The organism is Janthinobacterium sp. SUN206 (assembly GCF_030587305.1).
Lineage (GTDB): Bacteria > Pseudomonadota > Gammaproteobacteria > Burkholderiales > Burkholderiaceae_D > Janthinobacterium > Janthinobacterium kumbetense.
Genome location: NZ_JAPWIB010000001.1, coordinates 459,200 through 516,870, shown reverse-complemented (window position 1 = coordinate 516,870; position 57,671 = coordinate 459,200). Strand labels below are relative to the sequence as shown.

At 62.7% G+C, this 57,671-nt stretch carries 46 protein-coding genes and 2 tRNA genes (2 of these 48 running past the window's edge); 15 read left to right on the top strand and 33 right to left on the bottom strand.

The window, feature by feature from the left end; genetic code table 11:
• Both O3300_RS02130 and fdx read left to right on the top strand, forming a co-directional pair.
• Positions 1–538 carry the 3' portion of a carbonic anhydrase gene (locus O3300_RS02130; RefSeq protein ID WP_305051847.1) on the top strand. The gene continues 95 nt to the left of window position 1, outside the view, so only the last 538 of its 633 coding nucleotides appear in the window; its start codon lies beyond the left edge, outside the window; its stop codon occupies positions 536–538.
• 89 nt (positions 539–627) lie between these two features.
• The gene (fdx, locus tag O3300_RS02125) at positions 628–960 is read left to right on the top strand and encodes an ISC system 2Fe-2S type ferredoxin (RefSeq protein WP_289898042.1); all 333 of its coding nucleotides are present in this window, start codon (positions 628–630) and stop codon (positions 958–960) included.
• Positions 961–993: 33 nt separating this feature from the next.
• Here the strand turns inward: fdx and O3300_RS02120 are convergent, their stop codons facing one another.
• On the bottom strand, positions 994–3,042 hold the full coding sequence (locus O3300_RS02120; protein ID WP_305051846.1) for a M13 family metallopeptidase: 2,049 nt from the start codon (positions 3,040–3,042) through the stop codon (positions 994–996).
• Positions 3,043–3,283: 241 nt separating this feature from the next.
• Between O3300_RS02120 and O3300_RS02115 the strand changes: the two genes are divergently transcribed.
• The gene (locus O3300_RS02115; protein ID WP_099664106.1) at positions 3,284–3,520 is read left to right on the top strand and encodes a hypothetical protein; all 237 of its coding nucleotides are present in this window, start codon (positions 3,284–3,286) and stop codon (positions 3,518–3,520) included.
• Positions 3,521–3,528: 8 nt separating this feature from the next.
• Here the strand turns inward: O3300_RS02115 and O3300_RS02110 are convergent, their stop codons facing one another.
• The 5 genes from O3300_RS02110 to O3300_RS02090 all read right to left on the bottom strand — a co-directional run bounded on the left by O3300_RS02110 (position 3,529) and on the right by O3300_RS02090 (position 10,152).
• Positions 3,529–4,098, bottom strand: coding sequence for a DUF1439 domain-containing protein (locus O3300_RS02110; protein WP_305051845.1), 570 nt, complete (start codon positions 4,096–4,098; stop codon positions 3,529–3,531).
• Between the two features lie 218 nt (positions 4,099–4,316).
• Positions 4,317–5,243, bottom strand: a complete 927-nt coding sequence (locus tag O3300_RS02105; RefSeq protein ID WP_305051844.1) for a hypothetical protein — start codon at positions 5,241–5,243, stop codon at positions 4,317–4,319.
• A gap of 104 nt (positions 5,244–5,347) precedes the next feature.
• The gene (gene prsR, locus O3300_RS02100; protein ID WP_251348880.1) at positions 5,348–6,703 is read right to left on the bottom strand and encodes a PEP-CTERM-box response regulator transcription factor; all 1,356 of its coding nucleotides are present in this window, start codon (positions 6,701–6,703) and stop codon (positions 5,348–5,350) included.
• A 12-nt stretch (positions 6,704–6,715) separates the two neighbouring features.
• Positions 6,716–8,767, bottom strand: a complete 2,052-nt coding sequence (gene prsK, locus O3300_RS02095; RefSeq protein WP_305051843.1) for an XrtA/PEP-CTERM system histidine kinase PrsK — start codon at positions 8,765–8,767, stop codon at positions 6,716–6,718.
• Positions 8,764–10,152 (bottom strand): TIGR03013 family XrtA/PEP-CTERM system glycosyltransferase, encoded by a 1,389-nt coding sequence (locus O3300_RS02090; protein ID WP_305051842.1) that lies wholly within the window; start codon positions 10,150–10,152, stop codon positions 8,764–8,766. The genes prsK and O3300_RS02090 overlap by 4 nt, the downstream gene beginning before the upstream one ends.
• 203 nt (positions 10,153–10,355) lie before the next feature.
• On the opposite strand from O3300_RS02090, the gene nadB reads away from it, so the two are divergent.
• The gene (nadB, locus tag O3300_RS02085) at positions 10,356–11,969 is read left to right on the top strand and encodes an L-aspartate oxidase (RefSeq protein WP_099664111.1); all 1,614 of its coding nucleotides are present in this window, start codon (positions 10,356–10,358) and stop codon (positions 11,967–11,969) included.
• A 39-nt stretch (positions 11,970–12,008) separates the two neighbouring features.
• Here nadB and O3300_RS02080 read toward each other — a convergent pair whose 3' ends face one another.
• The 6 genes from O3300_RS02080 to O3300_RS02055 are packed head-to-tail and all read right to left on the bottom strand — an operon-like array spanning position 12,009 to position 19,798.
• Complete coding sequence (locus O3300_RS02080) at positions 12,009–13,373, bottom strand: toxin-antitoxin system YwqK family antitoxin (protein WP_305051841.1); 1,365 nt, start codon at positions 13,371–13,373, stop codon at positions 12,009–12,011.
• 11 nt (positions 13,374–13,384) lie between these two features.
• Entirely contained in the window at positions 13,385–14,605 is a 1,221-nt protein-coding gene (locus O3300_RS02075; RefSeq protein ID WP_305051840.1) for a toxin-antitoxin system YwqK family antitoxin, read from the bottom strand.
• Between the two features lie 17 nt (positions 14,606–14,622).
• Positions 14,623–15,969, bottom strand: coding sequence for a toxin-antitoxin system YwqK family antitoxin (locus tag O3300_RS02070; protein ID WP_305051839.1), 1,347 nt, complete (start codon positions 15,967–15,969; stop codon positions 14,623–14,625).
• Positions 15,970–15,978: 9 nt separating this feature from the next.
• Positions 15,979–18,345: a hypothetical protein gene (locus O3300_RS02065; protein ID WP_305051838.1), complete on the bottom strand. Its 2,367-nt coding sequence runs from the start codon at positions 18,343–18,345 to the stop codon at positions 15,979–15,981.
• Positions 18,342–19,100, bottom strand: a complete 759-nt coding sequence (locus tag O3300_RS02060; RefSeq protein ID WP_305051837.1) for a PP2C family serine/threonine-protein phosphatase — start codon at positions 19,098–19,100, stop codon at positions 18,342–18,344. Before O3300_RS02060 ends, O3300_RS02065 begins: the two co-directional genes overlap by 4 nt.
• Positions 19,101–19,114: 14 nt before the next feature.
• Positions 19,115–19,798, bottom strand: a complete 684-nt coding sequence (locus tag O3300_RS02055) for a VWA domain-containing protein (protein ID WP_077404035.1) — start codon at positions 19,796–19,798, stop codon at positions 19,115–19,117.
• A 227-nt stretch (positions 19,799–20,025) separates the two neighbouring features.
• Between O3300_RS02055 and O3300_RS02050 the strand changes: the two genes are divergently transcribed.
• Positions 20,026–20,622 carry a hypothetical protein gene (locus O3300_RS02050; RefSeq protein WP_305051836.1) on the top strand — a complete coding sequence of 199 codons (597 nt, stop codon included), beginning with the start codon at positions 20,026–20,028 and terminating at the stop codon, positions 20,620–20,622.
• Here the strand turns inward: O3300_RS02050 and O3300_RS02045 are convergent.
• On the bottom strand, positions 20,514–21,017 hold the full coding sequence (locus O3300_RS02045; protein WP_305051835.1) for a DUF3304 domain-containing protein: 504 nt from the start codon (positions 21,015–21,017) through the stop codon (positions 20,514–20,516). The two genes, O3300_RS02050 and O3300_RS02045, sit on opposite strands and share 109 nt — an antisense overlap.
• A 70-nt stretch (positions 21,018–21,087) precedes the next feature.
• The gene (locus O3300_RS02040) at positions 21,088–21,561 is read right to left on the bottom strand and encodes a hypothetical protein (RefSeq protein ID WP_305051834.1); all 474 of its coding nucleotides are present in this window, start codon (positions 21,559–21,561) and stop codon (positions 21,088–21,090) included.
• 291 nt (positions 21,562–21,852) lie between these two features.
• Between O3300_RS02040 and O3300_RS02035 the strand changes: the two genes are divergently transcribed.
• The 4 genes from O3300_RS02035 to O3300_RS02020 all read left to right on the top strand — a co-directional run bounded on the left by O3300_RS02035 (position 21,853) and on the right by O3300_RS02020 (position 24,241).
• Complete coding sequence (locus O3300_RS02035) at positions 21,853–22,587, top strand: helix-turn-helix transcriptional regulator (RefSeq protein WP_099664122.1); 735 nt, start codon at positions 21,853–21,855, stop codon at positions 22,585–22,587.
• 187 nt (positions 22,588–22,774) lie between these two features.
• Positions 22,775–23,224 carry a hypothetical protein gene (locus O3300_RS02030; protein WP_143451315.1) on the top strand — a complete coding sequence of 150 codons (450 nt, stop codon included), beginning with the start codon at positions 22,775–22,777 and terminating at the stop codon, positions 23,222–23,224.
• Between the two features lie 33 nt (positions 23,225–23,257).
• Positions 23,258–23,650 carry a hypothetical protein gene (locus O3300_RS02025; protein WP_289898059.1) on the top strand — a complete coding sequence of 131 codons (393 nt, stop codon included), beginning with the start codon at positions 23,258–23,260 and terminating at the stop codon, positions 23,648–23,650.
• 63 nt (positions 23,651–23,713) lie between these two features.
• Positions 23,714–24,241, top strand: a complete 528-nt coding sequence (locus O3300_RS02020) for a hypothetical protein (protein WP_305051833.1) — start codon at positions 23,714–23,716, stop codon at positions 24,239–24,241.
• A 30-nt stretch (positions 24,242–24,271) separates the two neighbouring features.
• Here the strand turns inward: O3300_RS02020 and O3300_RS02015 are convergent, their stop codons facing one another.
• Complete coding sequence (locus tag O3300_RS02015) at positions 24,272–24,727, bottom strand: tellurite resistance TerB family protein (RefSeq protein WP_099374543.1); 456 nt, start codon at positions 24,725–24,727, stop codon at positions 24,272–24,274.
• A 269-nt stretch (positions 24,728–24,996) separates the two neighbouring features.
• On the opposite strand from O3300_RS02015, the gene O3300_RS02010 reads away from it, so the two are divergent.
• Positions 24,997–25,803 carry a lipid II flippase Amj family protein gene (locus O3300_RS02010; RefSeq protein ID WP_305053121.1) on the top strand — a complete coding sequence of 269 codons (807 nt, stop codon included), beginning with the start codon at positions 24,997–24,999 and terminating at the stop codon, positions 25,801–25,803.
• Between the two features lie 48 nt (positions 25,804–25,851).
• Complete coding sequence (locus O3300_RS02005) at positions 25,852–26,472, top strand: DUF6338 family protein (RefSeq protein WP_305051832.1); 621 nt, start codon at positions 25,852–25,854, stop codon at positions 26,470–26,472.
• 288 nt (positions 26,473–26,760) lie between these two features.
• On the opposite strand, the gene purL is transcribed toward O3300_RS02005, so the two are convergent.
• From purL to O3300_RS01990, 3 genes are all read right to left on the bottom strand, one after another.
• Positions 26,761–30,810 (bottom strand): phosphoribosylformylglycinamidine synthase, encoded by a 4,050-nt coding sequence (gene purL, locus O3300_RS02000; RefSeq protein WP_305051831.1) that lies wholly within the window; start codon positions 30,808–30,810, stop codon positions 26,761–26,763.
• A 193-nt stretch (positions 30,811–31,003) separates the two neighbouring features.
• Positions 31,004–32,068 carry a GGDEF domain-containing protein gene (locus O3300_RS01995; RefSeq protein WP_251348899.1) on the bottom strand — a complete coding sequence of 355 codons (1,065 nt, stop codon included), beginning with the start codon at positions 32,066–32,068 and terminating at the stop codon, positions 31,004–31,006.
• Positions 32,069–32,226: 158 nt separating this feature from the next.
• Entirely contained in the window at positions 32,227–33,279 is a 1,053-nt protein-coding gene (locus tag O3300_RS01990) for a diguanylate cyclase (protein WP_305051830.1), read from the bottom strand.
• Positions 33,280–33,513: 234 nt separating this feature from the next.
• Here O3300_RS01990 and O3300_RS01985 point away from each other — a divergent pair, with 234 nt between their 5' ends.
• Positions 33,514–35,139, top strand: a complete 1,626-nt coding sequence (locus O3300_RS01985; RefSeq protein ID WP_099664131.1) for a response regulator — start codon at positions 33,514–33,516, stop codon at positions 35,137–35,139.
• Positions 35,140–35,346: 207 nt separating this feature from the next.
• On the opposite strand, the gene O3300_RS01980 is transcribed toward O3300_RS01985, so the two are convergent.
• The 7 genes from O3300_RS01980 to O3300_RS01950 form a co-directional block, all read right to left on the bottom strand.
• Positions 35,347–36,441, bottom strand: a complete 1,095-nt coding sequence (locus O3300_RS01980; protein WP_305051829.1) for a S41 family peptidase — start codon at positions 36,439–36,441, stop codon at positions 35,347–35,349.
• A 106-nt stretch (positions 36,442–36,547) separates the two neighbouring features.
• Entirely contained in the window at positions 36,548–37,081 is a 534-nt protein-coding gene (locus tag O3300_RS01975) for a MarR family winged helix-turn-helix transcriptional regulator (protein WP_305051828.1), read from the bottom strand.
• A gap of 292 nt (positions 37,082–37,373) precedes the next feature.
• Entirely contained in the window at positions 37,374–37,676 is a 303-nt protein-coding gene (locus tag O3300_RS01970) for an HNH endonuclease (RefSeq protein ID WP_289909750.1), read from the bottom strand.
• Between the two features lie 172 nt (positions 37,677–37,848).
• Positions 37,849–38,556 (bottom strand): hypothetical protein, encoded by a 708-nt coding sequence (locus O3300_RS01965; protein ID WP_305051827.1) that lies wholly within the window; start codon positions 38,554–38,556, stop codon positions 37,849–37,851.
• 263 nt (positions 38,557–38,819) lie between these two features.
• The gene (locus O3300_RS01960) at positions 38,820–39,470 is read right to left on the bottom strand and encodes a TetR/AcrR family transcriptional regulator (RefSeq protein WP_305051826.1); all 651 of its coding nucleotides are present in this window, start codon (positions 39,468–39,470) and stop codon (positions 38,820–38,822) included.
• Positions 39,471–39,481: 11 nt separating this feature from the next.
• Entirely contained in the window at positions 39,482–41,908 is a 2,427-nt protein-coding gene (locus tag O3300_RS01955) for a membrane-bound PQQ-dependent dehydrogenase, glucose/quinate/shikimate family (RefSeq protein ID WP_305051825.1), read from the bottom strand.
• A 312-nt stretch (positions 41,909–42,220) separates the two neighbouring features.
• Positions 42,221–43,267 carry an NAD(P)-dependent alcohol dehydrogenase gene (locus tag O3300_RS01950; protein WP_305051824.1) on the bottom strand — a complete coding sequence of 349 codons (1,047 nt, stop codon included), beginning with the start codon at positions 43,265–43,267 and terminating at the stop codon, positions 42,221–42,223.
• A gap of 179 nt (positions 43,268–43,446) precedes the next feature.
• Between O3300_RS01950 and O3300_RS01945 the strand changes: the two genes are divergently transcribed.
• Positions 43,447–44,409, top strand: coding sequence for an AraC family transcriptional regulator (locus O3300_RS01945; protein ID WP_305051823.1), 963 nt, complete (start codon positions 43,447–43,449; stop codon positions 44,407–44,409).
• On the opposite strand, the gene O3300_RS01940 is transcribed toward O3300_RS01945, so the two are convergent.
• Positions 44,391–47,963, bottom strand: coding sequence for a hydantoinase B/oxoprolinase family protein (locus tag O3300_RS01940; RefSeq protein WP_305051822.1), 3,573 nt, complete (start codon positions 47,961–47,963; stop codon positions 44,391–44,393). The two genes, O3300_RS01945 and O3300_RS01940, sit on opposite strands and share 19 nt — an antisense overlap.
• Positions 47,964–48,095: 132 nt before the next feature.
• Between O3300_RS01940 and O3300_RS01935 the strand changes: the two genes are divergently transcribed.
• Positions 48,096–49,640 carry an NAD(P)H-hydrate dehydratase gene (locus tag O3300_RS01935; RefSeq protein WP_305051821.1) on the top strand — a complete coding sequence of 515 codons (1,545 nt, stop codon included), beginning with the start codon at positions 48,096–48,098 and terminating at the stop codon, positions 49,638–49,640.
• 91 nt (positions 49,641–49,731) lie between these two features.
• Here O3300_RS01935 and O3300_RS01930 read toward each other — a convergent pair whose 3' ends face one another.
• Positions 49,732–50,493 (bottom strand): ABC transporter ATP-binding protein, encoded by a 762-nt coding sequence (locus tag O3300_RS01930; RefSeq protein WP_369812255.1) that lies wholly within the window; start codon positions 50,491–50,493, stop codon positions 49,732–49,734.
• A gap of 112 nt (positions 50,494–50,605) precedes the next feature.
• Here O3300_RS01930 and O3300_RS01925 point away from each other — a divergent pair, with 112 nt between their 5' ends.
• Positions 50,606–51,181, top strand: a complete 576-nt coding sequence (locus O3300_RS01925) for an arylesterase (protein ID WP_251349225.1) — start codon at positions 50,606–50,608, stop codon at positions 51,179–51,181.
• Between the two features lie 169 nt (positions 51,182–51,350).
• Here O3300_RS01925 and O3300_RS01920 read toward each other — a convergent pair whose 3' ends face one another.
• The 6 genes from O3300_RS01920 to clpX all read right to left on the bottom strand — a co-directional run.
• Positions 51,351–53,276, bottom strand: a complete 1,926-nt coding sequence (locus O3300_RS01920; protein ID WP_305051820.1) for a SurA N-terminal domain-containing protein — start codon at positions 53,274–53,276, stop codon at positions 51,351–51,353.
• 411 nt (positions 53,277–53,687) lie between these two features.
• Positions 53,688–53,764: transfer RNA gene (locus tag O3300_RS01915), tRNA-Asp, on the bottom strand.
• Between the two features lie 17 nt (positions 53,765–53,781).
• Positions 53,782–53,858, bottom strand: a tRNA-Asp gene (locus O3300_RS01910).
• 124 nt (positions 53,859–53,982) lie between these two features.
• A complete protein-coding gene (locus O3300_RS01905) occupies positions 53,983–54,255 on the bottom strand; it encodes an HU family DNA-binding protein (protein WP_010398442.1) in 273 nt (90 codons plus the stop codon).
• A gap of 204 nt (positions 54,256–54,459) precedes the next feature.
• On the bottom strand, positions 54,460–56,871 hold the full coding sequence (gene lon, locus O3300_RS01900) for an endopeptidase La (RefSeq protein ID WP_034787304.1): 2,412 nt from the start codon (positions 56,869–56,871) through the stop codon (positions 54,460–54,462).
• Positions 56,872–57,147: 276 nt separating this feature from the next.
• Positions 57,148–57,671: the 3' portion of an ATP-dependent Clp protease ATP-binding subunit ClpX gene (gene clpX / locus O3300_RS01895; protein ID WP_010398446.1), read on the bottom strand. Its footprint extends 745 nt past the window's final position; only the last 524 of its 1,269 coding nucleotides appear in the window; its start codon lies off the right edge, out of view — the gene reads right to left on this strand; it ends in the stop codon at positions 57,148–57,150.

The window sequence follows — 57,671 nt, the reverse complement described above, 5'->3', positions numbered from 1 at the left end:
CAAGGCCTTGTTCATTTCCTGCTCCGACAGCCGGATGGTGCCGGAACTGGTGACGCAGCGCGAGCCTGGCGAACTGTTCGTGATCCGCAACGCGGGCAATATCGTGCCCTCGTTCGGCCCGGAACCGGGCGGCGTGAGCGCGTCCGTCGAATTTGCCGTGGCAGCCCTGAATGTGACGGACATCGTCATTTGCGGCCATTCCGATTGCGGCGCGATGAAAGCCATCGCCACCTGCACCTGCCTCGATCACATGCCGGCAGTCAAGAACTGGCTGCGGCACGCGGATGCGGCGCGCATGATCAATGAATCGATCGAGCATGCGACGGAACAGGACCGCATCGATGGCATGGTGCGGGCCAATGTGGTGGCGCAACTCAACAACATCCGCACCCACCCCTCGGTGGCGCTGGGCATCACGCAAAAACGCCTGACCCTGCATGGCTGGGTGTATGACATCGAAAATGGCTCGCTCGATGCGCTCGACGAGTCCACCGGCCAGTTTGTCCCGCTCGCGGAACATCCGGCCTCGAAGCTGTAAGCGCAAGCCATCCCCGTCAGGCGCAACATTGCGCTTGACCTTGTCCAGACGGGAAGGTGCAAGGTAGCGGTACTCAAGGAGATTATCGTATGCCAACCATCACCGTATTACCCCATCCCGAGCTGGCCCCCGAAGGCGCCGTGTTTGACGCGCCGCAAAACATGAGCATTTGCGACGCCTTGCTGCTCAACAAGATCGACATGGAACACGCGTGCGGCCAGGTGGGCGCCTGTTCCACCTGCCACGTGGTCGTGGTGCAGGGTTTCGACTCGCTCAATGCGCTGGGCGACAATGAAGAAGACATGCTCGACCAGGCCTGGGGCTTGCAGCCGCACTCGCGCCTGTCTTGCCAGGCGCGCATGGCGCAGGAAGACCTGACGCTTGAACTGCCCAGGTACACGCTCAACCACGCCAAGGAATAATCCCCGGCGCGGCTGCCCGGCTACCCTAGCTGATTACCACATGATCACGCGCTGCTCGGGCGGCAGATACATCGGGTCGCCCGGCTTGATGCCGAACGCTTCGTAAAAGCCGGGCTGATTCTTGACCGTGCCCTTGGCGCGGAATTCGCCCGGCGAATGGGGGTCGCTCTTGATCTGCGCAATGGCCGCTTCCGGACGCAATTTCGCGCGCCATTTCTGCGCAAAGCCGATGTACAGGCGCTGTTCGCCCGTCAAGCCATCGATGACGGGCGACGGCTTGCCGCCGAGCGAACGCTGGTACGCCTTGTAGGTGATCGACAGGCCGGAATTGTCGCCGATGTTTTCGCCCAGGGTGAGTTCGCCATTGATATGGTAGCCAGGCACGGGGCTGTAGGCGCCGTATTGCTTGACGAGCCCGGCCGCCAGCGCCTTGAAGGCCGCGCGGTCCTCTGCCGTCCACCAGTTGCGCAGACGGCCCTTGGCGTCATATTGGCTGCCGGAATCGTCGAAGGCATGGCTGATTTCATGGCCGAAGGTGATGCCCAGCAAGCCGTAATTGACGGCGTCTTCCGCCTTCACGTTGAAGAATGGCGGCTGCAAAATGGCGGCCGGGATCGTGATGGCGTTGAGTGCCGGGCTGTAGCTGGCGTTGACGGTTTGCGGCGTCATCGACCATTCGTCGCGGTCCACCGGCTTGCCCAGCTTGGCCAGGTTTTGCTGGCGGCTCCACGCGCGCGCGGCGCGCACGTTGGCGATCAGGTCGTTCGGCTGCGTCTTCATGCTGCCGTAGTCGCGCCAGGTAGCGGGATACGCGATCTTCGGCTTCAGGGCGGCCAGCTTGAGCTGGGCTTCCTTCTTGGTTTCCGGTCCCATCCAGTCCAGCTGCTCGATGCCATCCTTGAACGAGGCGACGAAATTGTCGAACATGGCCATCACGCGGGGCCGCGTTTCCGGCGGCAAATACATTTCCACATAGCGCTTGCCGACGGCGTCGCTGATGGCGTTATCCGTGAAGCGCAGCGCCAGCTGCCACTGCGGTTCGCTTTGCGGCACGCCGCGCAGCACCGTGCCGTCGAAGGCAAAGCGTTCCTTGACGGCGGCGCTGTCCAGGTAGGAGGCATAGCTTTCGATGATGCGCCAGTTCAGGTAGCTTTTCCACGCTTCCAGCGGCACGGTGGCCACGGTCTCGGCAAAACCTGTCATGAAGCTGGGCTGGCGCACCACGGCCGAGGCGGCTTTCGGCGCCAGGCCGGCAGCCGTAAAGTAGGCGTTCCAGTCGAAGGCCGGCGCCAGCGCCGCGAATTTGTCGAAATCGACGCGGTTGTACGATTTGACGGGGTCGCGCATCTGCACGCGCGTCCACTGCACCGCCGCCAGGCGCGTTTCGAGGTCGAGGATCTGCGCCGCGTGCGCGCCGGCGGCCTTGTCGCCGCTCATGGCCAGCATGGTTTCGACATGCTTGAGGTATTTGGCGCGCACGGCTTGCAGCTTGGCGTCGTCATCCTTCAGGTAGTAATCGCGGTCAGGCAAGCCCAGGCCGGACTGGCTGATGTTGACCGTGTAGCGCTCGGGGTCTTGCGCATCGGGCGCCACGTAGGCGGAAAACGGCGTGGCAACGCCATTGCCTTGCAGGTAAGCCAACAGTGCCGGCAAGTCCTTCTTGTCTTTCACGCCAGCCACGCGGGCCAGCTCGGCACGCAGCGGCTTGAAGCCGGCCGCATTGCGCGCCTTGTCGTTCATGAAACTCGTGTACAGGTCGGCGATCTTGTGCGCCTCGCTGCCGGGCTTGCCGGGGTTCTTGACGGTGGCGTCGATCAGGCCGCGCAACTGGCCCTGCGCGATTTCGCGCAATTCGATATACGTGCCCCAGACGGATTTGTCGGCCGGGATCTCCGTATTGCGGGTCCAGACGCCGTTGACGTAGCCGTAGAAGTCGTCACGGGGGCTGACGGCAGGGTCCAGGGTTTTCAGGTCGATGCCGGAGATGGGTGCGGCGGCGGTAGCGCCTTGCTGGGCGTACAGCGACGGCGAAGACAAGGCGAACAAGGCGCAGCAGGCGGCGCTGATAAGCGAACGTTTCACGAAGATTCCTTTAATTGTTTTGACTTCATGTTGGGGAACATGCTGTATCCAGGCATGAGAGGTCGGATTATAGTCGGCATGCTTGCGGGGAAACAATGTCGGTTGAACAATTCCGGTGAGCCGATGTGCGTTGAAGCACGCCTCGCGCCCGCGCCGATGATCGGCAAATGTTACCATCTAGCAATAGCCATACCTGTCGCTCACCACCTTTTTTGCCTGGCTCTTGGACTGGAGAAGTTTGATGCAGGAATGCAGATTCAATATTTTCGGCACGCTGATTGCCGTCCGGGGACATCAAGGAGCATGGCGCGCCTTCTATCTCGGCGCGGAAGGCAAGCGCCGGCCCGCCGATTTCATCATTCCCGACGATATTCAAGGCGATGCGTTATGCGAATACCTGGCGGACCTGTTCCATGAAGAGGCGACGCCGCGCAATAACACGGCCACGCAAATCACCACGCCCGCGTTCCAGGCCTAGCTACTTTCTTATTTCACCGGTTCGAACGTCACCGTCAACCCGTTGCCCGTGGTCCGGATCTGCGTGGGCACGAATTGCACGCCCGCATAGCGCAATTCGTCCGGCTTGAAGGTGTAGATCGGCGTTTCATGCATGAGCTGGTCGGCCACCAGGCTGGCTACCTTGGCGAACTGGCGCTGCTGCGACTCGTCCATGCCGTCGATGGTCACCTTGTCCACGCTCGCTTCGCTCAGGTAGACGGCGTTGCGCTGGGCGTCGAGCACGAGGCGGCCCGACATGGCCAAGCTGCCGCGCCAGCTTTGGCGTATGAATGGCGGCAAGACGCTGGCGTCCACGCTGAGGGCGACTCTTTCGCGCTCGGGCTGCAGCGACAATTGCGGATGCGTCAGCTTGACGTCCAGCACGGACAGCACGCGCTTGTCGATGGGAAAGCGGCGCTCCAGGCCTTGCTGCATCTTGCTTAGCGACACATTCACGTCGCGCGGGCCGATCAGGGTGGAGCACGCGGCCAGCACGCTGCAAGCCAAGGCGGCGATGGCGGCGGTTTTCAGCAAGGGACGAAAGGCGGTCGCATTCATGGATAGTCTCGGTGGAAAGATGGCGCCATATTACACATGCGCCCGCTTTCACGCAAAAACCGGCGCCCACCTTGCAGCGGACGCCGGTTTGCATGTGGGCCTTGTCAGCGCACGAACAGGGCGATCAGGATTACGATGGGCAATGGAATGCCCAGCAGCAGCAAGAGGATGGAACGCATGGCAGTCTCCTGGATTGAATTGGTGGATTAATCGGTAAATTAAATGGTCACATGGCGCAGCACGCGCTCATGGTCGCGCTGGCGACCACCAAACGTGGCGGCCAGGCTGGCCACGAAAGCGCCCAGCAGCAAGGCGACGAACATCCACAGCGCCGTGTGGGCGCCGGCCTTGCGGGCCGCTTCGGCCGCTTGCTGTGCCTGCGCCTTGGCGTCGGCGGCAGCCTTGGCGGCGCGGCCGTAGACGGCGTCGACACGCGCTTCCGCTTCCGCCTGCGTCAAGCCCGTGCGGCTGGCGACGACCTGGCCCAGGTAGGCGCGGTCATCGGCGGCCAGGCTACCCGTGGACAGGCCGGTGGCGAAGATCTTGCCGATTTCGCCGCGCTGTCCGGCGGATACGCCGCCCGCTTCACCCGCCCCGGCCGCCGGGGCGGCGCGCAGCAGCATGTCCGAGTAATAATCAAGCGGATTGGCACTGCTGCCCTCGCCTTGCTTGGCGCTTGCAGCGCCAGCAACACCTGCGCCCGCTGCCGCTGCCGCTGCGGGGGCAATGGCAGCCGCCACGCCGCTGCCCGCATCGATGGCGCCGCTCAGCACGGCGTGCGTGCCGCCGGCCAGCACTGCCACGGTGATCAGGGTGGCCACGGCCCAGGCCAGCAAACCGTGCGCCGTATCGCGGAAATGCACTTCATCCGTATGGATGGAGCTCCATTTCACGCGCAGACGGCCCGCCATGTAGCCGCCGATGCCGGACGCGGCCAGTTGCATGAAGGCCAGCCAGGCGATGGTCGACACGCCGATGGCCGTCGCATTGAACGACCACGGCGACACGGACGACAGGCCCAGGCCCACGCCGAGGATCAGCAGGATGAAGGACAAGGCGGCCGCCGCAGCAGCGCCCGCCAGCACGGCGCCCCAGGAGACGCCCGGATTGTTCAAGTCCGAGACGGACAGTTGTGTAGCTTGCATGAAATTCTCCCTGTTGACTTGATTGAGTTGCTGGGAGAAGCATGCCGTGCGGGCGCCGCCCCGTATGTGCGACGCCATACACAATCTTGATATTTAGTTACTGCCTACTTGATGCCGTGATGGCCCATCAGGTCGTACAGGGTGGGCCGGCTCACGCCCAGCAGCTCGGCTGCCTTGGCGATATTGCCGTCGGCCCGCGCCAGCGCGCGCACCATCACCTTGTATTCGGCCCCTTCGCGCGCCTGGCGCAGGTTCAGCGGCTCGTCCGCGGGCGCCGCCCGGGCGCTGGCGGGCAAGCCCAGGTCGTCGGCGGCGATCTGCGGCCCGTCGCACATGATGACGGCCCGCTTGATGCAGTTTTCCACTTCGCGCACATTGCCGGGCCAGCCATAGCTTTCGATCAGCTGCAGCGCGCCCGCGCTGAAATGCAGGTTGCTGCGGCCCTCGCTGGCGCAGAACTTGTTCTTGAAATGCTGCGCCAGCAAGGTGCAATCGCCGGCCCGCTCGCGCAAGGGCGGAATGCGCAAGACGATTTCGCTGAGGCGGTAAAACAGGTCTTCGCGGAAGCGTCCCTGTTCCGCCAGCACTTTCAGGTCCTGGTGCGTGGCGCAGACGATGCGCACGTCGACGGCGATCTCGGCGCGGCCGCCTACCCTTTCGATGACCCGCTCCTGCAGGAAGCGCAGCAATTTCGCCTGCAGCGGCATCGGCATGTCGCCGATTTCATCGAGAAAGAAGGTGCCGCCGTGGGCCAGTTCGATCTTGCCCAGGGTTTGCCGCGCCGCGCCCGTGAACGCGCCCCGCTCATAGCCGAACAGCTCGCTTTCCAGCAGGTTTTCCGGGATGGCCGCGCAATTGATGGCAACGAAACGCTGCGCATGGCGGCTCGACAGCGCATGCAGTCCCCGCGCGATCAGCTCCTTGCCGCTGCCCGAATCGCCCAGCAGCATCACGCTGGCCGACGAGGGCGCCACTTTTTCCACGTTGCGGCACAGTTTCAGCATGCCGGGATCGCGGCTGACGATGCCGGCCAGGGGCGAGTCGGCCTGGGTCTGCAGCATGCGGCGGTTTTCCTGCTGCATCGCGTGCAAGTAAAACGCGCGCGCGATGACCAGGCCCAGCATGTCGGCCTCGAACGGTTTCTGGTGGAAATCGTAGGCGCCCAGCGCGATGGCCTTCAAGGCATGCGCGCGCTCCTGGTTGCCCGACAGGATGATGACTTTCGTGTCCGGCGCCAGCGCGAGGATTTGCTGCAAGGTGGCCAGGCCTTCCGTGGCGCCGTCCGGATCGGGCGGCAAGCCCAGGTCCATCGTCACCACGGCCGGCTGGTGGCGCCGCACGAGCGCCAGCGCCGCCTCGCGCTCGCCCGCCAGCAAGACGTCATAGCCGTCAAAGCTCCAGTGCAACTGCTTTTGCAGGCCGGGATCGTCTTCGATGACCAGCAGTTTCTGTTTGCCCATGGCACTCCTTTGCTATGCCGCATGCAGCGGCAGGATCACGCGAAACGTCGTGCCCACTTGCGGCTCGCTGCGCACTTCCAGGCTGCCGCCCACTTCGCGCAGGTATTCGCGGCTTTCGAACACGCCGATGCCCATGCCCGCCGTCTTGGTCGTGTCGAACGGTGTAAATAAACGTTCGCGGATGAACTGTTCGCTCATGCCCTGCCCCGTATCGTCGAGCTCGACGACGGCCGTATGCTGCACGCGCCGCAAGCGCACGGCCACCTTGCCATCGCTGGCCGTGGCCTCGATGGCGTTCTGGATCAAATGGCCCAGCACCCGCTCCAGCCGCGCGCGGTTGGCCAGCACCGTCAGTTCGCCATCGACGATTTCCAGGCACGGTGCCGGCGCCAGGCTGGCCTTGGCGGCCACGGCCTGGCGCAGCAAGCCGTCCAGCAGCAGCGGCGCGGGCGCTTCCGGCGCTTCGCCGCGCGCCAGTTTCTGCAGCAAGGTCTTCATTTTCTGCACGGAATGGTCCAAAGTGCCCAGCATGTCTTCCTGGAAGGCGGGATTGGCGCGGTGCTTCTCGGCATTGCTCAGTAGCAGCGACAGCTGGAACACCAAATTCTTGAGATCGTGCACGATGAAGGTGGACATGCGGTTGAACGAATCGAACTGGCGCGCCACCGTCAGGGTAGCGAGCGATTCGCGGTGCGCCAGGTAGCTGGCGGCTTGGCTGCCGGCAATTTTCAGCACGTCGCGGATTTCCCAGTTCAGGCCGATGCGCGTGCGGGGCCGCGCCAGCGCGACAAAGGCAAACAGCTGGCCATGCAGCATCAAGGGCACCAGCAGCCACACGTCGGGCAGCGCCAGCAGCGCGGGCGGCAGCGGCAAGCCGCCGTACTGGTCCGGATTCTGCACCCAGTCGGGCACGTCGATCACCCATTGTCTTGCTTCCAGGAACTGGCACAAGGGGCCGGACGCCGGCTCGCTCCAGGTGCCCGGCGGCCAGTTCCAGCTGGCCGCCGGCGCGAACTGGCCCTGCTCGCGCAAGATCCACAGCGCGCCGGCGCGGCTTTCCACCAGCTGCGCCATGGCCTGTATCGTGCGTTCGCCCAGGTCCGGCCCGTCTTCGGACAGCGCGCGCGTAAAGCGCAGCCATTCCTCGCGGTAATCGAAGATGGCATTATAAAAATGCTTGTTGATCGTCACCTTCAGCTTGGCGCGCAAGCTGCCGGAAAACAGCACGCCCGCCAGCAGCAAGGCCGCGCCGCCCAGGTAAGCCATTTGCATCAAGGAACCCCAGGTGCCGCCGAAGTAGCGCAAATAATAGGCGCTGGCCGCCATGGCCAGCAAATAGATGGCCGAGCCCAACAAGGCCGCCGAGCGGTACAGCATCTGGCGCGACACGGACAAACCCAGCGCCCAGCCCGGATTGCGCGCGGCCGAGACAGCCAGCAGCGGCGCGCACAGGGCGTCGACGATGCCGCGCGCGGCCCAGATGTCGTCGTTGACCGCGCGAAACAGCAAGGCGTCGCTGTACAGATAGAAATCGTAGGCGAACAGGCCACCGACACCGAGGCACGCAAACTTGATGCCCCAGCGTTTCAAGGGCGGCGTATTGCGGTACCACTGTTCCACCAGCAACATGCCCAGCACGGCCAGCAGCAAACGGCAGACACTGGCGATGAATCGCGCAGGCAAAGGCAGCGCCAGCCAGGACGAGGCCATGGACAGCAGCCATGGCGCCAGCGCCGTGAGGGCGATGCCGGCCAGCACCAGGCGCAAACGGGACCGCGCCGGTTCGATCAGCAGCAGCAAGAACACCAGCCAGGCCAGGGTGCGCAGCAGTTCCAGCGCATCGCCGGCCAGCGCCGTGCGCTGCCCCAGCAGCACCAGCACCACCGTGCCCGTCGCCCAGCCGCCCGTCGCCAGGCAGGCCACCAGCAAGGCGCGCACGTTTTGCCGCGCGCGCCAGTTGCTGATGAGCAGCAGCGCCAGCACGAAGAAGGCCAGCGACGCCAGGCCGTGGCTGAGGGCCGCCGCATCGGCCGCCGCCAGCCAGTCCGACTGCGCCCGCATCATCGGCTGCCCTTGCCAAACAGCACCACCTGCACCGTGTCGAGCAAGATCAGCAAGTCGAGGAACAGGCTATTGTTTTTCACATAATACAGATCGTATTGCAGTTTTTTGACGGCATCGTCGACGGAGGCGCCATATTGATAGCGCACCTGCGCCAGGCCCGTGATGCCCGGCTTGATGCTGTGACGAATGTTGTAGTACGGTACCTGCTGCTTCAATTGTTCGACAAAGTAGGCGCGTTCGGGCCGCGGTCCCACGAAACTCATCTCGCCGCGAAACACATTGAGCATCTGCGGCAGCTCGTCGATACGAAGCTTGCGGATCAGCTTGCCCACGCGCGTGATGCGCGCATCATTGTCCAGCGCCCAGATGGGCTTGCCATCGCGCTCCGCATCGCAGCGCATGCTGCGAAATTTCAGCACATTGAAGGGCAAGCCGTCGCGTCCCACCCGCTCTTGCTGGTAAAACACGGGGCCGCCGTCTTCCAGGCGGATGCACAAGGCCGTCGCCAGCATCACGGGCAGCGCCGCCAGGCAGATGACGCCGCTGGCGGCCAGGTCGAACAGCCGCTTCGAGGCGGCGCGGAAAAAACTCTGGTCGAAGCCGCCGCCATAGATCAGATAGCTCGGTTGCAAGGAATCGATGCGGATCTGGCACGCTTCGCGCTCGAAAAACGTGGCCGCGTCGATCACCTTGACGCCGCCCAGCGCGCATTCCAGTAGTTGCTTGGCAGGAAACGCACCATTGCGCCGGTCGCTGACGGAGACGACGATTTCATGCGCCGCATGACGCTGGGCCATGGCCAGCAGCGACGGTTCCGCCGGCAGCAAGGCCGAGGCCGGTACGCAGCATTGCTCGCCAGCCACGTCGATGCAGCCGACGACGGTAAACTGGTGGAAACCGATCTTGCTCGCCGCCAAGTCCATGCATTCGCGCGCCAGCGCCCCGCCGCCCACCAGGATCAGCCGGCCTTCCATCAGCGCCGATTGCGAGGATTTGAACACCACCAGGCGCGCCAGCAGCACGCCGATGGCGCCCAGGCCGAAGATCAGCACGCTGCCGCGCCCGAAATGCAAGGAAGGAATAAAGCGGATCAAGACGCTGAGCACGGCAAAACCCAGCGCGAACGACGGCAGGATGCGCAGCAGGGTGTTGCGGATGTCTTCGCGCGAGCGGTGCTGGTACATGCCCAGCGCGCTCATGCTGAAAACGATGACCAGGGCAAAGATCGAGGACGACAAATACACCTCGCTCGCCCGCACGAGGCGGCTGCCATCCGCCAGCCACAGCAGGGACGTCAGGGTGGCCGACAGCAGCAGGATCAGGATTTCCAGCAACAGCAAGATAAACGCTGTTTTCGAGACGTAATGGCTGAAGATGCGGATCATGGGGCCTCCTGCGGCAAAGGCAACACGCTGCGCTCATGGCGGCCTGCTGCTCTCCTGCCATCATGGCGAACTGTTCCACGAAGACATTGATACGCCACAAGCTACGGCCCCAGCTATCTTTCACCGGCAGAATTTATCTCAACACATTACCGATTGATGTGAAATGGACTATAGTATGCTTCCCCTGAAAAAAGATAAATGTCATGAAATTTGATGTAGCGATTGTCGGCAGTGGCCTGGCGGGTTTATCGGTTGCACTGCATTTAGCTGAGACGCGCACCGTCGCGATCATTTCCAAACGCGCGCTGCTCGATGGCGCCAGCAACTGGGCGCAAGGCGGCATCGCGGCCGTGCTGGACTCGGGCGACAGCCACCAGCAGCACATCGAAGACACCCTGATCGCGGGCGGCGGCCTGTGCGACGAGAGCGCCACGCGCTACATCGTCGAGCACGGCCGCGAAGCCATCGAATGGCTGATCGAGCAAGGCGTGCCGTTTACGCGCGACGCCACGGCCGAACTGGGTTTCCACCTGACCCGCGAAGGCGGCCACAGCCAGCGCCGCATCATCCACGCGGCCGATGCCACCGGGCACGCCGTGCAAGTCACCCTGGAAGAAAAGGTGCGCGCCCACCCGAACATCAGCCTGTTCGAACACCATTGCGCCATCGACCTGATCACTTCCGACAAGCTGGGCATGAAGCCCGCCCAGCGCAACGCGCAACCGCATTGCCACGGCCTGTACGTACAGGATGAGCAAACGGGGAAAGTCCTCACCTTTGCCGCCGAGCACACCGTGCTGGCCACGGGCGGCGCCGGCAAGGTGTATTTATATACCACCAACCCGGACACGGCCAGCGGCGACGGCATCGCCATGGCCTGGCGCGCCGGCTGCCGCGTGTCGAACATGGAATTCATCCAGTTCCACCCCACGTGCCTGTACCACCCGTATGCGAAATCCTTCCTGATCACCGAAGCCATCCGTGGCGAAGGGGGCTTGCTGAAACTGCCGCCCGAAGCGGGCGCGGCGGCTGGCACCCGCTTCATGCTGGCGCACGATGAGCGGGCCGAACTGGCGCCGCGCGACGTGGTGGCGCGCGCCATCGACTTCGAAATCAAGAAACGGGGTCTCGATTACGTGCACCTGGACATCAGCCACAAGCCGGCCGAATTCCTCATCGAACACTTCCCCACCATCTATGCGCGCTGCCTGGAACTGGGCATCGACATCACCAAGCAACCTATCCCCATCGTGCCCGCCGCCCACTACACGTGCGGCGGCGTCGTGACGGACCTGTCCGGCCGCGCCGACTTGCCGGGCCTGTACGCCGTGGGCGAGACGGCGTGCACGGGCTTGCATGGCGCGAACCGCCTCGCGTCGAATTCCTTGCTGGAATGCATCGTCATCGGCCGCGCCTGCGCGCAGGATATCGAAAGCAAGGAAAAGCTGGGCACGCCATACCTGCCCGACTGGGATGAAAGCCGCGTCACGGATGCGGATGAGGAAGTGGTGATTTCCCACAATTGGGACGAGCTGCGCCGCTTCATGTGGAATTACGTGGGCATCGTGCGCACAACGAAGCGCCTGGAACGGGCCCAGCACCGCATCGCGCTGCTGAAGGAAGAAATCGACGAGTACTACCGCAACTTCCGCATCACCCACGATTTGCTGGAACTGCGCAACCTCGTCGACGTGGCCTCGATGATCGTCAACAGCGCCCTGTCCCGCCGCGAAAGCCGCGGCCTGCACTTCAGCCGCGATTATCCGGAAACGTTACCGAAGGCCATCGCCAGCGTGCTGACGCCGCCGCACCGCTAACCGTGGCTGGAATGCGCGCCGGACTGGTACCGGCGCGCATTATTCTTCCGGCATCTCAAACTCGATCCCATCCTCCGTGTACGACATCTTGGCCGACTCGCCCGTGCATGCGCCCTGCGGCTCGTCCGCCACATAGCGGCATTCGCTTTCCACGCTGCCATCTTCCCGCCAGTGCCGGGTCCAGCCCTGGCGCTCGCCATCCACGTACTCGATCAGCTGCCTCGGCTTGCCATCGGCATACCAGGAACGCAAGGCGCCCTCCTCGCGGCCGCCCGCGTTCCATAGTCTGTGCACGATCAATACGCCGGCCCGGCTGAAGCGTTGTTCGCTGCGCAACACATAGTGATCGGTGTGCGTGCGCTTGCTGGCGACTTTGCCGTCCGGGTAATATTCGACGCTCTCGCCGACAGGCTTGCCGTCCACGTAGTTGGCAGTGCGCTGCACCTTGCCATCCGGAAAATATCCGGTGCTGGGTCCCGTCATGACGCCGTTGTCATGCTGGCTGCGGCTTTCCACGGCGCCGTCCGGATAGAACCGCAGCAATTCGCCATCCGTCCGGCCCTTGACCTGGGTCGTGCGCGTTTTCAGCTTGCCGTCCTCGTCGAACGTTTCCATCACACCATCGGCGCGGGCGCCGTTGCGGAAGGTGCGCGACGCGATCTGCTTGCCATTCTGGTGAAAAGTCTGTTCCTCCCCGTCCTGCACGCCATTGCGCCACGTAATACGCATGGAAACCTTGCCTTCCGGGTAATACAGAGTCTGCACACCCTCCTGCACGCCGCGCCCATCCCGCTCCATCTGCATCTCGACTTGTCCGTGCGGGTAATACATGCTGTAGTTGCCCACCAGCTTGCCGCGCAGGTAATCGGGAGCGTTGACGTGGCCAATCAGCCGCTTCGGTTCGCCTTCGCGCACATGATAGATCGCGACTTGCCAGGTGCCGGGCGTCTTGCCGGGCGGCAGCGGCAGGACCAGCGCATAGCGCGCCTCTTCCATCACCTCGCCGCGCGACAGGTTGTGGTTCAGGTAGAGCCGCGCCTTGCCGTCGGCACAGTGCGCATCGCAGCCGCGCAGCATGTGGATGACGGGAATGGCCTCGGCCTTGGCCTGATCTGGCGCCGGACAGGCGCGCAGGCGCACGAGCAAGGGATTCCTGTCGCGTATCATGTTGGCCAGCTCGGCCTTCATGACGCCATACTGCTCCTCGTTCAGTCCGACCGACGCCGCATCCATGCGCAGCTGCCTGCCGCCGCAGCCCGTGTCCTCGTCCACGGTCAGGATATCGCCGCCGCCGGGCGCGGCCGTGATCGCCGTGACCACTTGCCGCTGCACGATCTCGGCATGGACCAGCGCCGGCAACAGCAGCATGGCGCCAAGCAGGCGTTTCAATTCAGTGCGCGCCATGCTTGCTCCTTTCATAATGTTTCCGGAGATGGCTGCGCCATTCCGCACTCGCCCTGGGCCTTGCCAGCCACATACAGGCATTCGCTTTTCACGCTGCCATCGTCATGCCATGCGCGGATCGTCCCCTGCAGGCGCTCCTGTGGATCCCATGCTTCTTCAAGGATCAGCACGCCCTGCTCATTGAAGCTGCGGGCGCTGCGCCGCTTGCCGTCATCGCCGTATGTGAGCCTGCTGGCCAGTTTTCCATTCGGGTGATATTCGAGAGCATCGCCGGTGGCCTTATCATTGACTCGCGTGACCGTGATGCGTACGCTGCCATCGGGATAGTATTCGGTGCACAGGCCGTTGAGCATGCCATCGCCGGCCTGCGCGCGGCTGGCAATCTTGCCATCAGGGAAAAAGGTAATGATTTCACCGTCCAGCTTGCCGTTCCGCAAGGTTTGGCGCGCAACCAGATTGCCATCCTCGTCGAACGCCTCGAACGGCCCGTCGACCTGCATGCCGTCGCGGTAGGTGAACGCTTCCAGAAGCTTCCCCGTAGCATGAAACGTTTCATGCACGCCCTCTTGCAGACCGTGACGCCATGCACCGCGTGTTTCCGGGAGACCATCGGGATAGAAGCTGCTGCTCAAGCCATCCTTGCGGCCCTGCGCATCCAGTCCCACCTGCTTTTCGATCTTGCCATCGTCGTAATAGGCGGTATAGCCGCCCACCGGCTTGCCCGACACAAAATCGGCCGCATCGAACTGGGCCGACATGCGCGGTTTCTGCTCATCCACTGCGTGAACAATCTCCACCTGCCACGCACCGGATAATTTTCCTGGCGGCAAGGGCAACACCAGCATATAAGGTGCCAGCCGTTTTTCTTGCGGGACCAGATGTTCATCCAGGTACAGGCGCGCCTTGCCGTCGGCGCAAGCACCGGGCTGGCAAGCCGACAGCTTGCGCACCAGCGGAAGGGCCGCATCGCCCGTCGCGCCCACCACCGGGCACCGGGCCAATGTGACGAGCATCGGCGTCTTGTCGCGGATACGCCTGGCCAGCGTGGCCCTCAACGCCGCATACGCGTCCCCCTTCGCCAGCTCCCCTTCCTCCATGCGCAGCTGCCTGCCGCCGCAGCCCGTGTCGTCGTCCACGGTCAGGATATCGCCGCCGCCGGGCGCGGCCGTGATCGCCGTGACCACTTGCCGCTGCACGATTTCCGCATGGACCAGCGCCGGCAACAGCAGCATGGCGCCAAGCACGTGCTTCACAAGGCGCGCCATGCCTGCTCCTTGCGCTGCAGTTCCGGCGCCGGCGGCGCTTCCCCGCATGCGCCCTGGGCCTTGCCGGCCAGATACCGGCATTCATTCTTCAGGCTGCCATCCTCGTGCCAGCTGCGGCTCCAGCCGTCGCGCCGGTCGTTCACGTACTCGATGGCTTGCTCGGGCTTGCCATTTTCATACCACGAGCGCGACGTGCCCTGCTCGCGCAATTGCGCATCCCACCGTCTTTCCAGCACCAGCACGCCCTGGGGACTGTAGCGCCGGACGCTCAGCAGCCCGCCTTCGTCGCCATATTGCTGGCGGCTTTGCACCTTGCCGTCGGGATAGAACTCCAGCGCTTCCCCTACGGGCAAATCGTTGACCTGCGTCATGGTGGCGCGCACGGCGCCATCGGGATAGTATTCCGCGCTGCGGCCATTGAACTTGCCCTTGCTCACTTGCGTACGGCCGGCTACTTTTCCATCCGGGAAATACGAGAGCAGTTCGCCTTCCATGCGGCCATCGCGCAGCACGTAACTGGTGCTCAGCTTGCCATTCGCGTCAAACGTCTGCACGGGGCCGTCCACGCGCTGTCCCTTGCGGTACACGCTGGCCTCGCGCAGCTGGCCCGTGGCGTGATATTGCTGGTGCGTGCCCTCCGGCAAGCCATGGCGCCAGTTGCCACGCGATTCCAGGCTGCCATCCGCGCGATACAGGCTGGTGACGCCATCCTGCCGTCCCTGCCCATCCTGCGCCAACTGTTTCTCGATTTTTCCGTCCGGGTAATACGTGACATAGCCGCCCACCAGCTCGCCCTGCGCATAATCGGCGCGGTTGACCTGGCCCGACAGGCGCAGCTTGCCGCCCGCCACGCTGACAATCTCCACCTTCCACGTGCCCGGCAGCTTGCCTTTCGGCAAGGGCAACAGCAGCACGTTGGGCGCGTTTTCCTGCTCGATAGGGTAGAAACGCTCGTGCAGGTACAGTCGCGCCCGGCCATCAGCGCAGGCGGCCGGCGTGCAGACGGCGATGTGGCGCACGATGGGCACGCTCGCATCTTCCGGGCATTTTTTCACGGTGACGAGCATGGGCGTCCTGGCGCGCATGCGTTCAGCCAGCCGGACTTTCAGCGCCTCGTACGGCGCCTCGTCGAGGTTCACCGAGCGCGCATCCATGCGTATCTGCTTGCCGCCGCAGGCCGTCGAGCCGGCAATAGTGAACACATCGCCGCCTTCGCTATCCGGCTCGCTGTCCATCGCCGTCACCACCAGGCGCTGCACGATTTCCGCCTGAGCCGTGGCTGAATACAGCAAGGAAGCGCCCAGCACGGCGCATATCGTCTTGATTTTCATGCTATTCCTCTAATTTTCCGCCGTGACGGCGACACCGCCCGGCAAGAAGCTGACCCGGCCATCGCGGTAACGCACCAGCACCACCACCTTGGCATCCATCAATTGACCGTGCTGCACGGCCGGCAGATAGGTCCAGCGCTGCACGCTATCGAGCAGCGCCTTGTTGAGCATGGGTTCCATCGGCAATTCCGCTGTCGCAAGCGTCAGGCTGCCGTCGGCGGCAATCGACAGGATCAAGCGGTTTTCGCCCGTCGCGTGCTTTGCATCGAGCACGCCATAGTCGACCGTCGTCATCGTCTCGCGCTGCACGCCGCCGACCTGGTCCCGCAGAGGCGGCATGGCCTGGAGTTTTTGCGCCAGCAGCGCGCCATCGGCCAGCGTCTTGTCCCAGCGTTTCTGGTAGGCGCCCGGTTGCGCCAGGCGCAACACCCTGCCGGTCAGGTCCATGCGCTGCATGGTGCGCGCGACGCCATTGTCGGCCGGCTCGCCCGGGTCGGCCGGCAAGGCGTTCTGCACGGCATAACGGTAAGCCGTCAACCGCGCCAGCGCCACCAGATTGACGGCATCGCGCTCGTCGCCGCCGCGCAGCTGTGCAGCAGCCGCGATGCCCAGCCAGGCCGTGCCGTCGGTCGGGCGCGCCCACACGGCTTGCTCGAAGTACTGGCGCGCCGCCTGCGGTTCGTTCACGCTCAGGTGCATGCGGCCCATGGCCGCCGCTACCAGATGGTCGCGCGGGTTGGCTTGCAGCAGATCAAGATAACTGGCGACCAGCGCCGGCTGATAGCCGGGCACCCAGCCCAGGCCTTCCAGCAACGAGGCGCGCAGCTGCGCCTGCGTGCGGTCGCCGCCGTAGCCGGACTGCTTTTCTTCGCCGGCCCGGTACAGCAGTTGCAAGCCGCGCGTGACGGCGTCATCGTCGCCCTTGCTGACGGCTTGCGACAGGCTGCGCACGGCCTTGCGCGCATCGGACGGCTGGAAACCTGCCGCCTTGCGCGGGCGCCAGCGAAATACTTCCAGGCCAGCCGCCTGGTCGGCTTGCGCCTGCAAGTTGGCCTTGTCCTTGACTTCATCGGACGACGAGGTCCAGGCCGTAAAGCCGATCAGGAACAGCACGATCAAGAGCACCACCACGGCCCAGCCCTTGCCCGTGATGCCGCCGCCCGCGTTGCCCGCCGCATTGCCGGCCACATTGCCGGCCCAATTCGCAGCGGGAATGGCGACGGGCGCCTGCCCCGGCGCCGTGCGGCGCGCGCTGCGCTGCTGCGGCGGCTGTTGCAGTTGCATCTGCTGCGCCTGCACGGACGCTTGCGCGGCCGCACCGATGACCTTGTCGCGCGCGCACGCCGCGCAGCCCAGGCCCGCAAAATGCTGGTGTTCGGGATGCGCGGTACACACGACGAGCTTGCCCCCGCTGCGCTGCGCATAGCCGCGCAGCAACTGCGCCCAGTCGGCCGCCGCGGGCCGCTGGGGTTTCGGCGACTGGGAAAACGCGCGGTCGAACATGGCGCGCAATTCGGGCGGCATCAGCGCATGGCCGCTGGTGGCGTTCGGCGCCAGCTGCTTGTGGCGCTTCACGCCATACGCGTAGCAGCCGTCGCGGATGCGGCCGGGAATGTCGGTCGCCACTTGCGCATTGCCGGGCCGCCCGCTGTACGGGTGGATGCCGAAGTTGAGCAACTGGAAGATGATGACGGCCAGGGCGAAGCGGTCTTGCGCCATTTCCGTGCCCGCCGGCATGCCCTTGCGCTGGAATTCCGGCGCCAGGTAGTCGGCCGTGAATTGCTCGGCAGGAAATCGCTCCGCATGGCCCTGGATGCTGAAACCGTCGCAATCGAGCATGGCGATGTACAGCGAATCGCGGTAAAAGCGCAAATTCACGGGTTTCAGATCGACCACGTAATGCTGCTGCTGGTGCAGCGCATCGATGACGGCGGCCAGGTTGGCGGCCAGAGTCAGCTTGGGACCGAGTCCCGTGGGCAATCCTGCCGCGCGCGCCTGGCGCTCCTGCATGATCTGTTCCAGCTCGGCCGTCTGCGCCATGTCCAGCAAGGGCATGACGAAACCGGCAAAGCCGCCCTGACCGTCGAACACGGCCGCTTGCGGCCAGGCGATCTGGACGTAGCGCTTGCCGTTTTCCACTTGATCGGGCAGCTCGGGCGACAATTCCAGCATCGCTTCGAGCTTGCGCCGGTTGGCGGCCCGGTCCAGGTGCGGGTGGTACAGCTTGGCAACCTGGGCTGGCGCGCCGGGCAGCAGGTACACGCTGCCCGCGCCGCCGCTCTTGACGAGTTTGCCCAAGATCAAACTGCGGACTTTATCCAGCCAGATTTTTCCACCCGGACTCAGGCCGGGTGTCACGCCTTGCTTCCGGCTCATGCGCGCAAGGCCAGCAGCAGGGTCTTGTCGTCGCCCGTGATCTGGTGCGTGCGCGGGTCGGCCAGGGTGGACGCCAGCGCCGTATCTCCCAGCTCGATACTTTCGACCGTGCGCAGATAGCCTTGCACGGCATCCATGAACGGCGCGTACAAGCCCCCATTGTTCTTGCTCATGGCAAAGGGCATACAGCCGTCCGACATCAGCACCACGCCGCGCACGGACTGGGGAATCGGCAACAGGCGCAGCTGTTCGCGCCAGCGCTCGCCCGACAGAAAATAGGTTTCGTTGGCGTATTCGCCGTTGGCGGGCAACGAGATCAGTTCGCCGCCATCGCCCAGTTGCGCCACGCCCAGGCCGTCGCCCAGGTGGAAGAAGAAGCCAGCATCTTGCCCCATGACCACGCCGACGACGGTGGCAGCGTAGTCGTCGAGGGTGGCGTTGGCGGCGCGGGCGATGTCGTCCAGCGCGGCGCGGATCTGCGCCAGGGTGGCCGCCAGCGCGCCGTCATGCAAATCCTGCACGGTGGCGCCCTGCTCCAGCCGTCCGGCCAGCGCCTGCACGGTTTGCGTTGCGACAAACTGCGCGCCCTGCTCGCTGAGCCTGGCCGAACCGGCGCCATCGCAGACGATGGCGACCAGCACGTCGTTCACGACGGCGTGCGCGTGCGCATCCTGGCAAGCGATGTCTTTATCCAGGTGCGCCTTGCCCGTGACGGAGGCGCCGAACACGCGCCAGATATTCTGTACTGCAGTCATGGATCAGCGGGCTTTCACGTATTCACGACCGACCAGCCGTCCGTCGAGGCCAGCTGGGCCTGCGCACCGGGACGCGATTGCGACACCACTTGCATGCTGGCGCTCAGCCACAGGAACAGTTCGCGGAACTGCAAGCCCTTCAGCTGCTTCACGCCCCGTTCACCGCGGCTGGAGAATTCGCCCAGGGAATCGATATTTGCATGGTCGCCCACGGCGATGGGGAAGATCGCCACTTTATTCGCCTGCTCGGCCGCGCGCGCCTGTTCGGCGCCATGCTGCCAGCGGTCCGTCGGTTCGCCGTCGGACATCAAAAACAGCCACGGCCGCGTGTACGCCACGCCCGCCTGGCGGAAACGCTGCTTTTCCTGCTCGATTTCCGCCAGCGCCAGTTCCACGGCCGCGCCAGTCGGCGTGGTGCCGTTCGCTTCAAGACGAGGCGCCGTGAAATCCATGGCGTCGCACCAGTTGCTGGCGACGACGGCCTCATCGTGCGCGCCATACTGAATCACCAGGATGCGCACGCGCTTGGCGGCGATCACGTCGGATTTGAGTTCCTGTTCCAGCAAGGCCAGGCCTTCGTTCAGCAGCGAGACGGGTTCGCCATCCATGCTGCCGGAGCAGTCCAGCACGAGCACCAGCGGCGTGCGTTGTTCGGTATTGTCGACCAGGGCGACGTCGGGGATCATTATGGAAGTCATGTAATTTTGATAGAGTTGCGAAATAGCCTAGCCCCGAAGCTTACCCTATGGATATGTTTTCCATGCGTCCGATTGCTTGGGATTGCGCCATGCGCTATCAAAGTGCTAATTTTCAGGGATTTTTTCATCCCTCCCCCAACGCGCGCCCGGCGAACTTGCTCTGAAAGCAACAACCTCGTACACTGCGCCATTCAGGTCGCCCGGCAACGGCCATATAAGCAAACTTGATGATGATACCGATCGCCAGCCTGGAAGCGCTGGAAGAATTCCTGGGAGAAAAACTGGCCCCGTACGATGCTGGGCCGCCAATCGCCCATCCGGGGCTGCGGCTGTCGCAGGTGTGCAGGCAGGTGGCGCTGGAAATCCGCAACGGCAACGCCTCTGCCGTGCGCGTCGCCGTCCAGATACTGACAAAGGATCCTGGCATGCCCTTTGGCAAGCTCATCAAGAGCGGTTTCGCCAGGGCGTTAAAGCAACGTGCCGACCTGCTGTCCGAGATGCAGCGGCGTGGCTTGATCGCGAAAACCGTTGCGTTGCTGGAACTCGAATTCTGTCCGCGAGAAACAGAAGATTATTGCAAATTAATCAAAAAATTTGATCCAGGCGAGTTGCTCGCGAGGATAGAGGATGTCCGCGTCACGGACGCGAAATCGCGCATGCTGCTGCAAAGCCTGATAGCCGACGGTGCGCGACGGACAGCCGCAAGTCAGCAGCACTATTCCCAGATGATTTCCAAGGGCACGCCCGGCTCCAGCTCCGCCTCCTTGCCGGAAAGCGGATATTTTCGATGCCCCAGCGAGTATTTGGTCACGAAGACCTTGTAGCTGCCATCGTGAAGAAAATGCACGACGAACCGACCAGCATCGGCGGGAGCATACTTCGGCACCGGTACGGTTTGTTCCACGCGGATATCCTTGCCATTCTTGATGGTATGCATGACGATATTTGCCGTCATTCCCGCTTGCCACACGCGGGGAATGGACAGGCAGCACGTCAATCCACCGCCGCCCTGGCCCGCGTCCAGATAGCCCGCCCCCGCAGTGGCGCCGTTCTGCAAGGTCACCTCATAGCTTCCCACCCCGTGATCGGTATGGTTGTAGCCGCTCAAATTCACCGTCAGCTCCCGGCTTTCCTTGCCCTGTGCGGCGTGCGGCAAGGCCGTGAACAGCCATAGGAAGCCGATCAGCACCGCTTTCATCGAAAGAAAATTCTTGACCATGGGATGCCCTCGGCAATCGCGTATGAATGACGCTGTCAATTCTGCATTGTTGTCACGCCTCGACGGCTGCCTATTTTGCCGCCTGCGCATCCCACAACGGCGTGCCCGCCTCCCAGACGGTATTCGGCAAGGCGTGCAGTGCGTCGTAAAAGGCGTCCAGCGAAGCGGGCGGATTTTTCATCAGGGTCACGAACTGCGGCTGTTCCATCGCCTTGCCCGACGTGTAGAGCGCCAGCAGCACATATTGCGTCTGCCGGTCGAGGTCATCGATTCCCGCATCGAGCGCGCGCTGCTGGTATTTGGCAACAAAAGCATTGAGCACGCGCGGCGGCGTGTCATTCGTTTCATCCGTGATCACGCGCCGCAGATGGCTGACCAGGTTGGCGGTATCGGCAGGCTTGGCCTTGACCTGCCGCGCACCGCTGGAGGCTTGCGGCGCCGCCTTGTCGGCAGCCTGCGCCATGGGGTTGCCACCGATAAACGCCAGCGCCGCGCACAGGGCCAGCGCCGGGAACGTCGTCGGGTAAGGCTTGCTTGGTTGCATAAGAACTTCCGCTAAATAAATAGCATGCGACTCCCGCCCCATACCTGGAATTTATATTTTTGACAATTTTTTATTGTATCGGGGAATTTTTTATCCAGGAGCACGATTGCATCGGCGGCGCCGCATTGCGGTGGCGCCGCGTATGTACTATCTTGATAGTTGCCCAGGACAGATGGCAGCGACCCGCCCCTCCTCACAAAGGTGGGGCGGATCGCTGCGCAACACCGCCCTTACCCAGTTCCGCACCTGCACGCCTGCGGCACACTGATGTAATCAGGATTGGGGGCAAGCATGCACACAGGGACAGTCACCGCGGATGTGGGCAAACTGATCGGCGCCATGTACGACTCGGCCTGCGGCACGGGCGACTGGCCGCAGCTCGACAACGCTGGACTGAACGGCCAGCAATGGCAGGAACTCCTGCCGCATCTGCAACGCGCGCTGTGCCTGCAGCAACGCCTGCGCGAGGCGCAACTGGCCAGCCACTGCGCGCTGGCGGCGCTCGACGCCATGGGCGCGGCTGTGCTGGTGCTCGATGGCAACCTCGCCTTGCGTTTCGCCACCCCCGCCGGACACGCCCTGCATGCGGCGCAACTGGAACACGCGGCCCCGCCCGCGCTGGTGCGCGCCGTGCGCCTGGTGATCGCCAGCGCCGGTGGCGCTACGCAATGCCAGTCGCTGCGCCTGCCGCGCAAGCAGCAAGCGCCGCTGGCCCTGACCGTCACCCCGCTTGCCGATTGCCAGCCCACCTGCGCCCTGCTGATCGCGCGCGACCCCACGAAAACGTGCACCTCCGTCCCTGCCTTGCGCCAACTGTTTGACTTGACGCAAGCCGAAGCGCAAGTGGGCAAGGCGCTGGCGCAGGGGGCCACCATCGAGGAAATCGCCGCGCAGGGCGGCATCAGCGTCAACACCGTCAAGACGCATCTGCACCACACCTATTTAAAGACGGATACCCGGCGCCAGGGCGAGCTGATCGCCCTGATCCACGGCGCCACGGCGCACCTGGCCGTACTCGATGCATGAGGCCGTGTCATCCGATCGGATGATGCGCGGCGCATGTTGCCTGCCTACACTGGCAAGACCGGCAGCCCGCGCCTTGCCAGTGTGACAGCAGCGCTTGCGGACCAGCCGGTGCGGTTTCCCTGTCACCCACATCAACATCGCCGCGCCGGCAGCGGGACGGCACCACAGTTCAAGGATGGGTAAAGAAATGAAAACATGGATCTTGGCCGGCACCCTGGGCGTCTGCGCCCTGCTGGCAAATGCGCAAACGCTTCCTGACAGCCAGACCGTCGTCGTTCCCGGCGGACGCCTGCACACGATCGAATTGCCTGCACACAAACATTTCATGAGTGCGGAAAGTTTTGCCCCGTTCCGCGGCGGCTATGAATTATCGAACGGACAAGTGCTCTACCTGCGCAATGCGGGCAGCATCGGCGCCATGATGTATGCGCGCATCGATAACCAGGAAGAACACCGCATCATCGCCACCGGCAGCGACAGCTTCGTGGCGCTCGACCAGCAGCTGGCCATGCGCATCGACTTGCGCGACGACGGCAGCGTGGGCGGTGAAGTGCTGATGCGGGTACCGGCCGAAAAACTGGCCAGCGGCGAGATCGTGCCCGCCCATGTGCAAAGCATGAGCCTGGCATCGCGTTAGGGCGGCAAGCCGCATGCCGCATGGGTGACAGCCATGAGCAAACAGTATTCTGTGCAACAGCAAAACGCGCTGACCCAGGCCGCCATCAAGCAGACGGCGGCCTGGTGGCGTGCCCGCCCCCTGCCCGACGCCTTGCGCCAGTGCGCGGCCAGCCATGGCGTGGCGCTGGGCACGGCCCTCATGCTCGACCTGAAACTGGCCTGCCCCGGCATGCCCGCCGTGTACGGCAAGCTGCTGAGCGCCGATGGCCACTTCATTCACTTCGAGATGGACCTCGACGACGACTTGCGCCCCCTGCCCGGCAGCGTGGCGTGGGACGACATCAGCGCCGGCTACGACCTGGCCGCGCACAAACGGGGCACGGGCGTCGGCTATGGCGTGCTGTGCAAGAAGGTGTTGCAGGAATTGAATCGCGGTGCGTGCTAGCGGAACCGCCGCCGGGGCATGCTATGATCGGCGCCCCGTTCATGAGATAAATGGCAACGCTACATGCAGCATCCATCCGGCAACAACCCGATCCCGGCGCTGCTGCGCCGCGTCCTGCGCCTGCTGGCCTGGCCCTTGCTGGCCCTCGTCAGCGCCGCCTGCACCACCACCACGCGCCATCCTGCCAGCGAGCCCACGCAAGTCATCCTGCGCTTTACCTTTGACGATGGCAAGCCGATGCGGCATGAAGATCACATGGTCATGGCGCGCCAGGAAACGTATACCAAGTACTGCAGCAAGATAGGCAGCACCACTGTCTGCGATGTCGGCATCGATATACTGTATGCAAGCGCCGACGCGCCGCTCGATGCAACTGGCGAAGTGCGCGTCACCCTGCGTTCGACCGGCCCCATCGGCGACCTGCCGACCGAACGCTGCATCAATGGCAAGTCCTACCTCTTTAATTCCGGCGACTGGATACGCGGTCCGTTTCACCATGGGCAGGTGATCGAGATCCGCTACAAGATAAGTCCATTGAAGATGGCATGCCCGAGGTCGGAGAGCGCGCCGCCGTGGTGGGACAAGGATTAAGCTAGCCAGCCGGGGCCGGCCGGCTGGCGGTTACTGCAACTCGAACTCCGCCGGAGTCAAGCCCAGTTCGCGCGCGATCTTGCCGGCCACGCGCTGCTCGTTGGCGTCGAAATTGCCGTCCGACGAAGCGACGGCAATAATCATGCGCACCAGCAGGCGCGACGCCTCCACATTCGACTTCATCTTGCCCAGCGCCTGATACGCCTTGGCTTCGCCGATATCCTTGTCGAACTCCAGCTGGCCGACATATTCCTGGAAAGCCTTGATCACGTCCGTGGTGGTAAACACGGACAGCGCGTCATTGCTTTCAATAAACTTCACCATCTTCTGCTTCTCTTCCGCACTGACGCTGCCGTCGGCCATGGCGATCAGGGCCGAGCCTGCCATCGCGGCATTCAGGAAATCCTTGTTCTTGTACTTCAGTGCCTCGGTTTTCAGTTCGCTGGCTTTGCTCTTCAGCTTGGACAAAAAAGAATCGAAACTCATGGTGTACCTCCGGTTTGGTTGGTGCATATCGAGCGGCAAGTCTTGCCGCCACCTGGGATAGTTGAGGGTGCAAGCTTGAAATACAAGCAAGGGACGAGCAACAAGCGCGCAACTGAGCGCGCCGCGTTTGCCGATCGCCATGCCTTGCCCTGAAAAACAACTGCAATCCAACACCAATTGAGCCACACGCAAAGTTAAATAATTTGCAGTTGAAAAATAAGTAACTTCATGGCAGCATGGAATTACATTTTCTTCACTGCAAGGTTATGATGGACAAGCAATTGCTGTTGATTTGTGCACTGACGTTCATCATCCACATCATCGGCACCCTCGCCTATTCCGTGCGCATCGCCGGCATCCGTACGCGGCGCATCGCCGTATCCCTGGCCCTGTTCAGCATTTTGATGCTGCTGTCGCGCACTTCGAATTCCTTCCTGGGACCATTTCTCGCCAAGCGCGTGGAAACAGGCATCGACCAGCATGTTGCCGCCAGCACGCTATTGGGCGACTTCCGCTGGCTGCTGTTCTCCGCCAGTCTGGCGACGATACTGGGTGCGATACTGATCCCCACCTTCCAGCGCGCCTTTTGCCGCGCCGTCGAACATTTCCAGGTGCACAGGTCCGTGCCGAAACTGCTGCTGCACGCCGTCTTCAAGGGTGGCTTGTCCTACCTCAAGACCTCCGCCAGCCTGCCCAAGCCCGCCAACGTCACCGGCCTGCGTGAAAAATCCGGCGTCTCCATCTCCATGACCGCCATGAACGTCATCGCCACGGCCCTGTGGACGGTAGGCGTCTTCGCGGCCCTGTACGCGGGCGTGCTCGACCCGAGCGTGCGCGTCACCTCCAGCACCCTGTCCTCCATCATCAACGGCGGCGCCACCATCATGATGGCCATCTTCATCGACCCGCACATGTCAGGTATGACGGATGACGTCATCGAAGGCAAGATCGAAGAATCGCAGTTCAGACGGGCGGTGGTGTGGCTGGTGGGCAGCCGATTGGCGGGAACGCTGATTGCGCAGTTTTTATTGGTGCCGTCGGCGGTGGTGATTGTGGGGGTGGCGAAGGGGTTATAGCCTAAGTCATAAAAATATCAATAAAATAAAAAAACAAATCAAACACATATGGAAATACCAGAATTATCAAAAGATGTAATTTCCCTTCTGCAATATTTGGCGCCAGGATTTATTGTGTCTTGGATTTGCTTTGGGATGACATCACATCAAAAACCCGTTCAATTTGAACGAATAATTCAAGCCTTAATATATTCTTTATTCGTTGCATTTTTGGTAAAAATAGAACAGTATTTAGCATTGAAAATTTCCAATTTGTTTATCATCGGATATTGGAATAAAGAAACTGAATTTCTCTTTTCAATTGTGACAGCAATATTTATTGGTTTTTTTATATCGTGGTTAATAAATTCTGATCGACTTCACATCTACCTAAGAAGATTTAATATTTCAACAAGAAGTAGTCATCCATCTGAATGGTGCACTGCATTTGAAAAAAATAAAAATTGGATAGTCGTACATTTCAAGGACGAAAGGCGAATTTATGGATGGCCAAGTATCTGGCCATCTGACCCAACCAAAGGACATTTGATGTTATCCCAAGCTTCATGGTTAAGAGAAAGGAACGTGACATTAGAAACAAATGTTATAGACGATCCATCTACAGATAATCAAGATATAAATATCTTAGTTGACATCACAGATATTAAATGGGTAGAGTTCATTAGTTAAGGAGAAATCATATGGCAACACAAATACCACCCGCCAGACCAACTCAAGTTCCGGTACGTGACGGTCGCCGAGACCAAGCAAATGTCAATCCAGCTCCAACACAACCAAGACCGCCGGCACCTCGCTCACCGCCGCCTCCGCCACAAAAGAAGTAGGCTAATAAATCTAAGACAACAATCTAAATATTGCATTTTTCCATAAAAAAACCGCTGTCTCCCGACAGCGGCTTTCTCATTCCTACCCCAGCAGCAGCGCCTGAACTCCAGCACTGCCCTGCAAGCGAGCTAATTACCCCACAAACTTCCGCGCATTCCTGAACATGCGCATCCACGGCGAATCCTCGCCCCATGCTTCAGGGTGGTAGGACTGCTGCACGCTCCGGAACACGCGCTCCGCGTGCGGCATCAGCACGGTGAAGCGGCCGTCCGGCGTGGTGACGGAGGTGATGCCTTCCGGCGAGCCGTTCGGGTTGTACGGATACGCTTCGGTGGCGGCGCCCTTGTTGTCCACAAAACGCATGGCTTTGGTGACCTGGGTGATGTCGCCCGTTTGCGAGAAGTCGGCGTAGCCTTCGCCGTGGGCGATGGCGATGCCGGCTTGCGTGCCGGCCATGCCGTTGAAGAAGATCGATGGGGAATCCATCACTTCGACCATGGCAAAGCGGCCTTCGAATTTCTCCGACTTGTTGCGCGTGAACTTGGGCCAGGCGTGGGCGCCAGGGATGATGGATTTCAGGTTGCTCATCATCTGGCAGCCGTTGCAGATACCGAGGCCGAAGCTGTCCGTGCGGTTGAAGAAGCGCGCGAACTGTTCCGCCAGGCTGGCGTTGAACAGAATCGTTTTCGCCCAGCCTTCGCCCGCGCCCAGCACGTCGCCGTACGAGAAGCCGCCCACGGCAATGACGCCCTGGAAGTCGTCCAGTTTGACGCGGCCGGCAATCAGGTCGCTCATGTGCACGTCGACCGCCGTGAAGCCTGCCTGGTGCATCACGTACGCCGTCTCGATGTGCGAGTTGACGCCCTGCTCGCGCAGGATGGCGACGCGCGGACGCACGCCCGTGGCGATGAATGGCGCGGCGATGTTGTCGTTCTGGTCGAAGGTGACGATAGGCGACATGCCCGGATCTTGCACGTCCAGCAGGCGGTCGTATTCGGCGTCCGCGCAGGCCGGATTGTCGCGCAGGCGGGCGATGCGCCAGCTCGTTTCGCTCCACAGGCGGTGCAGGTCTGCGCGCGGCTGGGTGTAGATCAGCTTGGCGTCGCGCGTGAATTCGATCACGTCGCGGTCGTTCAATTTGCCGATGATATGGCTGCAGGCGCCCAGGTTGAAGGTGCGCAGCACGTCCATGACGAGCGACTTTTCTTCCGCGCGCACCTGGATCACGGCGCCCAGCTCTTCGCTGAACAAGGCGCGCAGGGTCAGTTCGTTGCGGCGTTCCGCCACCTGGCCCGTCCAGTTCTTGGCGTCGCCCCAATCGCTCGAGTGCTCGCCTTCCATGGTCAGCATGTCCAGGTTGACGGACATGCCCGTGTGGCCGGCGAAGGCCATTTCCGTCAGGGTGGCGTACAGGCCGCCGTCCGAACGGTCATGGTAGGCCAGCAGCTTGTCGTCGCTATTGAGCTTTTGAATGGCGGCGAAGAAGCCTTTCAAGTCTTCCGCGCTGTCGACGTCCGGCGTTTCATTGCCCAGCTGGCCCATGACTTGCGCCAGCGCAGATGCGCCCAGGCGGTTCTTGCCGCGGCCCAGGTCGATCAAGATCAAGGACGTGTCGCCCTTGTCCGTCTTCAGCTGCGGCGTGAGCGACTTGCGCACGTCCGTCACTGGCGCGAACGAGGAGACGATCAGGGACACCGGCGACGTGACGGATTTAGCCGCGCCCGTGCTCTCGTCTTTCCACGTCGTGCGCATCGACAGCGAATCCTTGCCGACAGGGATGCTGATGCCCAGCGCCGGGCACAGGTCCATGCCGACGGCTTTTACCGTGTCGTACAGGGCTGCGTCCTGGCCAGGCTGGCCGCAGGCGGCCATCCAGTTGGCGGACAGCTTGATGTCGGATATATCGGCAATCGCCGCTGCGGCGATGTTGGTGACGGCTTCGCCTACGGCCATGCGGCCGGAAGCAGCTGCGTCGATGACGGCCAGCGGCGTGCGTTCGCCCATGGCCATCGCTTCGCCCAGGTAACCTTCAAAGCTCATGGTGGTGACGGCGCAATCGGCCACCGGCACTTGCCATGGTCCCACCATCTGGTCGCGCACGGTCATGCCGCCCACGCTGCGGTCGCCGATGGTGATCAGGAAGGATTTGTCGGCCACGGTCGGCAGCAGCAGCACTTTTTGCGCTACATCAACCAGGTCCATGCCCGTCAAGTCGATGGCAGGGAAATCGTTGGCCACGTGGACCACGTCGCGCTGCATCTTCGGCGGCTTGCCCAGCAAGACGTCCATCGGCATGTCGACCGGCTCGTTACCGAGTTCCGGGTCGATCAGCTTCAATTGACGCTCTTCGGTGGCCACGCCCACGGCGGCGAACAGGCAGCGTTCGCGTTCGCACATGGCCTTGAACAGCGGCAGGCTTTCCGGCGCGATGGCCAGAACGTAGCGTTCCTGCGACTCATTGCTCCAGATTTCCTTCGGCGCCATGCCCGATTCTTCCAGCGGCACTTTGCGCAGGTCGAAAATCGCGCCGCGCTTGGCGTCGTTGGTGATTTCCGGGAAGGCGTTCGACAAACCGCCCGCACCCACGTCGTGGATGGAGATGATCGGGTTGTCCGCGCCCATTTGCCAGCAGGCGTTGATGACTTCCTGGGCGCGGCGTTCCATTTCCGGATTGCCGCGCTGGACGGAGTCGAAGTCCAGGTCGGCCGTGTTGCTGCCGGTGGTCATCGACGAGGCGGCGCTGCCGCCCATGCCGATGCGCATGCCCGGGCCACCCAGCTGCACCAGCAGGCTGCCGACGGGGATATCGTTCTTGTGCGTGTGCTGCGCCGAGATATTGCCGATGCCGCCAGCGATCATGATCGGCTTGTGGTAGCCGAAGACGGCGTCCGGTGCGCCAGCTTCTTGCGCGCCGACGTTCTGTTCATACGTGCGGAAGTAGCCGCCCAGGACAGGACGGCCGAATTCGTTCGAGAACGCGGCGCCGCCCAATGGGCCTTCGATCATGATCTGCAGGGGCGAAGCGATGCGTTCCGGTTTGCCGTATTGATCTGCATCAATACGCGCGGCCAATGGCGCCGTCACGGAAGCGGCCGTTTCCCAGCTGCGCACGGCGTCCGGCAACGACAAATTCGATACCGTGAAACCCGTCAAACCGGCTTTCGGCTTGGCGCCGCGGCCCGTCGCGCCTTCGTCGCGGATCTCGCCGCCCGCGCCCGTGGAGGCGCCGGGGAATGGAGAGATGGCCGTCGGATGGTTATGCGTTTCCACCTTCATCAAGGTGTGCGTCAATTCCGTCGACGCCGCGTATTCGTGCTTGTCGCCGCGCGGGTAGAAGCGCGACACGGTGGCGCCTTCCATGATGGACGAGTTGTCGCTGTAGGCGACGACGGTGCCTTTCGGCTGCAGTTCATGCGTGTTCTTGATCATGCCGAACAGGGACTTGGGCTGCGCCACGCCGTCGATGGTCCAGTCGGCGTTGAAGATCTTGTGGCGGCAATGCTCGCTGTTCGCCTGCGCGAACATCATCAGTTCCACGTCCGTCGGGTTGCGGCCGGCCTTGGTGAAGGCGGCGTCCAGGTAGTCGATCTCGTCTTCCGACATCGCCAGGCCCAGTTCCGTGTTCGCCGTTTCCAAAGCAAGCTTGCCCTGCCCCAACAAGTCGATCGATTCCAATGGACGTGCTTCCAGGGTGCGGAACAGGTCCTTGGCGTCGTCCGCGCTGCGCAGCACGGATTCCGTCATGCGGTCGTGCAGCAGGTCGGCCACGGCCTGTACCTGCTCGTCCGTCAGTTTGCCGGCGCCAATGGCGCTGCCCAGGATGCCCGATTTCAGGTTGATGCGGAAAGCGATGCCGCGTTCGACGCGCTTGATGTGCGCCATGCCGCAGTTGTGCGCGATGTCGGTGGCTTTCGAAGCCCACGGCGAAATCGTGCCGAAACGGGGGATGACGAAGAATTCTTCGGCAGCGCCTTCCGTATTGTCAGCGTGGGCCGGCTCGCCGTACGTCAGCAAGGCGCCAAGGCGCGTGCTGTCGTCGTTGGTGAGAGGCGCGCTGGCATCGATGAAATGGACATAGCGTGCTTGCACAGCAACAATCGCAGGCGAAACGGCTTGCAGTTGGCTTAACAGACGGTGGCTACGGAAATGGGACAGGGCATTGGAACCCGGCAGTATCAACATGATTGGAAGGTGGTTGATGCAGCGTGGCTGCGGGTTAAAGGTAGGTATGACAATATCTTTCGTACGGCAAATTTCCTTTGCGCGCATTATACCCGTTTTACCCCTGCCTTATGACCGGAACTTGGGCCTTTGCCACCCTTTTGCCCCGCACAGCGGCCATTTATGACGCGACAACAACACCGTCAGCCGACGATCAGGCGATCACGTAGCGGTTCTTGCCCTGCCGCTTGGCCAGGTACAGCGCCTCGTCGGCCAGCCGGTAGCTGTGGCCCAGCTCCTTGGCCCGGTCCAGCTCGGCCACGCCCACGCTGATCGACACAAACTGTGCCGCATGGAAAGCCTGGCTGACGGCCTCGACCAGGGCGCCGGCAAAGGCGCGCGCCGCGTCGCGGTCGCCCGCGTAGACGATGCCGAATTCCTCGCCGCCCAGGCGCCCGCACAGATGGCCTTGCGCCTTGTCGGCGATGATGGCGGCCGTGCGCACCAGCACCTCGTCGCCCGCATCGTGGCCCTGCTGGTCGTTGATGATCTTGAAATCGTCGATATCGATCATCAGGAAGTACAGCATGCCGCCGTGCGGCGCGCCATGCATCTGCTGGGCGCGCTGCGTGAACATGCGGCGGTTGTTGAGGCCCGTCAAGCCGTCCTGGAAAGCCAGCCGCGTCAATTCCACCTTGGAGTGATAGTTGCGCAAGCGCAATAAACTGAAGCTGACATTCAGCGCCAGCCCGAACAGCACGCTGACGGCGATCATCAGCGGCGCCCAGGATTCGTCGGGCAAGCCCGCGTTCACCGGATACAGGCCGTGGCCCACGTTCCACCACACGCCGGCCACGACGGCAAGGTAACTGAGGCCGCCATTGAAGATGGAGGCGATGGCCAGGGTCATGAAGACGCCCACGGGCAAGACCCAGAAGCTGGCGTGATGGACGGCGTCGGCCATGGTGCGCAAGCCGAAGGTCAGGGTCAGCACGGCGCAGGCGCCCGTAATGGTCAGCACGGGCAAGGTGGTGCAGCGGTAGCGCACGATCAGGCTCGTCAACATGCCCAGCAGCGCCAGCACGGCGTGCGAGAAGTTCGGATGATAGGGATCGGGCATCAGCAGCCAGGTCAGGCTGTAGGCGATGATGCCCAGCAGCTGCGTCACCATGCCGACCCGGTGCAATTCCGCGAAATACGTGTGCTGCTGCTCGCTGTTGCCGCCAAAAGCGAGGGGGACGGCAATGCGCCGCAGGGTACTCATGGAAGGAAGGCGCATCACGAAGGCTGGATTTTCTCTGGTAAAGGTAAAACGCCAGCGGTCACGTCACGGTGAAACTCTGCGTCTGCGCCACATCGCGCCTGCCTGCGGCTGATATATTAATACAAACAGAATACCCGCTCCCTGGCGCCTCCGCAAGACTCATGTGCATGCCGTCAGGCAATGACATAGCGGTTCTTGCCCTGGTGCTTGGCCTGGTACAGCGAGGCATCGGCCAGGCGGTAGCTGTGCGCCAGCTCCGTGTCGCAGGCCAGCTCGGCAATGCCCACGCTGATCGACACGGCCTGCCCCGGATTGAAGGCCAGGTAGACGGCATCGACGAGGCTGGCGGCAAACTGGCAGACGGCACGCCGGTCCCCCGCGTAGACGATGCCGAACTCCTCGCCGCCCAGGCGTCCGCACAGGTGGCCGCCGCAGGCATCGGCGATGATGCCCGCCGTCTTGACCAGCACCACGTCACCCGCGTCATGGCCCAGGGTATCGTTGATTTTCTTGAAATTATCGATATCGATCATCAGGAAGTACATCGGTTGCGGCCGCTGCTGCAATTGCTGCGTCAACTCCGTAAAGCGGCGACGGTTGTTCAAGCCCGTCAAGCCATCCTGGTAGGCCAGGCGGGTCAGCGCCTCCCTGGCGCGGAAGTCGCGCAGGCGCAACAGATTAAAGCTGATGCTGAGGACCAGGCCGAACAGCATGCTGTAGACGATCAGCAAGTTCGCCCAGGCCGCATGCGCCATGGCGGGATCGATCGGGAAATGGCCGTAACCCAGTATCAGCCAGACTGCCGCGGCAACGATGAGATACACGACGCAGCCATTGAAGATGGGCGCCGCCAGCAGCACCATGAACACGCCCACGGGCTGCATCCAGAATTCCGCCTGGCCCGCCGCTTCCGCCAGCAGGCGGAAGCAAAAGGCAATGGCGCACATGCCCACGGCGCCGCCCAGTTTCAGCACCCAGATGGCGCGCGCGGCCACATTGATGCCGATGGCCAGCGCGATGCCAGCCAGCGCATACAGCAGCGCGCCCCTGTCGAGCGTATTGACATGCGGAATAAAAGCCCACACGAACAAGATACTGGCCAGGCCAAAGGACTCGCTGACGACGGCCATGCGGCGCAATTCGGGAAAATACTTCTCGGCATGCGCCCGTCCTCCGCCGAAAAGCAGGTGGTGCAGGGTTTGCCTGCGAGTGTCGGTCAAGTACATGGCGGCTTTCCAGGCGTGGTGTCAGGCATGAGCGAACGCAAAAGGTTGCTTTTAGGATACCCCGCGCCTGCCCTGCCCGCAAGCGCGCGCGCCTGCCGTGTCGCGCCGCGCGCACTCGCCTGCATTTTGTTAGCGATTTGCACTGGCTTTGCAGTATGCTGACAAATAGTAATATTATTAGACCGTCGTACCATCGAGCCGCAGAGCCATACACAGATGAACGAGAGCTGAACAATGCCAGAAACTAGCGACTTATCTGTCCTGATCGTCGACCCGAACCCCAGCATGCGGGGCAATCTGCACAATATGCTGAACCAGGCGGCCATCACCAAGGTGGAATATGCCGTCAATTCCGGCACGGCCATCCGCTTGCTGACGAAGAAACCGTTCGACATCATCCTGTGCGAATACGATCTTGGTAGTGGCACGGATGGTCAGGATGGCCAGCAATTGCTGGAAGACTTGCGCCACCACAAGCTGATCGGCCTGTGGACGATCTTCATCATGCTGACTTCCGAAGCCATTCACAGCAAGGTGATCAGCGCGGCCGAACTGACCCCGTCCGACTACATATTAAAACCGTTCACCGTCGATGTGCTGAGCGGACGCATCGCGCGCGCCATCGAGCGGCGCGCCATGTTCCTGCCCACGTATCAGCTGATCGACAAGGGCGACTTGCGCGAAGCCGTGAAAAGCTGCCGCGCGGCCGAGCTGCAGCATCCGCGCCTGGCGGCCGATTTCACCCGCCTGCGCGCCGAGCTGCACCTCACCCTGGGCGAATGGAAGGAAGCGGAGCAGCTGTACGCCGACATGCTGGCCACGCGGCCCATGGCCTGGGCCCACCTGGGACTGGCGCGCACCCTGTTCGAGCAGCAGCGCCACGAAGAGGCGCAGGATGCGCTGCTGGAACTGGTGGAAATCTATCCCCGCTTCATGGCCGCCTACGACTTGCTGGCGAAGAACCATGAAGCCATGGGCCAGCAGCTGCAGGCCAAGAAAATCCTCGAAGACGCGGTGGCCATCTCGCCGCACATGGTGCGCCGCTTGCGCCACCTGGGCGGCATCGCGTATGACACGGGCGACATCGGCGCGGCCGAACGGGCGTATAAACAGGTCGTGACGAAAGCGAAGTACTCCGAATTCCGCGATCCGGAAGACCACGTCAACCTGGTGAAAACACTGGTAAAAAAGGGCGATGCGCCGCAGGCGAGCGGCGTGCTGCGCGATATGGAGCGCTCGCTGCGCGGCGGCGCCAACGTGGAAGCGTGTCGCGCCATCTCGGCCGCCATGCTGCACGAATTGTCGGGCAACGACATCGCCGCCGCCAGCGAACTGCAGCTGGCCGCCGCCGCCCTGGATACGGCGCGGGGCCTGTCGACGCAGCTGAAGGTGGGCCTGGTGCAAAGCTGCCTGAAGAACAACCTGGAGCAGGCGGCGTCCGACGTCATGATGAAACTCGTCAATGAAGCGGACAGCGAGGTGACGATGGAAGCGGCCGTGGACGTGTTTGAAAAGGCGGGCCGCCATGATCTGGCGCAAGGCATGGGCCAGCAGATCACGAACCAGGTGCAGGAACTGATGCAGGATGCGGCCAGCAAGTCGGAAAGCGGAGAGCTCAAGGGCGCCGTCTTCGTGCTGCGCCAGGCCTTGCGCAAGACGCCGGGCAACCTGCCCGTGCTGTTCGCCTCCGTCGACGCCATCTTGCGCCAGCTCAATATGCTGGGCTGGGAAGCGCCGCTGGCCGAACAGGCGCAGCACCAGATGCAGGTGATCCGCAAGATCGACCCCAAGCATCCGAAGCTGGAGTCGCTCAAGCAGCAGTATGCGGCCACGCAGCACAAATATGGTATTGCGACCTGAGTGGAGGGACGCACTGCAAACCTGCTGCGCAGCCCACTCTCGGGTTGGCGTTGCTCACCGTACTAAAGTACGGCTGCGCTGCTCAACCCGACATTGGGATTGCTCGCTACGGTTTTCAGAGGCGTCGTGACGTGCGTTGGCGTCAAAAACGCGCAGGTCGGATTAGCGAGCCGCGCGCTTCGTCGCGGGCATGTCCGGCGGCTTGCATCAAGGCTCGCCCCTGAGCGTGTAGACCGGCTTCTCGGATTCGCCTTTTTCCGCCATCGCAAGCACGCGCTGCAGTTCCTTGCGCTCGCTGCCCTCCTTGGCCGATGACACCAGGTTGCGCAGGATGGCGACATGCGCCGCCTGCAGCGCCTGCGCCGCGGGCACGGCGATATCCGGCTTCACGCCGACGTGCTCCCAGTTGGTTTTGGTGACGACATTGGTCGTGCGCGCGGTCGGGATCGAGACGATGATGTCCTGTCCCAGGTTGTACCAGCTCACGGGATTGGAGCCGCCGCCGGTGGTTTCCCCGACCACCGTGCCGCGCTTCTGCGCCTGGATGCCATAGGAAAAGTCCTCGCCGGCGGAAAACGTGCGGGCCGAGGTCAGCACATACACGGGTTTGTCGTAACGCTGTGCGACCGTCTTCACGGTCCAGAACTGCCGCGTCAGACCGGTCGGGCGATCGTACATGTCGATCAGGTGACGCTCGTCGCCGAGCGGGAAGAAATGACTCATCAGGTAAGCCACGCTGGCCGGGCTGCCGCCGCCGTTGCGGCGCAGGTCGAGGATCAGTGCATCCGTCCCCGCCATGAGCGACATCGCCGCCGTGTACGCCGCACTGACGTATTCCGGGCCGCCGAAGCCGCGCAGCTCGATATAGCCGACGTTGCCGGGAAGGCGTTCGATCTTCTCGATGTCATAGCCACGCCGCGCGGTCTGGTCGCGCCATTCGTCCGTCTTGGCGCGGCTAGGCAGCTCGGGGTTGGCGCTGCGCTCGCGAAGGCCTTCGTACACCGAAGTGCCGAAATGCAAGTCGCCGCTCAATTCCCGCAAGTCCTTTGCCAGCGCCGCACTGAACGCCTGGGTGTTGGCGGCGCTCGCATAGCCTCCTTCGGCATTTTTCCTGGCGATCGCAGTGCCGACCCGTTCGGCCACGGCCGGTTCGATGTAATTCGCGTTCATTTTCGCGACCAGTGTCTGCACGATCGCCGCGCGGCCGGACGCGTTCAACGCGGTGTCCGCCGCCGCAAAAGCCTGAAACGACACCAGCGTACCCAATACGACAGCTGCGACATATTTCTTGCTACCTGACATACATTCCTCCAAGTTGGACTGCGAAGCGATTGATCGTTGTGTGAAAAAATACGCGTGACGCCCCCCGGCGCGCCATCGAAGCGGCGCCTGGGCAGGCAAGCCTGCATCATTCGGCTTGATCGTCCAGGTGTGGCCGTGCCTGCGCCGGAGCGGTATCGAGCTGCGGCCCGCCGTCGCGCAGGCGCTGCAAGTTGGCGTCGCGGATGCGCGCGCCGAAGGAACGTGTCTCGAGTACGGCGATCGCCTGTCCGAGGCAGGCGGACAAGGGAAACGCCAGTTCCGCATCGAGGCTGTCGGCCGCCGATTTGGTCGCCTGCCAGCACACGCGCAGGCGCGGCAGCAGCGTTTCGCCAGCGGCGCTGAGGCACACCACGCGCTGCCTGCCGTCTGCGCCGCCGGCGGCCACCGTCAACAGGCCTTTTTTCACCATCAAGGCCACCGTCTGCGTCGCGGCCGGCTGCGTGAGGCCGGCCAGGGCCGCCAGCTCGCCGATGGTCGCGCTAGCCTGCTCGGCCAGCACCCGCATCACCGGTGTGTAGCGCGGCCGGTAATCCAGCCCCGCGTCCACGTAGGCTTGCTCGACCGCGCCGTCCAGCAGTTCGATGAGATGTCGTAATTGTGTGCCGAGTCCAGGTTTCATGGAACCATGGTAGCACCATTTACATAAGAGCTTATATAAATATTTTATATATTTGAAAACGCTTGCGGCGAGCCGCCGGAGGCTGCCGTGTGGAACCCAGGAAGATGAGAGACGAGATAAGGTGAAAAACGGATGGATGGCGTCTGGGGCCAACGGGGCATCTCCGTCCTGACGGATGGCGAACGATGCCCTGTCCGATCGGGCGGGAATCAGCAGCGCGCCAGCTTCTGCGCGCTACAAGTCATCGCCTGCATTTACGCCAGGTTATAGACTGTTTCCAGGACCGCGATTGTCAGCGGGGCAATTTGTACCGTATCAGCAGCGTAGGTCCCTTGCCGCCGGATGGCGTCAGCAGTATCTCGTCACCGGGCAGCATCTCTTCATACATCACCGTGCAACAGGTCGGCATCGAGTGGCCGCGCGCCGGATACACGCCGACGTCGGTGTGCAGGGTCGCAGCGCGCACGTCCACGCTGGTCTTGCCGGCCTTTCCCTCTTCTTGCAGCAGTTTGCGCAATGCGGTGACGAAGTCCCCTTTGCTGAGCCTGGCAGGCGTCTGGCTGGCTTGCGGGCGCGCGGTTGCGTCGTTTTTCATGGCAGTTTCTTTCAGTGTATACATTCCCGCCACTATATCATCCGCCCCCTGGCGGCATCACGCCAACATAGACGCCAGCCCTGGCCGCTTAAGCTCTGCTGATGGTGCGCTCCGGCGGAACTCGCAGGCAGGTGACTCTTATTTCTTTCCGAGGCAGGTGCAACAGGCCGGCTTAGCTAAAGTCCAACATGATTAAAATAGTACTCGATGGAGTGTCGTAGAACATCAAAAGTTTATCTGCTCCATGGTCCCGATAGCGATACCCAACCAATATCCCAATTAATCGATATCGCTGCCCCTGTTCGTTTAGCGGATGAGTGAAGTTGACGCCATTAACCGTCTCGTCCTCGCGCATCATCCGAGATGGCCTGAATCCCCATTTAGCCACCTCATCAGGCAAGGAGAGATCGTTGGTCCAGTTGCCGGCCAGGGCATTTCCTCCAAAAGCGGTGCCCCAACCAAAGCTGTCAGATTGCCGATTCATGAGACCCTGCTCATGCCATGCGCGCCTACGCTCGGCATAGCTTTTGTTGGCCTCCCCGTACCAAAAATCAGCCTCCACATCATGCTCCCGATTAATCGCAAAATAGCGCCAATCCCCGGCGAATCGATACTTTGATCCTATCCGAACGAACTTAATCCATGCTTCGCCACAGTGAGGACCGTAGTAATCCGTGCTGCCTTCGCCCAAAGCACCATCAAACGGCTCTATGGGCAAGACGAAGTGGAACTGCCCCGTCCACGTAGGGTCGACCTGTGCTGCGGGTATGGTTAGAATAGGATGGAACACTTTCAGATGGAGCCCGACGTCTTCCATAAAGACGTCGTCTGGATCAGGATAGGGCACGAATCCGGGAGGGACTACTAAATTTTGAGCCATTGATGATGCAACCTTATGTAAATAGTGACTTACATAAGCCAGACGTTTCTCGGAGATGGAAACCGCATTTATTTTGCATCATTATGCAAAAATATTTTTTAGATTGCGACGGGTTCACACGACACCGCAGAATTGCTCATCAACATCGCCGAAAGGCGGCCAACCGCATCCCGGTCGCGCAGATCGGATTAACAGGGCCGCCGAAGCACGCAAGCGCGTCATCCGAATACCACCGGCCAACAGACTATTCTCGGATTACGGCCCTAGCGGGCCGACTCCGCCTTGCGCGCCACCCTTGCCACCACCAGCTCGATCAGCTCCGCGATCAAGGGCCGGAACGTGGCCGCATTGCCGCCCTGCCCCAGCATGACGGTGCGCGTGGTCAGGTGCGAAAAGACGGCGTCGAACAGGATCTGCGGCAGGTTGGAGAACGAGGCGTCGGGCGCGATGCGGCCCTGGGCGCGCTGCTGTTCCAGCAGGCGCAAGATCAGCGCATGCCACACTTGCGGGCCGTGTTCGTACCAGGTCAGGCCCACGGCCGGCACGGCGGCCGCGCCCGTGACGACGAGGCGATAGAAATCCACGTGGCGGGGGCTGGTGACGACGGCCACCAATTCATCGAGGATCAGCTGCAAGCCCTGTTCCAGGCCCGCTTGCGAGGTATCGAGGCGGCGCAGGTCGATGATGAAATCGGCGCACAGGTATTCGACCACCGCCACCAGCAGCTCCTGCTTGCTGCCGAAGTAGCGGTAGGCCGTGGCCTTCGAGCCGCCCGCCTCGGCCACGATGGCGTCCATGCTGACGCCGTCGTAGCCGGAGGCGAGGAAGAGGTCCGCCGCCGCCACCAGCAGCTTGCGCCGCCGCTCCTCGCTTCGGGTACTCGGGGAAGCTGGAACGGTGCGCAACTGGGGCATGAAGCAAACTCTTACTGTGTCTTGGGAAGCGCGTATGCTATCACGTAATCTCCCCGGTCCGGGCTCTGGCGGGCGCCGCCCGCCGCCACCACGACATACTGGCGGCCCGACTTGGGCGACACATACGTCATCGGCGTGCCTTGCGAACCCACGGGCATGCGCGCCTTCCACACTTCACGTCCCGTGGCGATGTCCATGGCGCGCAGATAATAATCCTGCGTACCCGCATAAAACACGAGGCCCGACGCCGTGCTCACGCCGCCGCCCAGGGTGGGCATGCCCAGCGGGATGGGCAGCCGCGCGCGCACGCCGTTGATGACGGCGTCCTGCACCGTGCCGGCCGGACGTTCCCACACTTTCGTGCGCGTCTTCAAATCGATGGCGGCAAACACGCCCCACGGCGGGCTTTGGCAAGGTATGCCCAGCGGTGAATTGAAGGCCTTGTGGTCGATGACGAAGGGCGTGCCATCCATCGGATAGGTGCTGCCCACGCCGTGGCCCGACGTCAGCTTGGCCACGTCCACCGTTTCGCGCGGCACCAGCTTGACCACTTGCGGCATGCGGATATCGTTGACGAACATATAGCCATTGCTTTCATCGACGGCAGCGCCGCCCCAGTTGAAGCCGCCGTAGTAGCCCGGATAGATCAAGGTCTCTTGCGTGCTTGGCGCCGTGAACTCCCCTTTGTAATTGAGCTTGCGGAAGCTGATGCGGCACGCCAGCTGGTCGAAGAAAGTGGCGCCCCACATGTCGCGCTCCGTCAGGGTTTCCGCGCCGAGGGCCGGCATGCCGGTGGAGTATGGCTGCGTCTTTGCCACCCAGTCGCCGGCCGCGTGCTCCTGCGGCACGGCTTTTTCGATGACTTCGGCAATCGGCTTGCCCGTGCGGCGGTCCAGCATGAATATCTGGCCACGCTTGGTCAGCTGCACCAGTGCGGGAATCTTGCCGCCCTTGCCGTCCGGGACGTCGTACAGGGCCGGCTGCGCCGCCACGTCGTAATCCCAGATGTCGTGGTGGACGGTCTGATATGTCCAGCGCTCGCGGCCCGTGGCCATGTCGAGGGCGACGATGGCCGACGCGTATTTTTCCGTCAGCGGCGGGCGCTTGCCGCCCCAGAAGTCCGGCTGCTCGTTCCCCGTCGGCAGGTAGACGAGGCCCAATTCATCGTCGAAGGCCGGGGTCGACCACATGTTCGGCGTGCTGCGCGTGTAGGTCTGCCCTTCCGGCGGCAGCTTGGTGATGGCCGGATTGCCCAGGTCCCAGGCCCACACCAGTTCCCCCGTGTCGGCGCTGTACGCGCGCACGACGCCCGACGGTTCATCGGTGGAGCGGCCGTCGAAGACCCAGCCGCCGAGGATGATCAGGTTGCGCGCCACCGTGGGCGCGGACGTGTAGGCGTAGTACGGCACGTTCATTTTCACCTTGCCCAGGCCGACGGTGAGGTCGACGGAACCCTTATCGCCGAAGCCCTCGCACTGCTTGCCCGTCTGCGCGTCGATCTCGATCAGGCGCGCATCCATGGTCACTTGCACGATACGCCTGGCGCACGCGCCCGCCGCCGGCGCGCCGGCCGCCTGCATGCCCTCGACACGGAACGGCTTTGTCACTTTGGCCGGCTCGTAATAGCCGACACCGCGGCAGCGGTTCCACGTCTTCGTGTTGGCCGGCTTCGGATCGAAAGTCCAGCGCTCCTTGCCCGTGTCCGCGTCCAGCGCGATGACCTTGCTGGTCGGCGTGCACGTATAGAGGGTGTCGCCGATCTGCAGCGGCGTGTTTTGCGACTCCGACGCACCCTCGGCCAGCTCGCCCGTGCGGTAACTCCACGCCACTTGCAGCTGGCCGACATTCTGCTGGTCGATCTGCGTGTACGGCGCGAAGCGCGTGCCTTTCGGCCCATGGCCATAATGCGCCCAGTTGGCGCTGCCGTCATTGACGGGCGTCACGGCATCCTGCTGCGGCTGCGCGGTGGCTTCCAGCACGCCGTGCGGCTGGAACATGGAGGCAAAGCCGGCCACCAGCACGACGGCAAACAGGGCCGCGAAGCCGCGCGACTGGCCGCTGTGGCCACGGCCTGCCAGCCACGGATGCAGCAAGGCGGCCACGAGGCCGATGACGAGGAACGGCGCCAAACGCGGCACCATGGGCCAGAAGGCGAAGCCGATTTCCCACACGGCCCACAGCAAGGTAGCCAGCACCAGCGCAGCGACGATGCCACTAGCCAGCGGCTTGCGGCGCCAGTACAGCACGCCCGCCAATATTAAACCGAGACCGGCCAGCAGGTAATACCAGGAACCGCCGAGAGTAATCAGTTCGATGCCGCCCGCCGCCAGGGCCAGGCCGGAAAATCCGAGAAAAACGCCAAAAACCGCCAGGGCAATACGCTTGCCCCTGGAGACCGCCGGGATCGCCGTCGCTCCATTCTTTGTTGAAGTGTCCATTTTTTATCCATGACGCCTCCCCTGCCCAGGCCAACACGCCGGGGATGGCTGATTTTTTTAAATCTACGTAGTGAAACTGTACTGTACGGTTTCATTTTATGCCGATTTTTGACGCAAGGAAAGAAAAATTGACAAGGGAGCTTGATTTTTGGCGGGGATGGGATGGCGCTGCGACGTCGGCATGCCGGTTTTGACGTTTAAACAAATACCGTTGGAACGCCCGAAAAACGCCCAGGGCTAGGCGCCGCGTCGAAGACAGTACGAATAGTACGGCGAGACGCGGCAACAACGCCCTGGGCGTTTTCTCGGGTGTTACAAAGATGCCATGTCGATCACGAAGCGGTAGCGTACATCGCTCTTCACGACGCGCTCGAACGCCTCATTGATATCCTGGATGCGGATGATCTCGATGTCCGACACGATGTTGTGCTTGCCGCAGAAATCCAGCATTTCCTGGGTTTCCTTGATCGAGCCGATCATGGAGCCGGACAAGCTGCGGCGGGCGCCCACCAGGCCGAAGGCGCTGATCGGCGGCACGGCGCCGTCGGGAATGCCGACGATGACCATGCTGCCATCGACCTTCAGCAGGTTGATGTACTGGTTCCAGTCGATGGACGCGCCCACGGTGCAGATGATCAGGTCGAAGGTGCCGGCCAGTTTGCTGAACGTTTCCGCGTCGTTGGTGGCGTAGTAGTGATCGGCGCCCAGGCGCAGGCCGTCTTCGCGCTTCGACAGGGTCTGGCTCAGCACCGTCACTTCGGCGCCCATGGCGTGGGCGATCTTCACGCCCATGTGGCCCAGGCCACCCATGCCCAGGATGGCGACCTGCTTGCCAGGACCGGCCTTCCAGTGGTTCAGCGGCGAGTACAGGGTGATGCCGGCGCACAGCAGCGGCGCGGCCGCGTCCAGCGGCAGGTTGTCGGGAATCGACAGCACATAGCCTTCCTTGACGACGATGCTGTCCGAGTAGCCGCCCTGCGTGGCCGTCTTGCCGTCCGCTTCGACGCCGTTGTAGGTCTGGATCAGGCCGGGCATATACTGTTCCAGGTCCACGTTGCGCGTCTTGCAAGTGGTGCAGGAGTCGACGAAGCAGCCCACGCCCACGTGGTCGCCCACCTTGAACTTGCTGACGTTGGCGCCGACGGCCGTGACGATGCCGGCGATTTCATGGCCGGGCACCATCGGGAAGGCGGCGCCGCCCCATTCGTCGCGCGCCTGGTGGATGTCGGAATGGCACACGCCGCAGTATTTGATCGAGATGGCCACGTCGTCTTCGCGCGGGGCGCGGCGCTCGAACGTGAACGGTTGCAGTGCGGAGGTCGGGCCCAGTGCGGCGTAGCCTTTGGCGATGGTGGTCATGAAAACTCCTGTATCTATATGTGTGTAACGAGGGGGAACGCGTGCCATGCATGCGATTGCACAAGTGTGCCCGAGAAGCCGCCCCGCCGTTACCGCGATCCTGCAAGACCTTTGCACGATCCTCCAAATCTGCGTAAGATCAGCCCCTGCCCTCCCTCGCCTGACGCATACTGCCACCCATGCCTACCTTACTCCTGCCCCAAGATGAAATCGCCGCCCTGATCAGCCGCCACGCGCCGCGCACGGGCGATTACGCGACGGCCATCGGCAACCTCACCTTCCACCGCCAGTCGTCCGTCACGGAGTCGCTGTTCCATGCGGCGCGCCCCAGCGTGGCCATCATCGCGCAAGGAGCGAAGGACGTCACCCTGGGCACGGAAACTTTCCATTACAGCCGCATGCAGTATCTGCTGACGTCCGTCGACCTGCCGGTGCAGGTGCGCGTGGTGGAAGCGAGCGTGGACAAGCCGCACCTGTGCGTGGTGCTGGGCATCGACATCGCCGACGTGGCCGCGCTGCTCGATAGCGAAAGCGCCGGCGACAGCGCCGCGCAGCAGAAAATCCTGCCCGCCGCGCGCGGCATATCCGTGAGCGACGTGTCGCCCGAGCTGCTCGACGCCATGCTGCGCCTCGTGCGCCTGCTCGACAAGCCGGGGGAGATCGCCGCGCTGGCGCCCCTGATCCGCCGCGAGCTGACCTACCGCCTGCTCAATGGCCCCGTGGGCGCGCGTTTGCGCCACATGGCGCTGGCCAGCAGCCAGTCGCACCAGGTGGGGCAAGCCATCGACTGGATCAAGCACCATTACGCGCAGCCGCTGCGCATCGAGCACCTGGCCGGCATGGCGAACATGAGCATGTCGTCGCTGCACCACCACTTCAAGGCGATCACCGCCATGACGCCGATGCAGTACCAGAAGCTGCTGCGGTTGCAGGAAGCGCGGCGATTGATGCTGGTCGAGCAGATCGACGCGGGCACGGCCGGCTACCGGGTCGGCTACGCCAGCGAATCGCAGTTCAGCCGCGAATACAGCCGCCAGTTCGGCCGCGCGCCCATGCGCGACGTGGGCCAGGTGCGCGCGCAGCTCAGCGGCGCCGGTGCCGCCAGTGCCAGTGCCGACCTGGCCTATTCCGTCTTGCCGTAGCCGCCGCCGCCCGGCGTTTCGATGACGAACACGTCGCCCGCCCGCATGGCCGTCTTGCCGATATGCGCCAGGTGCTCCACCGTGCCATCGGCCCGCTCCACGTAATTGCGCCCCAGCGCGCCCGCCTCGCCGCCCGCCATGCCGAACGGCGGAATAATCCGGTTGTTCGACAGGATCGCCGCCGTCATCGCTTCCAGGAAGCGCACCCGGCGCACGCCGCCATTGCCGCCATGCCAACGCCCCGCCCCGCCCGATCCGGCACGGATGCTGTAGCTGTCCAGGCGCACGGGGAAGCGCCACTCGAGGATTTCCGGGTCCGTCAGGCGCGAATTGGTCATGTTCGTCTGCACCACGTCCGTGCCGTCAAAGCCGGGGCCGGCGCCCGAACCGCCCGATATCGTCTCGTAATACTGGTATTTCTCGCTGCCGAACGTGAAATTGTTCATCGTCCCCTGCGAGGCGGCCATGGCCCCCAGCGCGCCATACAGGGCATTCGTGATGCAGGTCGAGGTTTCCACGTTGCCCGAAACGACGGAGGCAGGATACCGCGGGTTGAGCATGGAGCCGGGCGGGATGATCACGGTCAAGGGTTTCAGACAGCCCGCATTCAGGGGAATCGCGTCGTCGACGAGGGTGCGGAACACGTACAGCACGGCCGCCATGCAGACGGCGGACGGCGCATTGAAGTTGTTCGGCAACTGGCTTGAGGTCCCCGTGAAATCGATGACGGCGCTGCGCCGCGCCACGTCGACCTTGATCGCCACCTGGATGCGCGCGCCGTTGTCCAGGTCCAGCGCGTAGCTGCCATCCTTCAGGGTCGTGATGACCCGGCGCACGGCTTCCTCGGCATTGTCCTGCACGTGGCCCATGTACGCTTGCACGACAGGCAAACCGAAATGCGCGACCATGTTATGCAGTTCTTCGGCCCCCTTCTGGTTGGCCGCCATCTGGGCGCGCAGGTCGGCCAGGTTTTGCCGCGGATTGCGGGCCGGCCAGCTGGCGCCCGCCAGCAGGGACAGTGTTTCCGCCTCGCGCATCACGCCCGTGGCGCCGTCGACCAGCTTGAAATTGTCGATCAACACGCCCTCTTCCTCGATGCGCGTGGAGTCGGGCGGCATGGAACCGGGCGTCGTGCCGCCGATGTCCGCATGGTGGCCGCGCGAGCCGACGTAGAACAGGATGGATTCCCCCTTTTCATCGAAGACGGGCGAAATCACCGTCACGTCGGGCAGATGCGTGCCGCCGTGGTACGGGTCGTTCAGCATGAAGACATCGCCCGGCCGCATGGCACCCGCATTGCGCGTCATGACGGTGCGGATGCTCTCGCCCATGGAACCGAGGTGCACGGGCATGTGCGGCGCATTGGCGATCAAGTGGCCTTGCGCATCGAAGATGGCGCAGCTGAAATCGAGCCGCTCCTTGATGTTGACGGAATGGGCCGTATTTTGCAGGCGCAAGCCCATCTGCTCGGCGATCGACATGAACAGGTTGTTGAATATTTCCAGCATCACGGGGTCGGCATCAGTCCCGATGGCGCGCCGCTCTGGCAAGGCCACGACCCTGCGCAAGATCAAATGGCCATGCGCCGTCACTTGCGCGCGCCAGCCCGGCTCAATGACGGTGGTGGCGTTGGCGTCGCTGACGATGGCCGGGCCGTCGATGGCGTCACCCGGGCGCAGGCTGTCCGCCGCATACAGGCCGCTGTCGCGCCATGCACCGGCGCAGTACATGGCCACCGTCTGCACGGGCGCCACCGTGCCAGACCGGGCCGCATACGCCGGCGCGGCCACTTGCGGCGCGTCGGATGCGCCGAGGGCTTCCACGGAGATGGCTTCGACGATCAAGGCGCGCGCCGGCATCAGGAAGGAAAAGCGTTTTTTGTACGCCGCTTCGAACTGCGCCTGCATGCTGGCCACCGTATCGAACAGCACGACGAGGGCCGAATCCGTGCCTTCGTAGCGCAGGTGCACGCGGTGCACGAGCGCGATGCGCTCGCCTGCCACGCCCTGGCGTAGCAAGTCGCCCCGCGCCTGTTCTCCCAGTGCGGCGAAATCGCGCGCCAGGTCGGCCCCCAGTGTCGCTTCGATGGCCCGCTCGCGCATGGCGCTCTGGTCGGCCAGGCCCATGCCGTAGGCCGACATCACGCCGGCCAGGCTGTGGATGAACACCGTGCGCATGCCCAGCGCGTCGGCCACCAGGCAGGCATGCTGGCCGCCCGCGCCGCCAAAGCTGGTGAGCGTATATTCGGTGACGTCGTGGCCGCGCTGCACGGAAATCTGCTTGATGGCGTTGGCCATATTGCCCACGGCGATGGCGACATAGCCTTCGGCCACCTCCTCCGGGGTGGAATTCACTGTGCGCGCCAGCGCTTCGAACTGGGCGCGCACCGTGGCCGCGTCCAGCGCTTCATCGGCGTCGGGGCCGAAGACGCGGGGGAAGAACGCGGGCTGCAGCTTGCCCAGCATGACGTTGCAGTCGGTGACGGCCAGCGGGCCGCCGCGCCGGTAGCTGGCGGGCCCCGGATTGGCGCCCGCGCTGTCCGGCCCCACCTTGTAGCGGGCGCCGTCGAAATGCAGGATGGAGCCGCCGCCCGCGGCCACCGTGTGGATGCTCATCATGGGCGCGCGCATGCGCACGCCGGCGATCTGCGTCTCGAACACGCGTTCGAACTCGCCCGCGTAATGCGACACGTCCGTCGAAGTGCCGCCCATGTCGAAGCCGATGACCTTGTCGAAACCGGCCAGCGCGCTGGCGCGCACCATGCCGACGATGCCGCCCGCGGGGCCGGACAAGATGCTGTCCTTGCCCTGAAAGGCGCGCGCATCCGTCAAGCCGCCGTTCGACTGCATGAATTGCAGGTGCACGCCGGGCAGCTCCATCGCCAGCTGGTCGACATAGCGGCGCAGGATCGGCGACAGGTAGGCGTCGACCACGGTGGTGTCGCCGCGCGCCACCAGTTTCATCATGGGGCTGACCTCATGCGACACGGACACCTGCGTAAAACCGGCTTCGCGCGCCAGCTGCGCCACCCGCGCCTCGTGCGCATGATGGCGGTAGCCGTGCATCAGCACGATGGCGATGGCGCGCATGCCGCGCGCATGGGCTTGCGCCAGCGCGACGCGCGCGGCCGCCTCGTCGAGCGGCGTCACGACGTCGCCATGGGCGCCCACCCGTTCATCGATCTCGATCACGTCACCATACAGCAGTTCGGGCAGGATGATCTTGCGCGCGAACAATTGCGGGCGATTCTGGTAGGCGATGCGCAAGGCGTCGCGAAAACCGCGCGTGATGGCCAGCACGGTAGGCTCGCCCTTGCGTTCGAGCAGCGCATTCGTCGCGACCGTCGTGCCCATCTTGATGGCGCCCACCTGCTCCACGGGCAGCGGCGCACCGGGCGCAAGGTCCATCAGCCGGCGCATGCCCGCCAGCGCCGCGTCGCGGTACTGGCCCGGATTTTCCGACAGCAGCTTGCAGGTGGCCAGGCTGCCATCGGGACGGCGCGCCACGATGTCCGTAAAGGTGCCGCCACGGTCGATCCAGAATTGCCAGTCCATCGCCTTGCCCCCGCGCTTATGTGAGATGGCTATTGTAGCCGCCAAACAGGCGCGCATTTCAGGCGTGCGCGCCTTGCCTTTCGCCCGCATCGGCCTTATGTTGAAGACATGCTGACTAACGGAACACGCTCCATGCCCCTGATCGACTCTGCAACACCGCTGTACTCCATCGCCGAACTGCGCGCCATCGAACAGGCGGCCATGCGCGACTTGCCGCAAGGGCTGCTGATGCAGCGCGCGGGCCAGGCCGCCGCCAGTGCCGCCCTGAAGCTGCTGCACGCCCAGGAAGAAGGCGGCGATGCGGGCCACCGGCGCGTACTGGTGCTGGCCGGCCCCGGCGACAACAGCGGCGACGCGCTGGAAGCGGCCGCGCACCTGGCCGGCAGCGGCACCGAGGTGCTCGTCTGGCTGGCGCCCGCGGCGCAAGCCACGTCGCCCGAGCGCGAACAGGCGCTGAGCCGCGCGCGCAACAGCGCCGCGCGCTGCATGGATGCGGCAACCAGCACGGCGTCGGCCGCCGTGGGCGCGGCGCCGTGGCACCTCGTCATCGATGGCCTGTTCGGCATCGGCGCGTCGCGTCCCCTGGACGGCGAATGCCGCGACGTGGTCCAGCTGGTGAACCAGCTCGATTGCCCCGTGCTGGCGCTCGACGTGCCCAGCGGCCTGCACGCGGACACGGGCGCCATCGACGGCGTCGCCATCCGCGCCACGCACACGCTCACCTTCATCGGCGACAAGCCTGGCCTGCACACGGCAAATGGCCGCGACCATGCGGGCGAAGTGGAAGTGGCCGCGCTGTCCATCGCCCCTGCCCTGCTGCCCGCGGCGAAGGCGCAGCTGGGCGGCCTGCACCTGTTCGCCCGCCAGCTGCAGCCGCGCCGGCAAAACACGCACAAGGGCAGCTACGGCAGCGTGGCCATCATCGGCGGTGCGCAAGGCATGGCCGGCGCGCCCATCCTGGCCGCCCGCACGGCCCTGCATGCGGGCGCGGGACGGGTGTATCTCGCGTTTCCCGACGCACCACCGGCGTTCGACAGCGGCCAGCCGGAACTCATGTGCCGGCACGCCCGGGACGTGGATTTCTCGGGCCTGCACTTCGCGGCGCTGGTGGCGGGGCCCGGCCTCGGCGACAAGGCCGGCACGGTGGAGCTGCTGCTGCGGGCGTTCGACAGCGACAGCCCCCTGCTGCTGGACGCCGATGCGCTGAACCTGATGGCGGCCGAGCCGGAACTGCAATCGGCGCTGGCCGTGCGCACAGGCGCGGGGGCGACGATTTTGACCCCGCATCCGCTGGAAGCGGCGCGCCTGCTCGACATGACGGTGACCGAAGTGCAAGCCGACCGCCTGGGCGCGGCGCGCCAGCTGGCCACGCAGCTGGGCGTCATCGTCGTGTTAAAAGGGTCGGGCACGGTGATCGCCGCGCCCGATGGCCAGGTCGTCGTCAACAACACGGGCGGCCCCGCGCTGGCGACGGCCGGCACGGGTGACGTCTTGGCGGGCCTGTGCGGCAGCCTGCTGGCGCAGGGCTGGCCGGAATGGGAAGCGGCGCTGGGCGCCGTCTGGCTGCACGGCGCGGCGGCCGATGCGCTGGTGGCCGCAGGCAGCGGCCCCATCGGGTTGACGGCGGGGGAATTGATACCGGCGATACGCAAGTTGATCAATGCCTTGTCGGCGTAATAACGACGTATTACAAGGAATGTCACCACGCCTGACAGCAAGTAGGTCGGATTAGCGCGTCAGCGCGTAATCCGACAATCAGCAGCACCAATCACACCAGCCTGCCCGCCGCAATCGTAATCGTGCGCCCGCAACGGGCCGCGATCGAACTATCATGCGTGACGAGCACGAGGGTCGAGCCCCGCTCGCGGTTCAGCTCGAACATCAGCTGGATCACGGCTTCGCCCGTGGCAGCGTCCAGGCTGCCCGTCGGCTCGTCGGCGAACAACAGCGGCGGCTCCGTGACGAAGGCGCGGGCCAGCGCCACGCGCTGCTGCTCGCCGCCGGACAGGTATTTCGGATAGTGCTTCAGGCGGCTGCCCAGGTTCACCCTTCCCAGCATGGCTTGCGCCTTCTCTTTCGCGTCCGGGTCGCCACGCAATTCCAGCGGCAGCATGACGTTTTCCAGCGCCGTCAGATGGGCCAGCAGCTGGAAGGACTGGAACACGAAACCGAGCTTTTCCTTGCGAAAACCGGCGCGGCCGTCTTCGTCGAGGGCGAAGATATCCGTGCCATCGAGGATGACCTTGCCCTCGCTCGGGGTGTCCAGGCCTGCCAATAAACCGAGCAAGGTGGACTTGCCGGAACCGGAGGCGCCGACGATGGCCAGCGTCTCGGCCGTTTGCACGGTAAAATCGACTTGATGCAGGATGGTCAGCTCACCATCGGCATCGGGTACGCGCTTGGCCAGCTGGACCACTTCGATGGCCGGCCGGGCCTTTTGGCTGTTTTGACTGTTAGGTGCGGCGGGCCGCTGGGCCGCTGCTTCTGACGGGAGAAAACTGGTGGAAGTCGCTTTAGGGAATTCGGGCATGCTGATCTATCTTAAAAAATTTCGTGAACAAATAAGTGTCGAGGGCGGCAACCGCCTGCGGCGGCGTACCCTGTCCTTGCTTCCTGCGGCAGCCCTGCTCCTGGTGTCAGGCATGACGAACGCCTATTCTGCACCAAAAACGCTGCTGGTGCTCGGCGATAGCCTGTCGGCCGAGTACGGGCTGGCGCGGGGCACGGGCTGGGTGGCGCTGCTGGAACAGCGGCTGCAAGCGCAAAAGAACGACACGCGCATCGTCAACGCCAGCATCAGCGGCGAGACCACCAGCGGCGGCCGCGCGCGCCTGCCCGCCCTGCTGGCGAAGCACCAGCCCGACGTCGTGCTGATCGAACTGGGCGCCAACGACGGCTTGCGCGGATTGCCCGTGGCGGCCGCCGAAGCGAATCTGCGCGCCATGGGCGAGGCGGCCAGGAAATCGGGTGCGCAGGTGGTGCTCGTGGGCATGCGCATGCCGCCCAACTATGGCCGCGCCTACGGCGAGCAATTCTATGGCGTGTACGGCAAGCTGGCAAAGGAATGGAAGGCGCCTTTGGTCCCCTTCATGTTCGAGGGCATCGCCGACCAGCCTCAGCTGTTCCAGGCCGACCGCATGCATCCGAATGCCAAGGCGCATCCGACGATTCTGAAAAACATCTGGCCGCAACTGGCGCCGTTGCTGAAAGCCAAGTAAGCCAGTTGTTGACGTTACCTCTAGCCCGAGGCAAAAATCCGGGGTCAGACCCGGCGGGTCTGACCCCAGCTCTACGCTGATGGTCATGCTCAGTTCATTGGCACGCACATTCCGCAGACAAAAAAATAGCCGCTCGAGAGCGGCTATTTTTATGCGTGGAAACTAAATCTTACGGTGCTTCCGGCGCTGCGGCGGCTGGGGCGGTGAGCGGTTTGACGATCTTCACCTTGGCCTTGGCTTTCAGGTACTCGACGTAATCGAACATTTCCTGTTGCGCCAGGATGCCGCCGATCTGGTCTTTCTCTTGCTGGCGGCGCGCCGCGTCCACTTGCGCCGGCTGCTGCACCTTGCCGATGCGGTAGATGCCGTAGCCCAGGGCTGGCAGGTCCACGCCCACATAGGCTGGCAGCTTGCTCGTGTCGGCCTTCATGACTTGCGCGATGGCGGCACGGTTGATGCCGTCCAGCTTGCTGCGCGATACCCATTGCGCCGCGCCGAAACCCGTCGCATCGCCCGACGCCTTCAAGGCGGCCAGCTTGGTCTCGCCCGCCTTCTTGGCCAGCTTTTCCGCTTCTTCCAGGGTCACGCGCTGACGGATCATCGCTTCGACTTCGGCCAGCGGACGCTTCGTTGCCGGCTTGAATTCCACCACGCGGCCAGCGATCAGCACGTTAGGTGCGACGGTCACGGCTTCCGTGTTGCGCTTGTCTTTCAGCGAATCGTTCGAGAAGATGGCGGCCAGGAACTTGGCGTTGTTGAACGGCGCCTTGCCCAGTGCCGGCGACGGCGTGCGCGACAGGTTGGCGACGGATTCCACTTTCAGCTTCAGCTTGTCGGCCACCGGCTTCAGGCTGTCCGATTGCTCGTAGACCGTGTTGGTGAACGTTTCCGCCATTTCCGAGTATTTCTTGGCAGCAAATTGCTTGCGCAAGTCGGCCGTGATTTCGCCGCGCACTTCATCGAGCGCACGCACGTGCTGTGGTTTGAGCGAGGTGACGGTCAGGATGTGGAAGCCGAAATCGGAAGCGACGACATCGCTGATTTCGCCTTGCTTGAGTTTCGAAACAGCGCTCAGCAGCGGTGCTGGCAAGCCATCCTTGCCGATCACGCCCAGGTCGCCGCCCTGTTCCGCGGAGGCCGGGTCTTCCGACTTGGCTTTCGCCACGGCGGCAAAGCTGGCAGGCGCCTTGCGCACGTCAGCCAGGATGGCTTCAGCCTTGGCCTTGGCGGCTGCCTTGTCGGCGGCCGAGGCGTCTTTCTTGACGGCTACGAGGATGTGGCTGGCCTGGCGCGCTTCTTCCGTCGTGTAGGCTTTCTGGTTCTTCGCGTAGTAGCCGGTCACGTCGGCGTCGGTCACGTCGACTTGCTCGCCGGCGGCGCTGTCGTCCAGCACGACGTATTCGATCTTGGCTTGTTCCGGGATTTCGAAGAACTTGCTGTTCTTGTCATAGAACGCCTTGATCATGGCGTCCGTCACTTTGACTTCCGACACGTATTGGGCGATCGGCAACAGCAGTTCCTGCACTTCACGCTCTTCCGAGGTGATGTCGGACAGGCGCTTGGACACGGTGCTCGGCGCGAAGGCGGTGCCTTGCACGGCGCCGGCCAGTTGCTGCAGGGCCAGGTCGCTGCGGCGGCGCGCATCGTACATCTGCGGCGTCATGCCCTGGGCAGCCAGCATGGCCTTGTAGCGTTCCAGGTCGAATTTACCGTCCGGCAAGGTCAAGCCTGGGATTTCCAGCACTTCCTTTTGCAGCACGGCATCGCTGATGACGAGGTGGCTACGGCCCACTTCGGCGGCCACGGCGCGCTCGGCGATCAGGTTGTCGAGGATGCTCTGGCGCGCTTCCGGCGTGTCAAACATTTTTTGGTCGAACTGCTCGCCCATCATCTGGCGGTAGCGGTCGATCTGCTGGCGTTGCGCTTCTTCATATTGCTGCTGCGTAACGACCTGGTCGCCGACCTTGGCGATGGTGTTCGCGCCATCGCCGAAGCTTTGGTAGCCGCTGATACCGACCAGTGCAAAAGACGGGACGATGACCAGCATCAGGAGAAACTGCATCAAGCGTCGATGGGTACGAATAAATTCAAACATGGTCAGCCAATTCGGGATGAGTGGATCACTATAAAAAAAGGCGAACATGCGTTCGCCTTGATTTCTTCGGCGGAATGGACGGGACAGATGTCCACTTCCCCTTTAGATTCAACAACTTGGCGCTGGAACTAAAGCAGGATTCTGACGCCCAAGCCATTATCTCCTGATTCTACAATGCCCATAGCGCTATAGCAAGAGTAAATCAGGGCGCGCGCCCTGCCCTGGCGCCGCCTGGATGGCAAGGCGCCGGACTCGGGCATTTAACCCGATGCAGCTTAAAGGAGATTTAAACGCCGGCGTTTTTATTCAACACGGCAGGCGGGAATTTTAAAAAGCAGGCGCGCCGAGATAATCTGGCGCTGAAAAAGAAAAACCCGCGCTACTTATTCAGCAGCGCGGGCTTCTATATTCTGGCGGAGCGGACGGGACTCGAACCCGCGACCCCCGACGTGACAGGCCGGTATTCTAACCAACTGAACTACCACTCCTTGAGAGCGTATTTTTTTGGCGGAGCGGACGGGACTCGAACCCGCGACCTCCGACGTGACAGGCCGGCATTCTAACCAACTGAACTACCACTCCGAAAAATACACAGTACTACTTGCATTTGTATCCAGGATCGCCATTCAAGAACGTCGATCCTGAAATCGCGGCACCCAAAGGCGCCGCCAAATGTTTCCGGTGATTGTCACCTCACCGAAGTCCGTTAGTTTACAGCATCCTTCAAAGCTTTACCAGCTTTAAATTTTGGAACTTTTGCTGCTTCGATCGTGATCGCTTCTTTGGTACGCGGATTGCGGCCGGTACGCTCAGCGCGTTCGCTGACCGAGAAAGTGCCAAAACCAACCAGCGTCACGCTGTCGTTGTTTTTCAAAGTTTCCGTCACGCCGCCGATAACAGCGTCGAGTGCGCGCGCAGCGGCGGCTTTGGAAATGTCAGCTTTTTCAGCAATGTGGTCGATCAATTCAGTCTTGTTCACTAGCATCCCCAATTACAAAGGTATAAAACGTTTACCGTATCGTTGCGGCACTTTTGGCACCACAGCTGTCCGGCGAAAAAAATGTGCAGGCGTATTAAACAAGCCACACTGTATATGTGTCAAGCGCTTTGGGGGCGCAATTCACGTTTCAATATAAAACAAGCGCTCTAAAAGCGCTTGTTTGGGGAAAACAGGGGTAAAACGTTAGTGTTTTACTACCTCACCGGCCGCGTCAGGCTTGGCCGCGGCGGCCGTGACAGCCTCTACCGCAGCGACGTCCGCCAACGCTTCAGGCATGCGTTCGAGGGCGATTTCCAGCACTTTGTCGATCCAGCGCACCGGTACGATCTCCAGTTTGTTCTTGACGTTGTCCGGAATATCGGCCAGGTCTTTCACGTTTTGCTCTGGAATCAGGACCGTCTTGATGCCGCCGCGATGGGCCGCCAGCAGCTTTTCCTTCAAGCCGCCGATCGGCAATACTTCGCCGCGCAAGGTGATTTCGCCCGTCATCGCCACGTCGGCGCGCACGGGAATGCCCGTGAAGACCGACACCATCGCCACCGTCATGGCCGCGCCAGCCGAAGGACCGTCCTTCGGTGTCGCGCCTTCCGGCACGTGGATGTGGATGTCGCTCTTCTCGAACACGTCCGCCTTGATGCCCAGGCGCTGTGCCCGGCTGCGCACCACCGTGCGGGCTGCCTCGATCGACTCTTTCATGACGTCGCCCAGGGTACCCGTGCGGATGATGCCGCCCTTGCCCGGCATCGACACGGCTTCGATGGTCAGCAGATCGCCGCCCACTTCCGTCCATGCCAGACCGACCACCTGGCCTACCTGGTTTTCTTTCTCTGCGACACCGAAATCATAGCGGCGCACGCCAAGGAATTTATCCAGGTTCTTCGAGTTGACGATGACTTTCTTGTCGGATTTCTTCAGCAACAGCATCTTGACCACCTTGCGGCAGATCTTCGACACTTCCCGCTCGAGCGAACGCACACCGGCTTCCCGCGTGTAGTAGCGGATGATGTCGCGCAGCGCCGACTCGGCCACCGAGATTTCCTCTTCCTTCAAGCCATTGTTCTTGATCTGCTTCGGCAACAGGTAACGCTGCGCGATGCTGGTCTTTTCATCTTCCGTATAACCGGACAGACGGATCACTTCCATGCGGTCGAGCAAGGCTGGCGGAATATTGTACGAGTTCGACGTCGCCACGAACATCACGTCGGACAAGTCGAAATCGACTTCGATGTAATGGTCGGAGAACGTGTGGTTCTGTTCCGGGTCGAGCACTTCCAGCAGGGCCGACGACGGGTCGCCACGGAAATCGGCGCCCATCTTGTCGACTTCATCGAGCAGGAACAAGGGATTGCGCACGCCGACTTTCGACAGCGATTGCAAGATCTTGCCCGGCATCGAGCCGATGTAGGTGCGGCGGTGGCCGCGGATTTCCGCTTCGTCGCGCACGCCGCCCAGGGCCATGCGCACGAACTTGCGGTTCGTCGCGCGGGCGATGGACTGGCCCAGCGAGGTTTTACCCACGCCCGGAGGACCGACGAAGCACAGGATAGGCGCCTTGAGCTTGTCGACGCGCTGTTGCACCGCGAGGTATTCCAGGATGCGTTCCTTGACCTTGTCGAGGCCGTAGTGGTCGCCTTCGAGCACTTTTTCCGCGTTCGCCAGGTCGTTATTGACCTTGGATTTCTTTTTCCAAGGCAAGTTGACCAGGGTGTCGATGTAGTTGCGCACGACGGTGGCTTCGGCCGACATCGGCGACATCAGCTTGAGTTTTTTCAACTCGTTGGTGGCCTTGTCGAGCGCTTCCTTCGGCATTTTGGCCGAAGCGACTTTTTTCTCCAGCTCGTCGAGGTCGGCACCATCTTCGCCCTCGCCCAGTTCTTTCTGGATCGCCTTGACCTGTTCGTTCAGGTAGTACTCGCGCTGCGACTTTTCCATCTGGCGCTTCACGCGGCCGCGGATGCGTTTTTCCACCTGCAGGATGTCGAGTTCGCCTTCGAGCTGGCCCAGCAGGTGCTCGAGGCGCTTGGCCACGCTGAAAATTTCCAGGATGACTTGTTTTTGCTCAAGTTTCAGCGGCAGGTGCGCGGCCACCGTGTCGGCCAGGCGGCCGGCATCGTCGATGCCCGACAGGGAAGCGAGGATTTCCGGCGGGATTTTTTTGTTGAGTTTGACGTACTGGTCGAACTGCTGCACGATCGCGCGGCGCATGGCTTCGACTTCCGACTCGTCGCCCGGCTCGGACTCGAGCGGCGTCAGGTCGGCGATGAAGTGCGTCGGAGCATCGCTGATGTGGTTGATACGGGCACGCTGCGCGCCTTCGACCAGCACCTTGACGGTGCCATCGGGCAGCTTCAGCATTTGCAGAATATTGGCAACGCAGCCAATTTCATAGATATCCGAAGGAGACGGCTCGTCCTTCGCGGCTGCTTTTTGAGCGGCAAGCATGATGCTCTTGCCCTGCTCCATCGCAGCTTCCAGCGCCTTGATCGACTTTGGACGGCCAACGAACAGCGGTATCACCATATGCGGGAAAACGACGACATCCCGCAACGGCAATAACGGCAGTTGAGTTTGCTCAGTTAATTTGGAAGTTGTCATGGCGTACCTTATAGAAAGCGTGTTTACGATGTTGGCGCTCGCTGCCAAAACACAAGACCGGCGAGAATAAATAATTCTGTGAAACAAACATTTTTCTGTTTATTTCGCAAAACACACCCGCATGACGGTAATAAATGCAGTTTTCACAGTAAAAAAGCCACGCGCAGCTAAGCGCCGCGAGTGGCTTTCCGATTGAAGCCTGCACTCATTGATTTAAATTGTACTGCCATGCATTAAGGAATCAAAACCCTTTTTATGCATTTGTCTCGGCAGTTTTCAATTTTCTCCGGAGGCTTTGGCAGTCTCTTGATAAATCAACAAAGGTTTGGCGCCGCTGGTGATGGTATTTTCGTCGATGACGACCTTCACCACATTTTGTTCGCTCGGCAGTTCGTACATGACGTCCAGCAAAGCATGTTCCAGGATGGAACGCAGGCCACGGGCACCGGTCTTGCGCGCCAGCGCTTTCTTGGCGATCGCATGCAGGGCGGCCGGACGAATCTCCAGTTCCGCGCCTTCCATCTCGAGCAGCTTCGAATACTGCTTGATCAGCGCATTCTTCGGCTCGACGAGGATCTGGATCAGCGCCTCTTCCGTCAATTCCGCCAGGGTGGCGATGACGGGCAGACGGCCCACCAGTTCCGGGATCAGGCCGAATTTCACCAGGTCTTCCGGCTCCGCTTGCAGCATCAGTTCGCTGGCCGAGCTTTGCGACTTGCTGCGCACCGTGGCCGAGAAGCCGATGCCGCTCTTTTCGGAACGGTTGGCGATCACTTTCGACAGGCCGTCGAAGGCGCCGC

What these genes read in the sequence shown, in the direction of transcription:
- fdx (WP_289898042.1), top strand. Translation starts at nt 628, where the DNA reads ATGCCAACCATCACCGTATTACCCCATCCCGAGCTGGCCCCCGAAGGC.
- O3300_RS02115 (WP_099664106.1), top strand. Translation starts at nt 3,284, where the DNA reads ATGCAGGAATGCAGATTCAATATTTTCGGCACGCTGATTGCCGTCCGG.
- O3300_RS02110 (WP_305051845.1), bottom strand. Translation starts at nt 4,098, where the DNA reads ATGAATGCGACCGCCTTTCGTCCCTTGCTGAAAACCGCCGCCATCGCC.
- O3300_RS02105 (WP_305051844.1), bottom strand. Translation starts at nt 5,243, where the DNA reads ATGCAAGCTACACAACTGTCCGTCTCGGACTTGAACAATCCGGGCGTC.
- prsR (WP_251348880.1), bottom strand. Translation starts at nt 6,703, where the DNA reads ATGGGCAAACAGAAACTGCTGGTCATCGAAGACGATCCCGGCCTGCAA.
- prsK (WP_305051843.1), bottom strand. Translation starts at nt 8,767, where the DNA reads ATGATGCGGGCGCAGTCGGACTGGCTGGCGGCGGCCGATGCGGCGGCC.
- O3300_RS02090 (WP_305051842.1), bottom strand. Translation starts at nt 10,152, where the DNA reads ATGATCCGCATCTTCAGCCATTACGTCTCGAAAACAGCGTTTATCTTG.
- nadB (WP_099664111.1), top strand. Translation starts at nt 10,356, where the DNA reads ATGAAATTTGATGTAGCGATTGTCGGCAGTGGCCTGGCGGGTTTATCG.
- O3300_RS02080 (WP_305051841.1), bottom strand. Translation starts at nt 13,373, where the DNA reads ATGGCGCGCACTGAATTGAAACGCCTGCTTGGCGCCATGCTGCTGTTG.
- O3300_RS02075 (WP_305051840.1), bottom strand. Translation starts at nt 14,605, where the DNA reads ATGCTGCTGTTGCCGGCGCTGGTCCATGCGGAAATCGTGCAGCGGCAA.
- O3300_RS02070 (WP_305051839.1), bottom strand. Translation starts at nt 15,969, where the DNA reads ATGAAAATCAAGACGATATGCGCCGTGCTGGGCGCTTCCTTGCTGTAT.
- O3300_RS02065 (WP_305051838.1), bottom strand. Translation starts at nt 18,345, where the DNA reads ATGAGCCGGAAGCAAGGCGTGACACCCGGCCTGAGTCCGGGTGGAAAA.
- O3300_RS02060 (WP_305051837.1), bottom strand. Translation starts at nt 19,100, where the DNA reads ATGACTGCAGTACAGAATATCTGGCGCGTGTTCGGCGCCTCCGTCACG.
- O3300_RS02055 (WP_077404035.1), bottom strand. Translation starts at nt 19,798, where the DNA reads ATGACTTCCATAATGATCCCCGACGTCGCCCTGGTCGACAATACCGAA.
- O3300_RS02050 (WP_305051836.1), top strand. Translation starts at nt 20,026, where the DNA reads ATGATGATACCGATCGCCAGCCTGGAAGCGCTGGAAGAATTCCTGGGA.
- O3300_RS02045 (WP_305051835.1), bottom strand. Translation starts at nt 21,017, where the DNA reads ATGGTCAAGAATTTTCTTTCGATGAAAGCGGTGCTGATCGGCTTCCTA.
- O3300_RS02040 (WP_305051834.1), bottom strand. Translation starts at nt 21,561, where the DNA reads ATGCAACCAAGCAAGCCTTACCCGACGACGTTCCCGGCGCTGGCCCTG.
- O3300_RS02035 (WP_099664122.1), top strand. Translation starts at nt 21,853, where the DNA reads ATGCACACAGGGACAGTCACCGCGGATGTGGGCAAACTGATCGGCGCC.
- O3300_RS02030 (WP_143451315.1), top strand. Translation starts at nt 22,775, where the DNA reads ATGAAAACATGGATCTTGGCCGGCACCCTGGGCGTCTGCGCCCTGCTG.
- O3300_RS02025 (WP_289898059.1), top strand. Translation starts at nt 23,258, where the DNA reads ATGAGCAAACAGTATTCTGTGCAACAGCAAAACGCGCTGACCCAGGCC.
- O3300_RS02020 (WP_305051833.1), top strand. Translation starts at nt 23,714, where the DNA reads ATGCAGCATCCATCCGGCAACAACCCGATCCCGGCGCTGCTGCGCCGC.
- O3300_RS02015 (WP_099374543.1), bottom strand. Translation starts at nt 24,727, where the DNA reads ATGAGTTTCGATTCTTTTTTGTCCAAGCTGAAGAGCAAAGCCAGCGAA.
- O3300_RS02010 (WP_305053121.1), top strand. Translation starts at nt 24,997, where the DNA reads ATGGACAAGCAATTGCTGTTGATTTGTGCACTGACGTTCATCATCCAC.
- O3300_RS02005 (WP_305051832.1), top strand. Translation starts at nt 25,852, where the DNA reads ATGGAAATACCAGAATTATCAAAAGATGTAATTTCCCTTCTGCAATAT.
- purL (WP_305051831.1), bottom strand. Translation starts at nt 30,810, where the DNA reads ATGTTGATACTGCCGGGTTCCAATGCCCTGTCCCATTTCCGTAGCCAC.
- O3300_RS01995 (WP_251348899.1), bottom strand. Translation starts at nt 32,068, where the DNA reads ATGCGCCTTCCTTCCATGAGTACCCTGCGGCGCATTGCCGTCCCCCTC.
- O3300_RS01990 (WP_305051830.1), bottom strand. Translation starts at nt 33,279, where the DNA reads ATGTACTTGACCGACACTCGCAGGCAAACCCTGCACCACCTGCTTTTC.
- O3300_RS01985 (WP_099664131.1), top strand. Translation starts at nt 33,514, where the DNA reads ATGCCAGAAACTAGCGACTTATCTGTCCTGATCGTCGACCCGAACCCC.
- O3300_RS01980 (WP_305051829.1), bottom strand. Translation starts at nt 36,441, where the DNA reads ATGTCAGGTAGCAAGAAATATGTCGCAGCTGTCGTATTGGGTACGCTG.
- O3300_RS01975 (WP_305051828.1), bottom strand. Translation starts at nt 37,081, where the DNA reads ATGAAACCTGGACTCGGCACACAATTACGACATCTCATCGAACTGCTG.
- O3300_RS01970 (WP_289909750.1), bottom strand. Translation starts at nt 37,676, where the DNA reads ATGAAAAACGACGCAACCGCGCGCCCGCAAGCCAGCCAGACGCCTGCC.
- O3300_RS01965 (WP_305051827.1), bottom strand. Translation starts at nt 38,556, where the DNA reads ATGGCTCAAAATTTAGTAGTCCCTCCCGGATTCGTGCCCTATCCTGAT.
- O3300_RS01960 (WP_305051826.1), bottom strand. Translation starts at nt 39,470, where the DNA reads ATGCCCCAGTTGCGCACCGTTCCAGCTTCCCCGAGTACCCGAAGCGAG.
- O3300_RS01955 (WP_305051825.1), bottom strand. Translation starts at nt 41,908, where the DNA reads ATGGACACTTCAACAAAGAATGGAGCGACGGCGATCCCGGCGGTCTCC.
- O3300_RS01950 (WP_305051824.1), bottom strand. Translation starts at nt 43,267, where the DNA reads ATGACCACCATCGCCAAAGGCTACGCCGCACTGGGCCCGACCTCCGCA.
- O3300_RS01945 (WP_305051823.1), top strand. Translation starts at nt 43,447, where the DNA reads ATGCCTACCTTACTCCTGCCCCAAGATGAAATCGCCGCCCTGATCAGC.
- O3300_RS01940 (WP_305051822.1), bottom strand. Translation starts at nt 47,963, where the DNA reads ATGGACTGGCAATTCTGGATCGACCGTGGCGGCACCTTTACGGACATC.
- O3300_RS01935 (WP_305051821.1), top strand. Translation starts at nt 48,096, where the DNA reads ATGCCCCTGATCGACTCTGCAACACCGCTGTACTCCATCGCCGAACTG.
- O3300_RS01930 (WP_369812255.1), bottom strand. Translation starts at nt 50,493, where the DNA reads ATGCCCGAATTCCCTAAAGCGACTTCCACCAGTTTTCTCCCGTCAGAA.
- O3300_RS01925 (WP_251349225.1), top strand. Translation starts at nt 50,606, where the DNA reads ATGACGAACGCCTATTCTGCACCAAAAACGCTGCTGGTGCTCGGCGAT.
- O3300_RS01920 (WP_305051820.1), bottom strand. Translation starts at nt 53,276, where the DNA reads ATGTTTGAATTTATTCGTACCCATCGACGCTTGATGCAGTTTCTCCTG.
- lon (WP_034787304.1), bottom strand. Translation starts at nt 56,871, where the DNA reads ATGACAACTTCCAAATTAACTGAGCAAACTCAACTGCCGTTATTGCCG.